Consider the following 52,817-nt stretch of genomic DNA (forward strand, 5'->3'; position numbering starts at 1 on the left):
AAGTAATTTTTCTAAGAGATCTTTATTTTTATGAAATTTCATTTTTGGATTATAACTTGATTTACTTAAAGTTTAAATTATAGTTTTTTCGGGCTGATTTATTCAAAGGAATTTAAGTATTGCTTTGATAAAATCCCACTTTTTATATTAACTTTAAGGATAGAAATGAAAAGGACTTATCAACCTCATAAAACCCCTAAAAAACGCACTCATGGCTTTCGTTTAAGAATGAAAACTAAAAATGGCCGCAAGGTTATCAATGCTAGACGTGCTAAAGGTAGAAAAAGATTGGCTGCTTAGCTGGTTTTGAGTCACTAAGTGACTCGAGAGAATTTTCTCAGGTTTATAAAGAGGCCAGCAAATGGCACTGCGACGCTTGCGTAGTTTTTTATAAACCTACAATTGAAAAAAAATTAGCAGTTGTTGCTAGCAAAAAAGTGGGAAAAGCAGTAGTTAGAAATAGAGCAAAGAGACTTTTAAGAGCTGCTTTTTTTTCTATTTCTAATGAGCTAAAAGATGGCACTTACATTATGGTCGCAAAAAATGGAATTACAGAAATTTCATTTGACAAAATTTGTAAAAATTTGAGCTGGTCTACAAAAAAAATGGGATGTCTAAAATGAAAAAATTTGCGATTAAATTTATCGCTTTTTATCAAAAATATATTTCCATACTTCTGCCAAAAAGCTGTCGCTACTATCCGACTTGCTCACAATACGCCATTTGGGAATTTCAAACAAATAGCTTTTTCTCTGCTTTTTTTGCAACATTTATGCGAATTTTAAGATGCAATCAACTTTTCAAAGGCGGTATCAACTACCCAATCATCCGCAAAAAATTTAACTCATGTTTTATATTTCAAAAAAGCGATACCAAAAATGTAAATTTCTGGTTTATCCCTTGCCAAAATAGTAAATTTTATGTCGTAAAAGTATTAGATAAATTAAAGGAAAAAAATTAAATGGAACAGATGTCTATGCAAAAAAGACTGCTTCTTGCAGCACTTTTGTCTATCGTATTTTTTATAGTATATGACTTTTTTATGCCAAAAAGAGCTCCACTAGAGCAAAACCAGACAACGATCTCTCAAACAATGGATCAAAGCAAAGCCCCAGCCTCTGCTAACGATACTCCAAAATCAAATGAAAATTTAGCTTCAAACGAGATAATCGCTACTATCAAAGGTCAAAGCTACGAAGCAAAGATAGATAAGCTGGGCAGGATTGCGAAGTTTTATCTCACCGAAGATAAGTACAAAACAGAAGATGGCAACAAAATCGAGCTTGTTTCACAAAATCCATTACCACTTGAGCTTAGATTTAACGATAGTACTTTAAATGCTGATGCTTTTAAGGTTGCATATAGCAGTGACGCTAGCGAGGTAGATGCTAGCAGCGAGCCTAAAACCATAAAACTCATTCAAAATTTAGATGGCGTTACAGTCACAAAAAATATCAAATTTTATCCAAATGGTCGCTATGAAGTTGAAGTAAATTTAAGTAAAAGTGTTGATTATTTCATCACTCCTGGCTTTAGGCCAAACATCGCGATAGATAGCTACACAGTTCATGGTGTCATGCTTAGAAATACAGACGATAGCCTAAATATCATAGAAGATGGCGATGCAAAAGAGGTTAAAAACTATGCAAACACAACTATAGCAGCTGCATCTGATAGATACTACACAGCGCTATTTTACTCATTTGATAAACCATTTGAAGCTATTGTAGATAAAGATGCAAATAACAATCCTATCGTCTTTGTAAAGGCAAATGATAGCTTAAAACTAGGCGCTTACATCGGACCAAAAGAGCATAAAATTTTAAGCTCGATGGACGAGAGACTAAATGACGTTATCGAGTATGGTTGGTTTACATTTATAGCAAAGCCGATGTTTGCATTCTTAAATTTCTTACATAACTACATCGGTAACTGGGGCTGGGCGATAGTCGTGCTAACGCTTGTTATAAGGATAGTTTTATTCCCACTTACATATAAGGGTATGCTATCGATGAATAAGCTAAAAGAGCTTGCTCCAAAGGTAAAAGAGATCCAAACAAAATATAAAGACGATAAGCAAAAGATGCAAGTTCATATGATGGAGCTATACAAAAAACATGGCGCAAACCCGATGGGTGGCTGCTTGCCGATCTTGCTTCAAATTCCGGTATTTTTTGCGATCTACCGTGTTTTACTAAATGCGATCGAGCTAAAAGGCGCTCCTTGGATACTTTGGATACACGATCTTTCAGTGATGGATCCATACTTTGTGCTACCTATCTTAATGGGTTTAACGATGTTTTTACAACAAAAACTTACACCAACGACATTTACTGATCCTATGCAAGAAAAGGTTATGAAATTCTTGCCTTTGATCTTCACATTTTTCTTTGTGACATTCCCAGCAGGTCTTACGCTTTACTGGTTTGTAAATAACGTTTGTTCGGTCGTTCAACAAGTCTTTGTAAATAAACTTTTTGAAAAACATAAAAAAGCTGCGGAGGTAAAGGCTTAATGAAAATAGAAGCAAATACTCTCCAAGAGGCATTTCAAAAGGCAGCCGAGCAGCTTAACTGTTCGGTCACTGAGCTTGATATAAAGGTCTTGCAACACCCAAGTGGCGGAATTTTTGGATTTTTTAAAAAGACAGCGATCATTGAGGCAAATTTAGAAAATCAGCCAAAACCACAGCACAAACCAAAAAATGATAGAAATTTTGCTAAAAAAAGCGATGAAAACGAGCCTGCAAAAGAAGAGAAAAAGCAGAGCAAAAAACACGATCATAATGATAAAAAGCGAAATCCTAAAAAGCATAAAGATGAGAAAAATGAGGCTAAGCCTGAGCAAAAAGAGCATAAAAATGAAAAGCCAAATTTAAGTGAGAAAAACTCAGCTCTTGCAAAAGATGCCTTTGCTGAAAAGGGCGAAAAAGAGGCTGAAGAGCCAGGATATGTTATAAAAAGGCTTGATGAGCCAAAAGAGCAAAAAGAGACTAAAGTGGCAAAAGAGCCACAAGCTAGCAAAAGTACTCCTAAAAATATCCTAGATACTTCAATCATCGAAAATTTCAACCATACAGATGAAGAGAGTGCACCTCAAGCTTTGCCAAAAGAGAAAAAAGAGAAGGTTGTGATCGAATTTGATAAAATTTTGCCTGAGATAAAAGAGGGCATGACACGTCTCTTTAAAGCAAGCTGCTTTGAGATAGATAAGGTAGAGGTTAGTAAATTTAACGATGAGACCGTGCTTATCGAGCTAGACGGAGCTGATGCGGCGCTACTTATCGGCAAAGAGGGTTATAGATATAAAGCGATATCTTATATGCTTTACAACTGGCTAAATTCAAAATACAACCTTGCTATCCGCCTAGAGATCGCGCAGTTTTTACAAAATCAAGAAGCTATGATGGATCAATATCTAAATGGTGTGATCGAGCGCGTGCAAAATAGCGGTAGAGCCCAAACAAAGCCACTTGATGGGGTTTTAGTTAAGATCGCGCTTGAGAAACTTCGCGAGAAATTTCCAGATAAATATGTCGGCATAAAAAGCGGCAATGACGGCAAATTTGTCGTCGTAAATGACTTTTTCAAAAAATGAGTGAAACTATCGTAGCCCTTGCCACAGCTTATGGCATCGGCTCAGTTTCTATCGTAAGGCTTAGCGGCAAGGACGCCCTGGCCACCTCTTTAAAACTCCTTAAACTTTCAAATTTAGAGCCAAGATACGCAAAACTAGCCAAAATTTACTCCATTGATGATGAAATTTTAGACGAGGGCATAGTTATATATTTTAAAGCCCCAGCAAGCTTTACTGGAGAGGATATCGTCGAGTTTCAAACTCATGGCGGCGTTATGGTGAGCGAGAGAATTTTAAATGAGCTAATAAGAGCTGGTGCAAGGCCGGCAATGCCTGGCGAGTTTAGTAAGCGGGCATTTTTAAATGGCAAGATGGATCTAGCAAAAGCCGAGGCGATGCAAGGGCTCATCACTTCAAAAAGCGAGATCGCTGCTAAAATTTTAACCCGCCAAATGCAAGGTGATCTTAGTAAATTTGTAGGCGAGATCAGGGGTGAAGTGGTCAAAACTCTTGCCTTTGTTGAGACTATGATCGACTACGCTGATGATGATCTGCCTGCAAATTTGCTAGAGCAGACTAAGCAGATGCTTTTAAAAAATAGCGAGAAGCTAGAGCGCATAGCCACTCTTAGCGAGCAAAGAAGAGGGCTCATAGATGGCTTTAAGATCGCCATCGTCGGCAAGCCAAATGTTGGTAAAAGCTCCATTTTAAACTCATTTTTGGCATATGAAAGAGCGATCGTTAGTGACGAAGCGGGCACGACTAGGGATAGGATAGAAGAAAATTTCAAGATCGGCTCGCATCTAGTTCGCATAATAGACACCGCAGGCATCAGAAAAGATGCCGGAAAGATCGAGCAAATCGGCATAAACTACTCGATCTTAGCCATAAACGAGGCTGATATCATCCTAGCTGTCTTTGACGGCTCATCTTTAAGCGACGAGCAAGATAAAGAGATAATAAAGCTCGTTTCTAACTCAAACAAAAAAGCCTTTTTTATCCTAAACAAAAGCGATCTTGCGTTTAAATTTGACTTAAATTTGGACGGTGCTATCAAAATTTCAGCAAAAACCGATACGAGCGTAGTTTTAAAAGAGCTTGAAAGCTATCTCAAGACGCAAGATACTGACGAGATCATGCTAAGCTCAAACCGCCAAATTTTAAGTTGTAAAGAGGCGAGCGAGGCTTTAAAAAGAGCATTTTTAAGGCTAAGTGAAGAGGAGCTAGAAATTTTTGCTTATGAGCTAAATACCGCGATAAAGGCACTTGCAAGTATCACAAAGCCATTTGAGAGAAGTGAAATTTTAGACGAGATGTTTAGTCATTTTTGTTTAGGAAAATGATACTTTTTTTGGTTAAAATTTGCGCTTTTTAAAGGAGAGAATATGAAAATTTTACTTATAAATGGTGGCAAAAAATTTGGCCATTCAGATGGCAGGCTCAATCAAACACTTCACGATCTCGCGTGTGAAAAACTAGCGAAAATGGGTCACGAGGTAAAGCAAACCGTGATAGATCAAGGCTATGATATCGAGGCTGAAGTTGAGAAATTTCTCTGGATGGATGCGGTAGTTTGGCAGATGCCAGCTTGGTGGATGGGCGAGCCTTGGATAGTGAAAAAATATATCGACGAGGTTTTTACCGCAGGTCATGGCAAGCTTTATACTAGTGATGGCAGGCACAGGGTAGATCCTGCGAAAAACTACGGCAAAGGCGGCTTGCTAAATGGCAAGAATTTTATGCTAAGCCTTACTTGGAATGCCCCAGCCGAGGCATTTAGTGATCCAAATGAGTTTTTTGAGGCGCGCGGTGTTGATGGAGTTTATTTTCATTTTAGAAAGGCAAATGAATTTATGGGCTTAAAGTCGCTTCCGCACTTTATCTGCTGCGATGTTATCAAGATGCCAGACGTGCCAAGATACCTAAAAGAGTATGAGGCGCATCTTGAAAAAGTTTTCAAAGCGTAAAAACAAATTTCTGCCGCTCTCTAGTCATTTGCGCTAGAGGGCATTTAAATTTATATCTATCTTGTGTGGGGAAAATGAGGACAAAATTTCTATTTTTAGCTGCTGTTATATTATTTGCAGGGTGCGCTGGCAAGCAAATTTTAGCGCCAAGCGAAAAGTCAAATTTACTCTACCTTGAAAATAACGAAACCTTACATGAGATGAGATTTTATAAGCTTCAAAACGGCCTAGATGACTTTAATAAATTTGCAAACATTGTCGGCAAGGCTGAGATCAAAGCAGCCAGCGTAAATGCAGAATTTAGCGCACTTGGCGAGCTAATGTAAAGTGGCGACGCAAATAAAACGATGATCGTTAAAAACCTAGACACCAGCAAGGACGCTGTACTATCAAATTCTAACGATATAGATGAGCTAATAAATGCAAAAAATATCAAATTTTATGAAATTTCAAATGGCGCTATAAAGAGCGTGGTTTATAGCACAAAGAGCATGCCAGTTTGCGAGGCATTTGTAAGCGGCAAAGAGGCGATAAAAGTAAAAAGCGTGACAAATCACCCTTTGAAAAATGGCTTTTTTGCAGTGATCTTAAGCTCAGATATATCTAATGATCAAGGCTTTTTTCTAAGAGAGACGAGGTATTATTTCAACCTTTCAAGCGAAGATGAAGAGAAGATAAAAGCTGAGACGCTAACGCAAAATTTTTACAAAACATTTATCGAAAGTGACCTCGTGAGACAAGGTGAAATTCTCTCAAATGTGCTTTGTTTTAGTAAATTTCAAAAGGCTTTTTAGTAACTTTTTATAAGCAAGGTTGTAAAATAGCTTAAAATTCTTAAAAGGTTACATCAATGGATAAAGCTACCATACAAGCACATAAAATCAGCGATGAAGAGTATGAAGAGATCTTAAAAATCCTAGGCCGTGAGCCAAATTTACTAGAGCTTGGCATATTTTCAGCGATGTGGAGCGAACACTGCAGCTACAAATCAAGCAAAAAATACCTAAACGGCTTTCCGACAAAGGCACCTTGGGTCATTCAAGGACCTGGCGAAAATGCTGGCGTCATCGACGTTGGCGATGGGGTTGCCGCTGTGTTTAAGATGGAGAGCCACAACCACCCAAGCTTTATCGAGCCGTTTCAGGGCGCTGCAACTGGCGTTGGTGGAATTTTAAGAGACGTCTTTACGATGGGCGCAAGAGTTGTTGCGAACATGAACTCACTTCGTTTTGGCGAGATAAGAGGCGAGGACGAGCTAGCCAAAAAGCATAGATATTTACTAAAAGGAAGCGTCGCTGGCATAGGTCACTATGGTAACTGCATGGGTATCCCAACGATCGGCGGCGAGACTACCTTTGATCCTAGCTTTAATGGCAACATCCTAATCAACGCTTTCGCGCTTGGACTTTGCAAAAGTGATGAAATTTTCTACGGCAAGGCTGAAGGTGTTGGCAACCCAGTCATCTACGTGGGCTCAAAGACCGGTAGGGACGGACTTGGCGGCGCTGTGATGGCGAGTGATAGCTTTAACGACGAAAATAAATCACTTCGCCCAACGGTGCAAGTGGGCGACCCATTTGCCGAGAAGCTGCTCATGGAAGCTTGCTTGGAGCTTTTCAAAAAAGACTATATCATCGGTATCCAAGACATGGGTGCAGCAGGGCTAACGAGCTCTAGCTTTGAGATGGCTGGCAGAAGCGGCAGCGGCATGAAGATGTATCTGGACCGCGTGCCGATGCGCGAAGTTGGCATGACGCCTTATGAGCTAATGCTAAGCGAGTCTCAAGAGCGCATGCTAATATGCGCCAAAAAAGGCTTTGAGCAAAAGGTGCTTGAAATTTTTAGAAAGTGGGACCTTGACGCTGAGATCATCGGCGAGGTCACAAGTAGCGGCGTGATGCAGCTTTACTGGCACGACGAGCTTGCAGGCGAAATCCCTATCGGCCCACTTAGCGAGGCAGCTCCGGTGCTTGACCGTCCTGTTGCACGTCCAAAATACCTTGATGAGATAGTAAATTTAGAAATTTCAAATAACGTTGATAATAAAACGGCATTTTTCAAGCTTTTAAAAGAGCCAGAAGTGCTAAATAAAAGCTTTATCTACGACCAATACGACGCAAATATCCAGACAAACACGATAAAACAGCCTGGGCACTTAGGCGCTGCAAGTATCAGAGTAAAAGGTACTAAAAAGGCCGTCTCTATGGCTGCGCAGTGCGACCCAAGAGCAAATTTTGTTGATCCAAAAATCGGCGCTGCAAGAGCTGTTGCTGCAGCTGGTAGAAAGGTGGCTATGAGCGGCGCTGTGCCACTTGCGATCACCGACTGTCTAAACTACGGCAACCCGCAAAATCCAGAGGTTATGTGGCAGTTCAAAGAGGGATGTGAAGGGATAAAAGAGGCTTGCCGTGAGCTAAATACGCCAGTCGTTAGCGGTAACGTGAGCCTTTATAACGACACTGACGGCGTTAGCGTCTATCCAACGCCAGCCATCGTAACAGTTGGGGTAAATGAAGATGCAAATTTAAACCTAAAAAGCACATTTTTAAGCGAGGGTAAAGCGATATATCTACTTGGCGAGACAAGTGGAGAATTTGCTGCTTCACTTTACGCAAAGTCGCTATTTAACGTGGTTGGTGGCAAGCTAAAAGAGGTTGATTATAAAGCTGAAAGGGCCCTTTGGGAGCTAGTGATAGAGGCAAATAAAGAGCAAAATTTAGAGTTTGCAAATAGCGTAGGTGTGGGCGGTCTTGCTATCACGCTAGCAAAAATGGCTAGCCTCTCAAACATCGGCGCAAACTGCGAGGTTAAATTTAAAGAGCCAAATTTCATCTTTGATGAGAGCTTTTCAAGAGCGGTTGTGGGCGTGAAAGACGAGGCTAAATTTGAAGCGCTTGCGACTAAATTTGGTGTGAAATTTGAAAAGATCGGCGTTAGTGGCGGCAAGAGATTTAAGCTAAATGATATCGATGAGAGCTTAGAGGACGTAAGAGAAATTTATCTAAAAGAGTTTGCGAAAATCGTAAAAAAGGAGGACTAAGAGATGTTTTCTAAAAAGTCTCAAAAAGCAAGCGGGGAAAAGGAAGTAGAGCAAAACGAGAAAAAGGGCGTGGCAAAACCGCCAGTGCTCTTTAGCCAGACGCAAGATCTAATAAGCGCGATAGAAAAGAGACTAAACGCCCCTTTGATAACCTACTACAACTCAAACGCTGGTAATGTCTGCGGCAACGATGCTAGTGCGATGTATGAAATTTTAAAGGGCAAAAAGATAGACACTGCCTATCTTTTCATAAAAAGTGACGGCGGAAGCGGTATAGCCGCACTTAGGATCATTAGCACCCTTAGAAACTACTGCAAAAATTTAATAGCGCTGATCCCATCAAACTGCGCCTCAGCTGCTACGATGATGGCGCTTGGCGCAAACGAGATCGTAATGGGCCCACTTGCCTATCTAACGCCAGTTGATACCTCTTTAAAACACGAGCTAAGCCCTACAAACAAGGGCAACGAGCTTGTTAGCGTCTCTATGGACGAGCTTAGCCGTGTGGTGAAGCTTTGGAAAGAGCAGGATAAAGATAGACCAAACGACACAAACCCATATAACTCGCTATATGAGTATATCCATCCGCTAGTTTTTGGTGCGGTTGATCGTGCTAGCTCGCTCTCACTTAAAATTTGCTCTGAGCTGCTTAGATATCACATAGATGATGACAAAAAGATCGTTGAAATTTCAGAGCGACTAAACGCAGACTACCCAGCGCACGAGTATCCGATACTCTTTCGTGAGGCGCAGGAGATCGGCCTGCATGTCAAAAAAATGGACGATGATCTAAATGAGATGCTTCAGGAGCTAACACTACTTTACTCAGAGATGGGACAGCGAGCCTTTACCGACTACGATGAGAACAGCTATCACGATAACAACATCGCAAACATCATCGAGACAAACGGCAAGCAAATTTACTATCAGATCGATAAAGACTGGTTTTATCGCCCTGAGGAGCGCCGCTGGAACGTGATGAACGACGAGAGCTCATGGCGTAAAAATGAGCTAGTAAATGGCAAGATAAAAAATACTATCTATCACTTGTGGTAATATGTCTGGAGTTTTGTTTTTACTGATATTAGGCGGTGCGATATTTTTATTTATGAATGTTCAAATAGGTAGTAACCGCAAGAAACAAGCAAATGTAAATGAGGCTAAATTTCTAGTCTCACTGCTTGCAAAAGTGGCTAAAAGTGACGGCAGGGTTAGCGAGCTAGAGGCTAGACTGATCACTCAAGTGCTTGATGATCTAAGTCAGAAAGTTAGCGGCGTTAGCGGCGTGCGCGAGTATCTAAAAGAGGTCTATAACAGCCAAAAAGAAAATGTAGATAATGCCTATGAAACCGCCAGAAACTACAAGCGCGCGTTTAATCTAAACTACGATACCTGCGTAGCTAGGCTCACTTTTTTTCTAAATTTAGCCTATATAGACGGAGAATTTAACAAAAGCGAGCAAGATGTTATAAGAAACATCGCTTATGGATTTGGCATAGATAAAGAGACGCTTGATGAGATAATCTATAAATTTGATAGCTTCTATGGCTCAAGATTTGGGACAGATCATGATGAGGTGAGCCGAGAAAACGATGCGTTTGAGGTTTTAGGACTTAGTAAAAATGCAAGCCTTGATGAGGTAAAGGCTCGCTACAAAGAGCTTGTGAGGCAGTATCATCCTGACATTTTGATGGGCAGGGGTGAGAGCAAAGAGGTGATAGAGCGCTCGACTAAGAAGCTTCAGGAGATAAATGAGGCTTATGGGCGATTAAAAGAGAAATTTGGAGTTTAGATGAAGAAATTTATTATTTTGTTGCTAGCGGTGGCTGGCTTTTGTAATGATTTTAAAGTGGTAAATGTTGATGGAAAAGAGATAAACTTTAAGCTTACGCAAAGCGAGCTTTATCGAGATCAAAGGCTAGTCATCAGCAACTACGATGTTAAAGATAGCAATGTGAGCATAATATTTGTCGATAAAGATGGCAACAAGAGTGACATTATGTCAGTTCAAGCAAAAAAATTAAATGAAATTAGTGAGTATATCTTTTCGTATGATCGCGGTATAAAGGTGATGAAATTTAGCTCGAAAAAGCCGATATGCGAGGCGCTTGAGAAAGAGGAACCTGTAAATTTAAGCGTATTAGATGCGAGTTACTTTGATGGCAATCAAATTTCAAGCTATGCCTTTAGCGTTGATATTGTTGGTCAAAAGCGTGAAAACTTTGTAGATAAAAAAGACTATTATATAGATGCAGCTGCAAATGTTATGATTACACTAGAAGCTTTATCGATAAAGAATATCGCAAAGGATATAAAAATGGGGCAGCTTCTGCTTGTAAAAGGTATGTGTTTAACAAAAAAATAAAAAATTTAATAAAGGAGAAAAAATGAGGGCATTGCTTAGCGTTAGCGATAAAGAGGGCATTGTAGAGTTTGCAAAGGGGCTAGAAGAGCTTGGCTGGCAGATACTTTCAACTGGTGGCACCTACAAACTTTTAAAGACTGAAGGCGTCAAAGCCACTGAGGTTAGCGAATTTACGGCATCACCTGAGATGTTTGAGGGCAGGGTAAAGACTCTTCATCCAAAGATACATGGTGGCATCTTGCACAAACGCGATGACGCTACGCACGTGGCTCAGGCAAAGGAGTATGGCATCGAGGGCATCGACCTAGTTTGCGTAAATTTATATCCATTCAAAGAGACTACCATCAGGACTGATGACTTTGCCGAGATCATCGAAAATATCGACATCGGCGGCCCAGCTATGGTAAGAAGTGCTGCTAAAAACTTTAAAGACGTGCTTATAGTCACAAATGTGCTTGACTACGACGAAATTTTAAAGCGCCTAAGAGAAAAAAGCGATGATTTTGAGTTTAGAAGATCGCTTATGATAAAGGCATACGAGCACACAGCAGCCTACGACAGCACGATAGCAAACTATATGAACGATAGGTTTAATGGCGGTTTTGGCGATGCTAGATTTATCGTGGGAAGCAAGGTTTTTGACACTAGATACGGCGAAAATCCACACCAAAAAGGGGCACTTTATGAGTTTGATTATTTCTTTTCAAACAACTTTAGAGCTCTAAAAGGCGAGGCAAGTTTCAATAATATGACCGATATAAATGGCGCGCTAATGCTTGCAACTAGCTTTGATGATGCTCCTGCCGTGGCTATCATCAAACACGCTAACCCTTGCGGCTTTGCGGTAAAAGATACGCTGCTTGAGAGCTACGTGGCAGCGCTTAAGTGCGACCCGATCTCAGCATACGGCGGCGTGGTGGCGATAAATGGCACGCTTGATGAGGAGCTTGCTAAAAAGATAAATGAAATTTACGTTGAAGTAATCATCGCTGCAAATGTCGATGATGCCGCGCTTAAGGTGTTTGAGAGCAAAAAACGCATCAAAATTTTCACTCAGGATAATAAATTTTTAGTCCGTGCGGATGATAAATTTGACTTTAAACATGTTGATGGTGGATTTGTATTTCAAGAAAGAGACTTCGTAAAAGACGAAGAGCTTGAAAATATGAAGCAAATGAGCAAGAAATTTGCAACTGGCAGCGAGCTAAAAGACGCTCAGATCGCTTGGAAAGTGGCTGCACTAACGAAGAGCAACTGCGTAGTTTATGTAAAAGATGGCGCTATGGTGGCTATTGGCATGGGTATGACTAGCCGTGTGGATGCTGCTCGTGCGGCCGTAGCGAAGGCAAAAGAGCTAAAGATCGATCTAAGTGGCTGCGTGCTTGCAAGCGAGGCGTTTTTTCCGTTTAGAGACAGCATCGACATCGCTAGCAAAGTGGGCGTAAAATGCGTCATCGAGCCAGGCGGCAGCATCAGAGATGATGAGGTGATAGAGGCTGCTGACGAGCACGGCATGTCGTTATATTTCACTGGCGTTAGACACTTCTTACACTAAAATTTAGGGGCGCTTTGCCCCTTACTTCACACTTTATAACTTTAAATTTTATATAATCCTTTAAAAAAAGGAGCTCACATGAAAAAGATATTAAATTTTCTCTTGGTTTTGGCGGTATTTTTGGGTGTAAATTTAATGGCAAAAGATGAGTTTTTAAAGGAGCAGACGATGGCAGGGCAAAATTTAAAAGAAATTTATTTAGCAGGTGGCTGTTTTTGGGGCATGCAGGGATATTTTAAAAAGATATTTGGCGTGGTAGATACAAAAGTGGGCTACGCAAATGGCAAGAGCGAGAGCACGAGCTACCGCGAGCTTCATGAGAGCGATCACGCCGAGACACTTTATGTCAAATTTGATGAAAATAGGGTCGCTTTGGCTGAAATTTTGGCTCATTTTTTTAGAGTGATCGACCCGACCTCGCTAAATAAACAGGGCAATGACGTCGGCAGGCAGTATAGAAGCGGGATTTACTATGTTAGCAAGGACGATTTGCCAACGATCGAGAGCTTTATAAAGATAGAGCAAAAGAAATTTAAAGATAAGATCGTAGTTGAGGTCGCACCTCTTAAAAATTTCATCGTAGGCGAGGAGTATCATCAAGACTATCTTGATAAAAACCCTTTTGGATACTGCCATATAGATCTAAATTTAGCCGACAAACCGCTCTATGACGAGGCTAAATTTAAGCCACTTAGCAAAGAGGAGCTAAAGAAAACTTTAAGTAGCGAGCAGTATGCCGTGACGCAGGAAGCGGCGACTGAGAGGCCATTTAGCAGTGAGTATGATAAATTTGACAAAAAGGGCATCTATGTTGATATCACAAGTGGCAAGCCGCTCTTTTCAAGCGCTGATAAATTTGACGCAGGGTGTGGCTGGCCAAGCTTTACAAAGCCTATCACGACAACGGCGCTTACGTATAAAGAAGACAACTCTTTTATGATGAAAAGGGTCGAGGTGAAGTCGCAAAACAGCGATGCGCACCTTGGGCATGTCTTTGACGATGGACCAAGCGATAAGGGCGGGCTAAGATACTGCATAAACGGAGCTAGTCTGAAATTTATACCGCTTGAAGATATGGCTAGGCTTGGATACGAGGAGTTTATCCCCTACGTAAAATAGCTTTTGTTGAAGCAAATCAATGGTTTGAAAAGTTTAATCAGAGTATAATTCTCCAAAATCAAAAGGAGAAAGAATGAGTGAATTTTTTAAAAATGCAGAGCAGTTTAACGTAGAGGGTGCGACGGTGCCATTTTATAAATTTAGTGAAAATGGAGTAAATTTTGTTGGTTTTGACTCACGTCCTTGCGTGCCGCCAGAGCCTATGATGAACGCGCTTTTGGCGATAAAATTTGCTGATAAAGATACAAATATCGTGATGGTAAATCACAAATTTCCAGCTGGGCTCATCCCAAAGATAGAAAAGAGCTTTGACGTGGAGCGCGAGGACCTTGATGGCGGGGCTGTGAAGATGACTTTTAGCCTAAAAGAGGGTGCAAGTATAGAAAACATAGACACGAGCCTTTGCCACTAAGATGCTTTTAAACACCTATGCGCCGCCATTTAAGCTAGTTGGCGGCTACTTTATCACTGGAATTTTCTTTTTAGCGCTTAGCGTTCCGGCCTTTTTCTACGCTGATTTTGAGGCGATTAGCTCGCTAAATACGGCTGGCTTTTTGCATATATTTTTCGTGGGCTTTGTGATGAGTATCATCATCGGAGCGCTCTATCAGCTAACCTCGGTCATACTAGAAAAGCCATTTTTTACGGTCAAAGGGGCTATTATAAATTTAGCCATTTTTTGCTTTTCACTGCTTGCCATGAGCTATGCGATGATATTTGGCGAGGCTAAAATTTTACAAATCAGCGCAGTTTTGCTATTTTTCTCGCTCGTGTTTTTTGGCTCGACCTATGCGCTAAGCTTTTTAAATAATCAAAAAAGAAGCTTTGCAGCCTTTGCACTCTTTGCCTCGGCGATATTTTTGCTAGTTGGCATAACGCTTGGATTTTGCCTAGTGATGATACTTGGCGGCACACTTATGCTTGATTTTATGATGACATTAAAATTTCACGTATATTTTGTGCTTGGCTTTGTATTTTTCGTGATACTTGGGGCCGCAAGCGTGCTTTTACCGATGTTTGCTTTGGCGCATGATCTTAAATTTACACTTAGCAAAGCCTCTCTTTCCTGCTATATTTTAGCTGGAGTTTTGCTGGCAATCGATGAAAATTTAGCTATTTTCGCAGTGGTTGTGGCGGCTTTGTTTTTTATAGCTCAGGCGTTTTACATCCTAAAAAAGCGTGTAAGAAAGGCGTATGATTACTGGAACGTAAATATTGCTCTTTCGCTGCTTGCCTTGTTTGTGGCTACTATATTTATGTTTTTTGAAAAGCTAAATTTGGCTGCGTTTTTTATGATATATGGCTTTTTGTTTGCCTTTATCGTGGCTCATCTTTATAAGATCGCGCCGTTTCTCATCTGGTATCACTATGTGGCGCCATTTGTTGGCAAGGCAAAAGTGCCGCTGCTTGATGCGATGATATTAAAAAAGGCTGCATATTTTGCCATAGCTTTTAATGTCATTTCGCTTATGTGCTATTCTTTGGCGGTTAGCTTTGAGATGAGAAATTTGGTCTATGCAAGCATGATCTTTATGGCTTTAAGCATCGTTTTGCTTGCTGTAAATATGATAAATGTTTTTAAATTTACTGGTTTTAAAGGATAAAAAATGAAAGAAAAAATTTATGATGCTTTGTCAAATATCGTCGATCCAGAGGTTGGCTTTGACATCGTTTCGCTTGGGCTCATATATGATGCAAGCTGTGATGAAAATGGCAAAGCAAAGGTGACGATGACGCTTTCAACTAAGTCTTGTCCGCTTCATGAGATGATACTTGGCTGGGTAGAGACTGCCGTGCTTGGTGTGGAGGGTGTAAAAGAGTGCGAGATAGACCTTGTTTGGAAGCCTGAGTGGAATATCCAAATGGCAAGTGACTTTGTAAAAGCACAACTTGGAGTGAATTAAAATTTATTGGCTAGAAATTTACTTGGCTAATAAATTTCTAGCTTTTCTACTTAAATTTCTACTTTAAATTTTAAAAATATCATAAAAGCGTAGTTAAATTTGCTTGGGCTGCTTAAACTCTTTAATAAATTTATGCAAGTAAAAACTAAAAAATGCGAGCTATAGAAGATAATTTTAGGCGTTTGCTAGATAATGGTTAAAATTTGAATATATAAAAAGGTAAATTGCAAGATAAACTTGCAATTTAACAGGAGAATTTTTAGTTAGGACTTAGTCCATTTGGTGGCGAAGGTATGATGGGATATCTAGCTGAGAGATATACTCGTCGCTGTTATATCCGCCACTTACTCTTCTTTTTAAAACGATATTTTTATTTAAAAGATCGTTTTCAGGCTCTTGGGCTATTTTTTTTTCTTCGCTTTCTTTTTCAGTACCTTTAAAACCTGTTGCGATGATAGTAACTTCGACTTTATTATCCTCTATGTTTTCATCAGTTGTTGTACCAAAGATCACATCAGCATCATCATCAGATGCCTCTTCGATCATTGACATCGCGCTATGAAGGTCATCAAGTGAGCAGTTTGGATGCATTTTAAAATGAACTAAAACGCCAAGCGCTCCGTTTATGTTCATGTTATCAAGTAATGGTGATTGGATAGCATTTTTAATAGCTTCTTGAGCTGCACCCTCGCCATAAGCCTCGCCAACACCCATCAAAGCATGACCTCTGTGGCTCATAACTGTTTTTACGTCAGCAAAGTCGAGGTTGATATCGCTAACACCAGAGTCAAGCACGATAGAACACATACCATTTACCGCTCTTGCAAGCACTTCATCAACCATTTTAAAGCTCTCTTTGATGCCTGATTTTTTGTCTATCAAAGTTAAAAGTCTGTCGTTTGGTATGATAACGATAGAGTCGCTCTCTTTTCTAAGCTCGCTTAGACCGATATCAGCTAGTTTGCTTCGCTTTTTACCCTCAAATGAAAAAGGCATAGTAACAACTGCAACTGTTAGCGCACCTATCTCTTTTGCAGCTTGTGCAACAACTGGAGCAGCACCTGTACCTGTACCACCACCAAGACCTGAAGCGATAAACACAACATCAGAAGTTTCAAGAGCGCTTTTTATCTCTTCGTAGCTCTCTTGTGCAGCTTCTTTGCCAATCTCTGGTCTCATACCAGCGCCAAGACCTTTTGTCTTTTTCTCACCAAGCTGTATCTTTGTGTGTGCAGGAGAATTGTCAAGTGCCTTAGCATCTGTGTTTGCTATCATTAGATCAATGTCTAAATTTGGATTCTCTCTGATGATGTGGTTTATCATATTACCACCACCACCACCTACGCCTACTACCTTTATCTTTGCGCTATATAGGCTCTTGTTCTCTTCGATTGTGAAACTGTTGCTCATTGTAAAAATTCTCCTCAAAATAGTTGTGTCATGCTGTGCCAAAATTTCTTTAAAGCACTTGGTTTTTTTTCTTGCTTACTTATATCAGCGATATTTGCAAGCTCGTTATTGTTGTTTGTTTGCTCTAAATTTATATCCATATTTACAAGTTCAATACCCTCTTCAAAATCATCTTTTTCCTGTTTTTTTGCTTCAAATTTCTCTTTTTTCTCTTCTTCAAAAATATTGAAATTTGTTTTTGGCTTTGATCTTAATTCACCTTTATATCTCATCTTTTTTTCTGAGTCTATCTCATAAGGCGTAAATTCTCCAGCGCCATACATACAAAGTCCTATGGCACAAGAATTTGCCGGATCTCTTAAAATTTCATATAAACCATCCATCTCTTTTGGTCTAGCGATCCTAACTGGCATGTTGTCAAATATCGCAGAAGCTAAGTCTTTTAGTCCATCAAGTTTTGTCATACCACCAGTTAGTACTATGCCAGCACCAACAAGATCTTTGTATCCACTATCTTCAAGCATATTTGCAAGTACCATCACAGTCTCTTCTGCTCTAGCTGAGATGACATTTGATATAACATCAAGTGAAACTTCGTGAGTTTTTTGCTCATCGCCAAGTCTTGGAAGCTCGATAAGATCTACTGATTTATTTACTAGCTTGCCATATTCTAGTTTTATCTCTTCAGCTTTTGGTAAAGGAGTATGAAGTGCCATTGAAAGATCTATGGTTATATTTGCCGAGCCAACATGTAGATATGAGTTATATCTTAATGAATTTCCAGCATGCACTACCATATTACATGTCTCGCCGCCCATATCTATAAGCGCAACACCAAGTTCTTTTTCGTCTTTTGTTAGTGTTGCTATGGCTGAAGCATAACCAGAAAGAACTACATTATCAACCTGCACGCCTGCTAAATTTACAGCTTTTCTTAGGTTGCTTAGTTGTGATTTTTGAATACTTATGATATGTGTTTGCACTTCAAGTCTAGTGCCGTTCATGCCGATAGGATCTTCTATAAATTCCTGTCCATCTACTTTAAAGTTGTAAGGTAAGACATGAAGTTTTTCATATTCTGGTGATGTCTCGGCATTGTGATCTGCCATCTGCATAGCACGCTCTATCTCTTTTATGCCTATTTCATGATTTGGTATATTTACTACGCCACTGCTATTTACGCTTTTAGTATATTTTCCAGATATCGAAACCACTACTCTTTCATAGTGTGTGCCTGCAACTTTTTGTGCTTCTATGAGTGCATTTTTTATAGACTTTGCAGCTAGTTCAATGTTGTTTATAGCGCCCTTTTTTATACCTTGTGCTTTTTCTGTGCCTATTCCTATTATTTTTATGCCATCATTATTTTGTTCTGCTATAACAGCACAAATTTGAAATGATCCGACATCTATGCCTAAAATTCTAGTACTCAAAATTTTTACCTTTTGACATATTCTTTAACTTCATAATATTTTAGAAGTTTATTTGTTAAATCTTTTATCAACTCGTTGTTTTTAAGCATTGCAACATTTTGTTGTGTTATTTGCTTATAGTTGTTATTTATATTGTTAGTAAGCAATCTTTGTTCCAAAATATCGTACACTACGGCTTTGTCATCTAATATAACATAACCTTTTGTGTTGTTAGTGTCAAAAAGTTGAGATACAAAAGCTCTTGTATCGCTCTCGTTTAAGCCCGCAATAGAGCCATTTACCTCTCTGCTAACAAAGCCAACATCTGTGCCTTTGAAGTTTTGTAGAGTATCTTTTGCTTTTGCTGTTAAAATTTCTTTTTCTTTTTTACTTTTATAAATTTCAAGCACATTAGCTCTTGCTTGTTCAAAGCTCATAGGTTGTGGAGGAGTTATACTTTTTACTCTAGCTATTAAATAGCCATCTTTGTAGATAAATGGTTTTAGAACTTCGCCAACTTTTGCACCCTTGATCTCATCAAGCGAAAAAGTAGCATTGTCTTCATTTACGCTTATAAAACCATTGGTTGCAAGTTCAGCTTTTTTTACAGCGACATACTTTTCTAAAGCGTTAGTTTTGCTTTGTTCTATGTTATAGTCTTTATTAACCTCAGCTTTTACCTCGTTAAAAGGTTTTATCTTGTCATCAGATCCCTTGTATTTATCTTGGTTTTCATTATAGTAAGACTTTAAAACGCTCTCGTTTGCATCACTTTTTTCTGACTCGACAAAGTATGTATCTATGCCATAAAGTGTCTTTGTCATATAGTTATTTTTATTTATCTCCCAAAGATCTTTTAGCTCTTTCTCATCTACTTTGATATCGCTTTGATCAGCATTTACTATTTGCACAGCTAATTTATCTTGCATGAAAAAGCTAGCTTCCATCATCGCAATATCTTCTTTGCTTGCAGGTAAATTTAAAATAGTTCTAAGTTTGTCTAGTAAGATAGTTAGCTTTAGATTATCTTCAAAATCAGTTGGGTTTATCCTGGCTCTTCTTAGCACATCATAGTATAAATTTTTGTCAAAAACGCCGTCTTTTTGAAATGTTGGATCGACGATTATATATTTTAAAACGTCATCTTTATTAACACTAAGACCGATATCGTCTGCAAAATTTAATAATAAATTTTCTTGGATAGCAGCCTGAAGTGCAGCATTTTCTAAGCCTAACTCTTCAGCTTTTTCTTGAGTTAGTTTGCCTTCAAATACGTTATTGTAGTACTGATAAAGTCTATCGTATTTTTGTTGCAACTCTTGAACGCTTATGTTTCTATGTCCTACTTTAGCTACTGAAGTAGCTCTGTTGCTGTTTAGATCGTATGCGCCCCAGCCGACAAAACCAGCACCGACAAAAGCTATCGTGCTTACCCAAATTGTCACGACTAGGTATTTTTTATGTTTTTGCATCCAAGATAACATTAAGTTCTTCCTTTAAAATACTAACAAAGCTTGTGCGATATTTTATAGAAATTTGGCTTAAATAAGCTTAAAATGGGGCTTTATAAAAACGTTTCTTGCTAAATTTTTACTAACATTTTTTATCTTTGTTAGCAAAAATTTAAATGCTAAAATCGCTGTAACCACCAGTAAAATGAAGCAGTTTACAGCTATTTTCTAACAAAGCTATATCTTTTGCAAGTAGCTGAGGACTCCTACTATACGCGTAAACGCCGTATCCTTTGATCACGACAACGTTAGTATTTTTCTCTATCATAGCTCTATAAATTTCTGTCTCAGCACGCTCATACCAGTCGTCAAACTGCTTTGGATCATAGACTAAAATTTCATTAAATCTCATGCACCCAAAATAGTCTTTTGGCGCTATTTTTTCATGTTTCATTGCATAAGCTGTCGCATATGGAGGCATGGCATAGCAGACAAATTTTGCTTCATTTATGTTTTTGTAGATATTTAAGTGTATATCAGCATCCAAACTCGCATCATTCCAGCGGTAGTCTTTTTTTGATGAAAGAAGCGTTAGATCGTTATCTTGCAAGTCGTCAAAAATGGCATTTTGCTTGTTGATGATAAATTGATTTTTTTCTACTCTTGCTGAGATAGAACCATGAAAAACACCAAAAAAATTCTTTCTAAACATCGAAAGAGATATCTTTTTTATCTCATTTGTTGAGTGCATTAAGTCCATTTTTTCTCCTATGTTTGGGTGATTATATTTAAGCTATCTTGAAATTTATGTAAAATTTTATGTAATGATAGCTTTTTAAGTAAAATTTCGATAAATTTTCACACTAATTTCATTAAAGAGGCAGTGTTGCAAAGTCCGCATATTAGCGTTTTACTTGACGAAGTTTTATCTTTTTTTAAAGATCTGCGTGGAAATTTTATAGATTGCACGCTTGGATATGCTGGACACTCTAGTGCTATTTTGTCTCAAAATGAAAATTTAAATTTGATCGCTTGCGACAAAGACATCGAAGCTATAAATTTCTCGCTCAAAAAACTTGAGCCATTTGGTAATAGAGTGAAAATTTATAAGAGCAATTTCTCTGAGCTTATTAGCAAACTTAGCGGCGATGAAATTTTAAATATTAGAGGAATTTTGGCTGACATCGGCGTTAGTTCGCTGCAGATAGATAAAGATGATAGGGGTTTTAGCATCGGTTCAAACACTCTTGATATGCGTATGGATAAAGAGCGAGAATTTAGCGCCTATGACGTGGTAAATGACTACTCGTTTGATGAGTTAGTTAGGATTTTTAGGGATTATGGTGAGCTAAAAAATGCCGCTGGGGTTGCAAATAAGATAATAAATGCTAGAAATTTAGGCAAGATAACAAGCGCAAAAGAGCTTGCAAATATAATAGGCACAGCCCAGATAAAAGGGCGTGGTGTTAGCCCTGCGATCCTTGCTTTTCAGGCGATCAGGATAGAGGTAAATGGCGAGCTAGATGAGCTAACAAATTTGCTCGATAGCATAGAAAAGGGCGGTTTTAAAGATTGCTTGGTGGCGATCATAACATTTCACTCGCTTGAAGATAGGATCGTAAAAGAGCGCTTCAAAAAGTGGGCAAACAGCTGTATCTGCCCGCCTGGCATCTACCGATGTGAGTGCGGAAACAACCACGAGCTGGGCGAAATTTTAACCAAAAAACCACTAACAGCAAGCCAAAGTGAGCTAGCGCAAAACTCACGAAGCAAGAGCGCAAAACTGCGTGTTTTTAAGATAAAAGGATAAAGATGCAAGAAAAAGAAGAGCTGCTAACACTTCACGACGAGGAGCAAAAACGTGAGGTAAATTTAAGCTTTAAGACGCTAGTGATGGTCTATCTGGCGGTTTTTATAGCTCTAGCTCTATTTTTGCCAAAAATTTATATAGCAAATCAAATTTATTATATAAGTAGAGATATCGCCGACATCAGCGGCAAACGAGATATGCTCCTTGAAGAAAACAGAGCTCTTAGCATAAAGCTTGAAAATTTGCGTTATAAAAATCAAATTTTAAACAATATGCAAGAGCGTCAATGGAAATAATTAAAAAATTTAAAAGCTTTATCCACTACTACGACCCTGCAAATTTCCAGCTCATCTACTCGCTAAAAGCTGCTACAACCATCGCCTTTAACTGCTTTTTGTGCTTTCACTTCTTTCATCTAAGTGGCGCCATCATGGCTGTAAATATCACGATGGGTATATTCTTTCTTGGCGAGCTTGAGTGCAAAGATAGGAGTAAATTCGCATTTTTACTACTTTACATCGCGCTTTCTTGCGCTTTTATGCCCTTTGTTGATCCATTTATCAGCCTTGGCGTTTGGCTATCGCTTATCGTATTTGTCTGGATATTTGTGGTAGGCATTAGCCAAATTTATAGCTCAAATTTAAACAAAATTTTACTCGCCGTAAATGCAACAGGGCTAGTTGCTTTTGTGACAAAGGCCGCAGTTGGACTAAATGTGATTGAAAGCATCGGCGGTCTGGTGCTTGCTGGCGTGCTAAGCATCATCATAAAATTTGAAAACTTTGGCAAATACGGCAAATTTACTAAAAAGAGCATCAGCTTTTTACTGGATAACGCCATTTTGTCGAGCAAGGCGCTTGGCACGAGCCATTTTTACGCAAGTATCGCAGATTTGATGAGTTTGATTGACAAATCAAAAGAAATTTTTGCAAACAAAAGCCTAAAGATAAAAGATGTTAAGCTAGTTAGAAATCAAGCCAAGGCGCTATTTTATTTTTATAAAGTTGAAGAGATCGCTCTTTTGCTTCGAACATTAGGGGCTTCGTTTGAAAGGATCGATGACAAAGCGCTTTTAAATGAGGTAAAAAATGAGATCGCTTACAACCTTTTTGAGCTTAAAAAAATTTTCAAAAATCAAACTCCAAAACTAAAATTTGAAGCGCTAAATTTAGCCAAAAACTCAAATTTTAAAATTTTTGCAAGCTCGCTTGGCGTGCTATATGATAAATTTTTACTTATAAAAGAGGGCGGCGAGGATAAGCTCTCGTTTAATAACACAAAAAAGATCACGCTAAAAGAGGCGTTTAAAAAGATAAATTTAAAAAATGAAGTATTAAAAGAGTCTTTAAGGCTTGCCATTTGCATGTCGCTAGCCATTTTTATAGCGCAAGCTTTGCATATAAATCATGGAATTTGGATCGCCATAGCGGTGATGAGCCTAAACAAAAGCGACGAAGATGCTTTAAAAAATGCAGGCAGAGATAGCCTTCTTGGCGGAGTTATCGGCTTTTTTATCGCGCTTGCTTTTGTGAAATTTATGGGTGAATCATACGCATTTTACGTGGTTGTCTTTATCGGTATGTTTTTGGTTTATTACCTTAAAGCCTATAAACAAATCGTCTTTGCAACGGCTTTTATGTTTGAATTTACAGCTATTTTTTCGCTTATAAAAAAAGACTTTTTAGCTCTTATGGTCGATAGACTGCTTGACGTGGCAGCTGGCTTTTTGATAGTTTTTACTACATATCTGCTAACTAGGAAAAATGACTATACAGCGATAAAAAGTAGCTTAAGCGGTACCTTGATAGGTTTTAGAAATTTAGTGCAAATTTCTCTAAATGAGTCAAACAAAGATGCTTTTAGCGCTGATGAAAAAGCGATTTTAAGCTCGCTAAATGAGCTAAACTATGCTATAAAAGTTAGTAAAAATTTAGACAATGATAATATGAAAAATGCAAAATTTATAGCTAGCAAGCTTGATGATATAAATAGCGATCTAGTTAAGCTTAGAAATTATCTGAATTTAGATGAGTTAAAAGAGAAAAACGCCTTGCAAAATGATATAAAAATCATCTCAGATAGGTTTTTGATGCTAGATAAAAAGATCAAAAAACTTCCATATTATTTCATAAGTGAGATAGAAACGAAACTGCTTTGCAAAGACGAAAATGTTAAAAAGCTAATTTTACGAGTTGCTTTAAAACAAAATGAAATTTACTCAGCGCTCTCTTTTTGAGAGATTAGCTTTTCATATATATATTGTTCTAAATCTTTTTTTGAAACGTCATTTTTTAGAGCGGTGTTGTAAATTTCTTCAACCTTGCTTGAATATTTTTCATATCCAAAATATGGAAAATGCACGCTCCAAGCCTTTTTTATGAGCTCCAAACTTATCTCTCTTCTTGCCCAAACCTTAAACATATCAAATCCGATAAAAACAGCCGAAGTGACGATGGTAGTTGCGATTATTGAGATGTGAGCGTCGGCCTTTGCTAAAAAGTGGTGCGTGATGATGAGAAGCGGAAACAAGACTACAAAGCAGATAAGTGCGTAAATTTGATAGAGCTTCACGTGGTTAAATCTAAAATTTAGCTTTGCGCCATCAACTAGCATACCTTCGTTAAAAAGGGCATTTGCTTCAAGTAAATCTCTAAATAAAACTGGCTGTTTTGAGACGAAAAAAATATTTTTAATGATAGTATTTCTTAGATTTTCTTTCATTTTTTATAGACTTTTTACCTTAAAAATTTCAGCTCATTGTATCTAAAAATCTATAAATTCAAACAAAATTAGATACAATTTGCCTAAAATTTAAGGAGCTAAAAATGGCAGATAAAGCTTTAGAAACGGTCTTTTTAAATGGCGAGTTTTTGCCAAAAGATGAGGCAAAAGTTAGCGCATTTGATAGAGGATTTATATTTGGCGATGGAATTTATGAAGTAGTGCCTGTGATAAATTCAAAAATGGTTGATAAAGAGGGCTTTTGGGCGAGATTTGAGAGAAGCTTAAACGAGATAGATATAAGCCTGCCTTACGAAAAAGAGAAATTTGAAGCGATCTTAAATGAGATGATCGCAAAAAACGCCCTAAAAGAGGGCGGAATTTACATGCAAGTAACAAGAGGTGTGGCGTTTAGAAATTTCTATTTTATGGAAAATTTAATCCCAAGCGTCTTTATCTTTTGCTACGAGAGTGAAATTTTAAACAACCAAGCTGCAAAAACTGGCATAAAAGTGGTAAGTGTCGAGGACATCAGGTGGAAGAGGCGCGATATCAAATCGATCTCGCTTCTAGCTCAGTGCTACGCCAAAAACGAGGCTCACAAAAAGGGCGCGGACGAGGGCTTTATGGTAGAAAACGGCTTTGTTACAGAGGGCTGTAGCTCGAGCGCTTTTATCATCAAAGATAAAACTCTTATCACAAAGCCACTTTCAAATGAAATTTTACCAGGGATACGCCGTATGAGGCTTTTAAGGATTGCTAAAGATATCGGCCTAAAGATAGAGGAGCGTAAATTTAGCATGGACGAGGTTTATAGCGCCGATGAAGTCTTTATCTCGGCTGCTACGCTCATCCTTTTGCCAGTGATTTATGCTGACGGCAAGGCGATAAACGGCGCAAAAGTTGGCGAAATCTCAAGCAAACTTCGTGAAATTTATGCTAGCGAGCTTTTAAAAGAAGCTGGACTTTGAGAGAAAAGGTCTTAATAAGCGCCTGCCTTGCTGGCATAAACTGCAAATTTAATGGCGAAAACAACCTTTTAGATAGTGGCGTTTTAGATGAAATTTCAAAGAGATATCATCTACTTTTCGTCTGTCCAGAGGTTTTTGGCGGACTTAGCACACCAAGAGAGCCAGCTGAGATGAAAAATGGGCTTGTTCTCACAAAAACCGCCAAAGATGTGAGCGAAAATTTCATCAATGGAGCTAAAATTTGCCTGAAGATAGCTAAGCTAAATGGCTGTAAAAAGGCTATTTTAAAGGCTAGAAGCCCAAGCTGTGGGAGCGGGCAAATTTATGATGGAAGCTTCACTAAAAAGCTCATTTTAGGTGACGGCGTAGCAGCAAAACTGCTAAAAGAAAATGAAATTTTAGTTTTTAGCGAAGATGAGATAGGGCGGCTTGATGTTTGAGAGGCTAAAAGATAACGTCTGGCTAGAGGTCGTCTTTAAATACATCATATTGCTGCTACTTTTTGTCTGCGTGGTGGGGCTTTTTGCAAGCGGCGTGCTCTTTTTAAAGGGAGAGATGAGCGAAAATTCGCTAAATTTGCACATTTTCTTTGGCTTTAGCTTGGTTGTTTTAACTATCATTCACAGCTACGTCAAGAAGAAAAAGCTAAAAAAGCTAAACCTTGAGTTTAAAAATATCTTAAAGCACAAGCCAGTGCAGATGGATTGCAATGTGGCAAGGTTTTTAAACGCGCTAAACGATGTCAAAGTTGGGGAAATTTCAAAGAAATTTGGCTCAGACATTGCAGAAATTTTAAGATCAAACGATATAAAGGTCAGGGATCAAAACGAGACGATGAAGCAAATTTGCAAAAACAACGATGAAAAGATGTTTTATATCTTTGTTTTGATCGTAGAAGCTATATTTAAGGATAAGGAAGAAATTTGAAAAAAGGTATATTTTTAGCACTTAGTGTTGCTTTGTTTTTGGGTTGTTCGCAGACAACAAAACCAGAGCCAAACAAGCAGCAAAATGCCCTGCCAGACGAAAATGTCTATAAGCCAAATGAGCGCATCAGCTTGCTTGAATTTGAAGTAAAACAAGACGCCTCGTCGCTACCTCAAAATATGCAAAGTGCGAGCTTTGCTCAGGATGAAATTTTAAAAAGAAGGTTTAAAGTTTTTACTCTAAGAGGCGTGAAATTTAACCCAAATGACGCTTTTTGGGCGTTTAATGTATATAAGCCAAGCGAAAAAAGAAAGTATTTTGGCTCAAATTTTAGGCAGATACCTCAAAGCTGGTTTGACGCGCAAAAAGATAACGCAAATTTCGCTAGCTTTTTGCAAATTTCAGCTTACGCTCTAACTTCTGCAAACACAGCTGTAAGAAATTTCCCAACCGACGAGCCGATATTTTTAAACCCGCAAACCCCAGGTGAGGGCTATCCGTTTGATTATTTGCAAGAATCAACCCTAAGCATCGCTCATCCGCTCTTTGTATCGCACCTCTCAAAGGATAGGGCGTGGGCGTTTGTGAGTGATGATGCGGTTTGGGGCTGGGTGAAGGTTGAAGATATCAAATTTATAAGCGATGAAGAGGCGCTTGCCTATCAAAAATCAAGCTTTGTAACGATAAAAACCGATAAGATGCCAGTTTATGACAAGGGCGGAAACTTTTTATTTTACTCACGTGTCGGCGCGATACTGCCAGTTTTAGCGCAAGATGATAAAAACTACTACGGCAAAATTTATGTAAGAAATATGCTTAGGGAGTTTGTCCTCCCAAAGTCTTTTAGCGCCCTTTTTCCACTTAAATTTAACGACTCAAATTTAAAAACACTTCTTAGCTCGCTTCTTACTCAGCCTTATGGCTGGGGCGGGGTGGATAAGCTAAGAGACTGCTCGCTTTTTACAAAAGACTTGCTAGCAAGCTTTGGCGTGTGGTTACCTAGGAACTCAAGGGCGCAGGCAAATATGGGCGAAAAGATCAATCTAAAAGGTCTTAGTAACGCTGCAAAGAGCAAAGAGATAAAAGAAAAGGGCGTGCCATATCTCACGCTCGTGCATCTGCCAGGCCATATCATGCTCTATGCTGGATACAAGGGCGATGATATCTACGTCGTGCATGATGCTTGGGGGCTAAAGACTACAAATAATGGCAGAGCGCTAATCGGAGCGACCGCGATAACTACGCTAAATATCGGACAAAACAGAAGCGACATACAAAGTGCAAATTTGCTAATTTCTAAGGTTGATTCTATAAATGTGATGAGACCTGAGCAAGGGATGCTAGATAAGGCTAGAAAGATCTCAGCTTTGCAGCGAGCTTACGGCGTGAAGATCGAAGAAAATTTGGTTAAATTTAGTGATGGCACGAGTTTGGTCTATGATGATTTTAAACAAAAAGATGAAGAGTGCAGCACTGGGGCTGACATAGAGGATATGAACGCGCTTGATTACGCTGCGTTTTCGCCACTTAGCGCGGCCCTAAGTGATGCTGGTAGATGCAGAAACTACGAGCTTTTAGACAAAATTTATGGCTCAAGTGAGAGCGCGGTAAAAGCAAATTTGGTTGATGTCATCTGGCTAAAGGATTTTTTAAATTTGCCTTTAAAATTTAACTCTAAAAATGGCGCCGCAGCTGCCTTGCAGGATGTGAGCAACGAGCTAAACGAGATGGTAAAGAGCGATCCAAATTTACTTCTGTACCTAAAAGATCCAGGCGGGACATTTAAGTGGCGCATCATCGCTGGCACAAACCGCCTAAGCGCGCACAGCTACGGCATCGCGATCGATATAAATGTAAAAAAGAGCCACTACTGGCAGTGGAGCAAGGGCTATGAGAATTTGATCCCTGAAAAGATCGTGCGAGTTTTCGAGAAGCACAAATTTATCTGGGGCGGACGCTGGAAGCACTTTGATACGATGCATTTTGAGTATCGCCCAGAGATGTTTGAGTAGATGAAAGATCAAATTTTAGAAATTTTATCTCGCTCAAATGTCTTTTTGACTGGTGGTGGCGGTGTTGGCAAGAGCTATCTGACCGCCTCCATCATCAGACACTACAAAGAAAATTTCAAAAACGTCGTCATCCTTGGCTCAACTGGCATAAGCGCTGTTAGCCTTGGAGGAGTGAGCTTGCATAGCTTTTTTAAATTTGGCTACTGCAAGGACTACGAGGAGCTAAGACGGCTTGACTACCGCCAAAAAGATAAGCTAAGCAAGCTACGAAATATGCTAGATGCCTGCGATCTGCTTGTAATAGACGAAATTTCGATGGTTAGCTCAAACGTGATGGAGATGATAAGATACCGCTTGCTTACCTCTAAATTTAAGGGCAGAGTGCTTATAGTGGGCGACTTTTATCAGCTGCCACCCGTGCAAAAAGAGCAAAATGAGAGCAAACTTTTTAACTTTTTATACGCCTTTAACTCCAGTGCGTGGGAGGATATGAAATTTACAAATGTCGAGCTTTTGCTCTCAAAACGCACAAATGATCTTAAATTTTATGAAATTCTCTCTCGCCTTAGAGTTGGCGAGCTAGATGATGAGATGATAGCTTATATCGAGAGCTTGCGAGTGGATGCTATTGAACCTGATAGCGAGACTAGCGTGCTTTTTGGCAGAAACGCAGAGGCTGAGATGCTAAATCAAAAGAGACTTCTCGCGCTTAATGCACCACTTGAAATTTCAAACTCGGACGTGCTTGTTATGGATGAAAATTTAGATAAAAAAGAGTTTGAAAAGTGGGCAAATACGCTAAATATCTCAAGAAATTTGGAGATGAAGATAGGCGCAAAAATCATCTTTACTTCAAATAAATGGGGCGAGTACTACAACGGCGAGCAGGGCAAGATCATGCAAATTTTAAAAGAAAATGGCGCCATTTCAAGCGTGATCGTGCAAAAAGATAGCGGCGAGATCTGCGAGATAGAAAAGTGCGCTTATAACTTTTGCGCGCTAAATTTAAACGAAGACGAGATCGAGGAGAACGTGCAGGCCTCGCTTTATCAGTTTCCATTTAAGCTAGCTTATGCGCTAACTATCCACAAGTCTCAAGGTATGAGCATAAATTCGCTCATTTGCAACATCAACTATATCTTTGCCAAAGGACAGCTCTACGTCGCACTTTCTCGCGCGGTAAATCCTAAAAATTTAAAACTTTTTTATGATAAGAAAAGTGATTTTAGGCAGCATTTAAGAAAAGTGGTTAAAATTGACGACGAAGTTAAGAAATTTTACCAAGAAAACGTATTTTTGCATATTAAGGAGAGTTTATGAAAAAGCTATTTTTAAGCCTTGTTTTTGGCGTTTTTGCATTTGCAGATGTGCTAAAAGTGAGTGACTTTCAAACAGATATCTACTCAAAAGCTGGACAAAATTTAACAAAAAAGATAAGCATGAACCTTGAAGTTGTCGGACGTGATGTGGAGGAGAACGAAGCCTACGTGCTTGATGCGCTAAACGTCGTTGTTGGTAGCTTTTATGTGGAGGACATCCTCACCTCAATGGGAAAAGAGAAATTTAAAGAGCTCTTTATGAAATACGCAGCCAAAAAACACTCGCTTGATATCGATGACGTGCTTATTTTAAACATCAAAGTGATAAATAATCTAGAGCTAAGCGAGATCATAAAAGCGATAAAAAGCCAAAATTTATGCTCTGATCCAAGCGTAAATGAAGATGTGATGACAAAGCCAGAAAAGAAGAAAAAAGGCAATGAGATCATCGTCGCACCTGATCCAAATGACGTGGTGCAAAAGCCGATCGATCTAAATAATGTGCAAGAATTTGGAAAAGACTTCGGAGAGAAGTGAGTAAATTTGGCTAAAAGTTAGCCAAATTTATTGATTTACGATGTCGTAACCTTGTGGGATGACTGGAGTTAGCGTCTCTTTTGGTATGAGCGCGTCTTTTACAGGGTTGCTTAGAGTTATTTTTATCTTATTTGAGAGTTTGTCTTTATAATCAATCGTCGTTGGAAGCGTGTTTTTGATCGTTATAAAGTACTCAACCCCGTCATATATCGCCTTATAAAGTGTCGGCTGAATTTGCTCTGCGTGAGCCAAAACCTGCGTCAAATTTGGCGTGTCATCTAGCCTTGAGATGATGGCTTGCTCGAGCTCATCTTCGATCACGACCACCTTGTCTTTGTCAAAGTAAATTCTCTTTGGTGTTGGACTTTCATATATCCAAAGCGCGGTGTTGTCGCTTTTAGCGTAAAATCTACCCTTGTAATTTACACTTTTTCCCTCGCTAAAGACAGTTTGAGTAAAGTCACTTTGCAGGCTTTTAAAATTTAAGCCAGCGCCAAATGAGCAAACTGCAACAAGAGAAGCAACTAAAAATTTTCTCATTTTTTATCCTTTTTTGGCGTATTCTAGCCCAGTTTAATTAAATAAATAGTTAAACTATGCTAAGATCCAAAGTTTAAAAATTTAGGAAGGTAAAGTAATGATTTCATCGGTATTTAGAAAGATTTTTGGCACGAAAAACGATAGAGAAGTCAAAAAATATATAAAACGTGTGGCGCAGATAAACGCGCTAGAGCCTACTTATGAGAAGATGAGCGACGATGAGCTTAAGATCAAATTTAACGAGCTAAAAGCCCAAGTCGTCGAAGAGAAAGTCACTTTAGATCAAATTTTAAATGATGTCTTTGCGTTAGTTAGAGAGGCTAGCAAAAGGGTGCTTAAGATGCGCCATTTTGACGTGCAGCTAATCGGCGGCATGGTGCTAAATGAAGGCAGGATCGCTGAGATGAAGACAGGCGAGGGTAAGACCTTGGTGGCGACTTTACCAGTTATATTAAACGCGATGAGTGGCAAGGGTGTGCATGTAGTAACAGTAAATGACTACCTTGCAAAGCGTGACGCGACGCAAATGGGCGAGCTTTATAACTTTTTAGGTTTAAGCGTAGATGTGATACTAAGTGGCGGATACGACGATGAAGTAAGACAAGCTGCCTATAACGCTGACATAACATACGGCACAAACTCAGAATTTGGCTTTGACTATCTGCGTGATAATATGAAATTTGAAGCTAGCCAAAAGGTGCAAAGAGGCCATAACTTCGTTATCGTGGATGAGGTTGATAGTATTTTGATAGATGAGGCTAGAACACCACTTATCATCTCTGGTCCAACAAACCGCACGCTTGATGGCTATATAAGAGCTGATCAAGTCGCAAAACAGCTTACCAGAGGCACTCCAGCTGATCCAAACGTGCCAGGCTCAAAGCCAACTGGGGATTTTATAGTAGATGAAAAAAATAGAACGATAATGATCACAGAAGCTGGCATAAGCAAGGCTGAAAAGCTCTTTGGAGTTGAAAATCTATACAACCTTGAAAACGCCGTGCTAAGCCACCACTTAGATCAAGCTCTAAAAGCTCACAATCTCTTTGAAAAAGACGTTCATTATGTCGTAAAAGATGGCGAGGTCGTCATCGTTGATGAATTTACAGGACGTCTAAGTGAGGGTAGGCGCTTTAGCGAGGGGCTTCACCAAGCACTTGAGGCAAAAGAGGGCGTAAAAATCCAAGAAGAGAGCCAAACTCTTGCCGATACAACATACCAAAACTACTTTAGGATGTATAAAAAGCTTGCAGGTATGACTGGTACGGCTCAGACAGAGGCTACTGAGTTTTCTCAAATTTACAACCTTGAAGTTATCTCGATCCCGACAAACGTGCCAGTTAAGAGGATCGATCAAAACGATCTTATCTATAAAACTCAAAACGAGAAATTTAAAGCAGTTATCGATGAAGTCAAAAAAGCTCACGAGAAAGGTCAGCCAGTGCTTGTGGGAACTGCAAGTATCGAGCGTAGTGAGGTGCTTCATGAGATGCTTAAAAAAGCTGGCATCCCACACTCTGTGCTAAATGCTAAAAACCATGAAAAAGAGGCTGAGATCATCGCACAAGCTGGCGTAAAAGGTGCTGTGACTATCGCTACAAACATGGCTGGACGTGGTGTTGATATCAGGATAAACGACGAGGTGAGAGATCTCGGCGGTCTATATATCATCGGCACCGAAAGGCACGAGAGTAGAAGGATAGATAATCAGCTCCGTGGCCGTGCTGGACGTCAGGGCGATCCTGGCATGAGTAGATTTTACCTAAGCTTGGAGGATAATCTTTTAAGAATTTTTGGTAGTGACCGTATAAAAGCTATCATGGATAGACTTGGTATCGACGAGGGCGAAAGCATCGAGAGCCGCATGGTGACAAGGGCTGTTGAAAATGCTCAAAAGAAAGTCGAGAGCTTGCACTTTGAGGCTAGAAAGCACTTGCTTGAGTATGACGACGTGGCAAATGAGCAAAGAAAGACTATCTATAAATACCGCGATGAGCTACTTGATAAAAACTACGATATGAGCGAAAAGATAGCTCAAAACAGAGTTGAATACGCTACAAATTTACTTGATACGGCTGAAATTTTCCATGGCGGCTTGAAAGATGACTATGACATTAAAAATTTATGCTCTATCATCCTTGCGGACTGCGGCGAAGAGATCGACGAGAGCGAGCTAAAAGGACTAGAGTATAATGAACTAGTAGAGAAAATAGCGCAAATTTTAGAGGTTAGATATAACGAAAAGATGAGCGTGCTAAACGAAGAGCAAAGAAAAGATATAGAGAAAATTTTATACCTTCAAGTACTTGATAATGCGTGGAGAGAGCACCTCTATCAGATGGATATCCTAAAAACTGGTATAGGTCTAAGAGGGTATAATCAAAAAGATCCGCTAGTTGAATATAAAAAAGAGAGCTACAACCTCTTTATGGAGCTAGTTGGCAGACTAAAAACTGAGAGCGTTAAAACGCTTCAAATCGTTAGATTTAAGAGCCGTGAGGAGCAAGAAGAGCAAGCTAGGATGATGCTAGAAGCTAGTCAAAATGCTGAAAATGAGCCTCTAAACTACAACAACCAAGGTGAAGATGAAAATTTCACGCCAGAAAAAAAGATACCAAGAAACGCTCCATGCCCTTGCGGAAGCGGTAAAAAATATAAAGATTGCCACGGCAAAAGTGGCCCTAAAAAAGGCATATTTGCTTAAAATTTCTACTTTTAAGGCGCCAAAGCGCCTTAATCTTTTAAAGGCTATTTGATGACAAGCTTACCAAAGTACCTACTTTTTAAATATTTAAGATTTGATAAAACTCAGCCATTTATCGCTCTAAGTGCGTTGCTTGCCTTTCTTGGTGTTAGCATCGGTCTTATGGTTTTAATAGTTGCTATGGCTATTATGAACGGATTTGACAAAGAATTTGAGCGCAAACTTTTTACGATGAACTATCCTATAACCGTTCAAAGCGCCTTTAAAGGATCGATCGATGATGGCTTTGTAGATGAGCTAAAGGCTAAATTTAGCGACCTTAAATTTAGTCCATATATCAGCACGCAGGTCATTTACCGCTCGGCAAATGCGCTTGAAGGCGGGCTAATTTATGGCGTAAATTTTAAAGATGAAAAGCAGATAAACTCAGTCGTAAATGAAGCTTTAAAAGACAAAGAGCTAGAGGGTTTTGAGATACTTGTGGGAAGCGGCATAACGAGTGAGTTTAGACTAAGAGATGATGAAAAACTAACGCTTATCTTTACAAAGGCTGATCCTGCTGGCTTTTCGCTAACGCCAAAGATGAAACGCTTTGACATCGGTGGCTCATTTACATCTGGGCTAATCGCCTACGATAAGGCATTTTCATATACTTCGGTTGATGCATTAAGGAAAATTTTGGACTATCCAAAGGGCGTTTATGATGGAATTCACATCTTTTCAAGTAAGCCATTTGATGATATAAAAAGGGTGCGCGAGGGGCTTCCAGCAGGCACGGTTGCCATTGGCTGGTGGGAGCAAAATGGCAACTTTTTCTCAGCACTCGCACTTGAAAAAAGAGCACTTTTTATAGTTTTGATGCTTATTATACTTGTGGCGTCGCTAAATATCATAAGCTCACTACTAATGACGGTGATGAACCGCAGGCAGGAGATCGCCTTGCTTCTAGCACTTGGAGCTAGCAAAGGCGAGATAAAAAGAAGCTTTTTTTATCAAGGGCTAGTTATCGGCGGAGGTGGCATCATATTTGGCTTAGTGCTTGGCTTTTTGGGGCTATTTTTACTTGGAAATTTCAACATCATAGACCTGCCAGCTGACGTCTATGGCTCAAGCAAACTGCCACTTGAACTCTCAACGATAGATCTTGTGCTTATCGTAGTTGGAGCTGTGTTTATCGTGGCTATCTCGTCTTATTATCCAGCTAAAAAAGCCACAGAGGTAAATGTCCTTCAAACTTTAAGAAATGAGTAAAGCCTGGCAAAGCTAGGCTTTAAATTTGATACTTCGCTTTTAAATTTATAAATCTAAAGCACTAAAATTTACTGTTATAAAGATGAAATTTGAACTATTTATCATCTTTATAACAAATTTTTGTCTTGAAAAATTCTAACTACATAGCATTGATTAGAATTTTTGCAAGATAAAGAACGTCTAGTTAATTTACTGGTATATATGCTCCGTGATCTTTTTTGCTAGTTACCCTTTTAAATTTAGCATAGCTTTGAGTAGGGTGTGGGAGCACAAACGCTTTTCCAGTTTCTTTATCAACGTGAATTACATAGGTTATATAAGCTCCATTTGTATCAGCCATACATCCTATCATTGTTTTTGGCGTAAAGCCTCTTTGTTCAATATTTTCTATCTTCCAAGGGCGAAATCCGTGTAGAACTTGCATACGAGCTGAAATAGAAGCCCCTTCTGTAGATGGATCGGCTTTTAAAGCAGCTACAATAACATCTTTATCGGTACACTTATACTCTCTAGCATTAGCACTAATTGTTAATAAAGATAATGTAGCCAAGCTAAATAAAAACATTTTTCTCATAATTTATCCTTTTGAAATTTTATAAAACGATGTGATTATAATAAAGTTATATTTTAAAAAGACTTATGAAAAGATGTTGAGAGCAAAAAATTTAATTATAATGCCCTTTGCAGGCTATTATGTAGATCGTAGTCTCATCTACTGCGTAAGCCAAGCGGTGTTCGCTGTTTATCCTTTTTAAGGTATTTTTATCCTGTTTTTACCTACGCTCTTACGTCGTGGTCGATCTTGCATTGAAGGGCTTCATGAACAAGGGTTTTTGCCATGACGCGCTCCTCGCTTATAAGGTGGAAATTCTCGCCTAGCTCGCCAAAGATATCTTTGTTGCCCTCGCCATTTGCTTTGATGATCGTTTGGATATTTGCTCCGTAGTCTTTGATCTTTTGTGCGATCAGCTCAACTCTTTGCTCGTTGCTAACTGTTATGATAACGGCTGCTGCGTCGTTTAAGCAGGCATTTTCAAGAGTGTTGCTTTGAAGCACGTTTCCTAAAAATACATTTTCCCCGCGGCTCCTACCAAGCTCGACTAGACTGATATCATTATCAAGCACGATGTATAAAAGCTTTGTCTCTTTTAACCTTAAAACGACCTCTTGGCCAAGCCTATCGTAGCCAAAGACCACGATGTGATTTTTTAGTTTTTGTGGCTTTAAGGTCTCGTTTGACTCAACTACCACCTCACGCTCTACAAGATCAGCTAAAACGTCAAGCTTTTTAAGTATAAAAGGTGTTGCAAACATCGATATAACAGAGGCTGCGATGAAAATTTGAGCTGTTTGGACATCAAGTAAATTTCTTGTAGTCATCAGCCCAAAGACAGCCAGTGCAAATTCTCCGATCTGGCAGACGCTAAGTGCGGTCTTAGCAGCTACCCTGCGTTTTAAGTAGATATTTAAAACGGCAAAAACGACGATGGCTTTTACGACCATTATGCTAAAGACTAGCCCTAGAACTAGCCAGATGTTTGAGAGCACGACTACAAAATTTATCTGCATGCCAACGGTTATAAAAAATAGTCCAAGAAGCAGATCTCTAAAAGGTATGAGATCGACCTCGATCTGGTGCTTATACTGCGTCTCTGCCATCATCATACCAGCTAAAAATGCACCAAGAGAGTATGAAAAGCCAAAGAAGTGAGCTAGCGTGCTAGCGCCAACGACTAAAAAGAGGATCGTTGCGATAAAGACCTCTTGAGAGTTTGTCTGAACGACTTTGTAAAATATCCAGTTGATGACGTATTTGCCGAGCAAAAATAGCACAACGATAAGGATAACCGCACTCGTAAATGTTTTTAGCAAAAGCTCATTTATCGAGGCATCTTGCGAGCTAAACATATCTATCATAAGCAAGATCGGGATGACGGCGATATCTTGAAATAGCAAAATTCCAAGTGCCTTTCTACCATAAATTTTACTCACATCGCCATTGTCATTTAACGTTTTTAGCACGATCGCAGTTGATGATAGAGCAAAGGCAAGACCAGCTATAAGCGCTGTCTCGTCCTTTAGATGAAGCGCGTAGTAGAGCATCACGCCCATCACAAAGCCGCTTAAGCAAACTTGCAGACCGCCATTTAGAAAGACCTCTTTTTTCATGCTCATCAGGTGCTTAAAGCTAAACTCAAGTCCGATCGTAAACATCAAAAATGCGATACCAAATTCCGCTATATGAGAAATTTCATCGTTGCTTTTTAGGTTGAAAAATTCTGATATAAGCGTGCCAGTTACGATGTAGCCGATGATGGTTGGTATCTGAAATTTCTTAAAAATGACATTTAACGCGACTGAGATCGCAGCGACAAGCAAGAAGCCTTCTAAAATTTGTTCCATATATTATTTTTTGCCTTCGTAAAATACAAGATCAAAGCTACTTTTTCTCTTTACTAGCGATCTTTTAGTGCTAGTTTGACTGGTAGCTTCGTGTAATTTTTTATTTAACTCATCAATAGTTGCTTCTAAATCGTCAATTTTCTCTTTTAACTGAAGTATCACATCAACACCTGCTAAATTTACGCCAAGTTCGCGGGTCAAATTTAGTATCGTTTTGACGCGATCAACGTCTTTTTGTGAGTAGAGCCTCATCTTGCCATCTGTTCTTGATGGCTCAACAAGTCCCTCTCTTTCGTATTGTCTTAAAGTTTGTGGATGTATGCTTAAAACCTTTGCTACAACGCTTATTAAAAAAAGTGGTTCTTCATAATTTTGCATTTTTTTACTCCGGTAATTTTTCTTTTAACTCTTTTACTAAGCCCTCGTCAAGCTCGCTGATATTTGGAAGTTTTACTCTAGCTTTTAAGTAAAGATCGCCATAAATTCCGCTCTTTCTGTTTTGCACGCCGTATCCTTTCAAGCGGATCTTTGTGCCTGTTTTTGAGTTCTCAGCGATTTTGATGGTTACATCTTTTTTATATGTATGTACATTTATCTTGCCGCCAAAAAGCATAGTTTTTAGTGGAATTTCTACATCTTTATATAGATCATCTCCGACTCTTTCGTACTCGTCACTTGGCTCAACGCTAATAGCAAGTATAAGATCGCCAGTTTGACCGCCAGCACTCTTGCCTTTGCCTTTTATGCGAAGTTTTTCGCCGCCTTCTATGCCGCTTGGGATCTTTATCTTGATGCTTTCGCCATTAAAATTTATCTTATGTTCGCCGCCAGTTACAGCTACGTCAAATGGTATAGAAATTTTGGCATTTACGTCTAGATCAGCTCCGCCAAAGCCAAATCCACCTCCGCCAAAGCCTTCAAATCCCTCAAAACCTCCGCCAAAGCCACCGCTAAATTTAGCGCCGCCTCCGCCAAATCCGCCTGAGAAGATATTTTTCAAGATATCGTTTAGATCGCCCATATCGGCTGAACCTCTGGCAAAGTCGTGGAAATTTTGACCGCCAAACATATTATCGCCGTATTGATCATACTGGGCACGTTTTTTCTCATCACTTAAAATTTCATAAGCAGCGTTTATCTCTTTAAATTTATCCTCTGCTCCAGGGTCTTTGTTGATGTCTGGGTGGTACTTTCTAGCAAGTTTTCTATAAGCTTTTTTTATCTCGTCGCTTGATGCGCCTTTTGAAACTCCTAAAGTTTCATATAAGCTTTCGCTCATATATTCTCCTTATGTTTTTTGACACGGATTATATCACAAAACTTTAGTCTATGCAAGTCAAGTTTATTTTTATTTACAAAGGAGAAAAAAGCGTTAAGATTTTATTTTTAAGCTCTATTTATAATTTCAAGACATTTTCAATTTAAAGGAAAAAAATGAAAAAATTTATGCTAATTTCATTAGCAGCGGCTTCTTTGCTAATGGGAGCTGATATTAAATTTAACGAAGCAAACCAAGATGTAACTAGAGTTTCGCCCTTAAGCGATAAAAATAGTATCCTCTCATACTACGACTCTATCGCTCAGGCAAAACTTTCAGTTGTAAATATCTCAACTACAAAAACAGTAAGCAACGCAGGCATCGAGCAGATGTTTAACGACCCGTTTTTTAATGAATTTTTTGGATTTAACTTTGCAAAGCCAAAAGAGAAAGAAAAGACAACTTCTCTTGGCTCTGGCGTCATCATCTCAAATGACGGCTACATCGTTACAAACAACCACGTCATCGAAGATAGCGACCAGATCGTTGTGACCTTGGCAAAGGGTGGCAAGGAGTATAAAGCCAAGCTAATAGGCAGCGATCCAAAAACCGATCTAGCCGTTATAAAGATAGAGGCAAATGGGCTAAATGCGATAACATTTGCCGACTCATCAAAGCTGCTTGACGCAGATGTCGTCTTTGCTATAGGCAATCCATTTGGCGTAGGTGAGAGCATCACTCAAGGCATCGTCTCAGGGCTAAACAAAGATGATATCGGACTTAATCAATATGAAAATTTCATCCAAACAGACGCCTCTATAAACCCTGGTAACTCAGGTGGCGCTTTGGTTGATAGCAGGGGCTATTTAGTCGGTATAAACTCAGCCATACTTTCAAAAAGTGGTGGCAACAACGGCATAGGCTTTGCGATCCCATCAAATATGGTAAAAGATATCGCTAAAAAGCTAATAACAGACGGCAAGATCGAGCGTGGTTTTATCGGTGTTACGATCGCAAATTTAACTGATGAGCAAAAAGAGCTTTATACAAATAAAGAAGGCGCTTTAATAAGCGGCGTAGAGCAGGGCATGCCAGCAGATGAAGCAGGGTTAAAAAGAGGCGACTTGGTCATATCTGCAAACGGCAAAGCTATCAAAAACGCAAATGATCTTAAAAATTTCATCGGCTCACTAACTCCAAATAGCAGCGTTGATATAACTTACGAGCGATCAAATAAAGTGATGAATACAAAAATTAAGCTTGTAAATATGGATCACAACGCAAAAGATGCGACAAAAAGCGTCATCATCGAAGGTCTTAGCGTTAGTAATCTAAGCGATGAGATAAGATTTAAGTATAAAATCAGCCCAGATACTCAAGGCGTGCTTGTAACTGATGTAAAAAGTGGTTCAAAAGCTGAAGACTTTGGCTTTGAAAGAGGCGACGTGATCGTTCAAGTTGGCGAAGAGAGCATAAAAGATATTCAAACATTTGCAAGCACTGTTAAAAATGCAAAAGGCAAAAAGACGCTAGTGTGGATAAACCGCGGTGGCATCATGCAAGGCCTTGTTATAAAATAACTACTTAAGAGCTGAAATTTCAGCTCTTAACTCTTTTAAATTTTTAAAACCTTTATCTGCTATAATCCTTAAAAATAAATTTACATCAGGAAAGATCATGACTAGAATTTTAATGATAGAAGATGATATGGAGCTTGCTGAAATTTTAACTGAATACCTAGAAAACTACGACATAAAAGTAACGACGGCTGAGGAGCCATATATCGGACTATCTACTTTAAATACAAGTGAATTTGACCTAGTTATCCTTGATCTTACACTCCCTGGCATGGACGGACTAGAGGTGTGCAAAGAGATAAGAAAAAAGCACAATATCCCTATAATCATCTCAAGCGCAAGGCACGATATAACAGACAAAGTAAATGCCCTAGATAACGGCGCGGATGACTATCTACCAAAGCCTTATGACCCACAAGAGCTTCTTGCTCGCATAAAAAGCCATCTAAGAAGGCAGAGCATAGCTCCAGCTAATGAGGCAAGAAATTTAAACAAAGACTTGGTTTTAAAAGAATTTGAGCGGGAAATTTTATTTAAAGGAAGCGTGCTAAATTTAACCGCAGCGGAGTATGATATCTTAAAATATCTGCTTCAAAAAGAGGGTGGGGCGGTCACTAGAGAGGAGCTCATCTACAACTGCGAGAGCATAAATGAAGATAGCTCAAACAAAAGTATCGACGTCATCATCGGCAGAATTCGCCAAAAACTAAATGAAAATCCAAAAGAGCCAAAATACATCCACGCGATCCGCGGCATCGGCTATAAGTTGGTTCTTTGATGCCAAGATCTTCTATATTTATCACGATAACGTTTATCTTTGGGCTCGCGCTTGTTTCGATATTTCTGGCCTTTTTGTGGCTCATGGGCTTTGACAAGCAAAACTACACAAGAGAGCTAAATAACAAATACTCAAACGTCGCTAGGACAAATTTACTATATATGGGCGGCATCATAAACAAAGCTCAGTACGACCGCCAGCTCTCAAACATCGATATGCCAGAGATCACAGCTAAAAATGAAAAAGAAGAAATTTTAAAAAATGCAGCCGTTTTAGAAGAAATTTCAAGTGATCTAGGATCAAGTGCGATCTTGCTTTATGATAAGCATCACTACCTAAAGATCGAGCATTTAGACGAGCTAAAGCTTTTGATGGATAAAGAATTTCAGCCCTACAGATACGAGGTGATAAAGGCTGTGTTTGCCGTAGTTGCAGTCATCTTGCTAGCTGCTTATATCTTTGTCATCTATAAGATAAAACCGCTTAGAAAGCTAAAGCGTCAGATCGTAAAATTTGCAAATGGCGAGCTTGACGGCGTGCAAAATGTCGGCAACGGTAAGGATGAAATTTCTGAAGTTTCAGAGGCATTTTATGAGGCTGTTTGTCAGATCAAAGCACTAAATGACTCAAGGCATCTTTTCTTAAGAAATATCATGCACGAGCTAAAAACGCCTATCACAAAGGGGCTGATCGCTGCACAAATGATAGAAAAAAGTAAAAATCAAGAGAGGCTCATCTCTGTCTTTCACAAGCTTGAAAATTTGATAAACGAGCTTGCAGCGATCGAGCAGATCACTTCAAAGATAGGACTTACCAATAAAACGCCTTGCCTTATGAGAGATCTCATCGATGAAGCTATCGATATAGCGATGGTTGAAAAGGAGCATGTTGGCATCAGCGAGCTTGATGAGGTTAGGGTGATGGTTGATTTTAAGCTATTTTCAGTCGCTATAAAAAACATGATAGATAATGGCATAAAGTATTCAACCGATAAGCACGTAAATATCATGGTTAGCAAGGATCATATGAAATTTATAACCCAAGGCGAGAAGCTAAAAAATGACCTTGACTTTTATATCCAGCCATTTATCAAAGGTGAGGATGCGCAAAAGAGCTTTGGTCTAGGTTTATATATAGTTAGCAACATCCTTGAGGCTCATGGACTAAAATTTGGCTATGAATACAAAAATGGAATGAATGTCTTTATTTTTGAAAATTTACAAGATATAATAGCGGCGTAAAATCAAAACCGCAAAAAAAGGAGTGTAAAAATGGCGGCAAAAATCTTCTCAGCAGTTGATATTTTATCAATAATCGATCTTGAGATAGCTTTTATAAAGCGATACAAAAACGTAAAGGACTATGCGAAAAATTTATCTCTGATATATTTTTCTTTGCCAAATAGTAAAGAATATGGCGAAATTTTTGAAAAAATCCTAAGACAAACAGACGTTGTCATAAGAGAAAATGAACACTACGTAGTCGTGCTTCACGGCACAAACGAAAGAGGCGCTAGCGAGCTACTAACTGGCATACAAGAGTTTTTAAACGCTGAGCCGATCGATCTAGTAGTTACCTATCCAAAAGATGGAAAAGACGCAAAAGAGCTTGCTATAAAACTTCAAGATGAGATAAAAGATAACTACGGTGTCTTGCTTGAGATGCTTGTAAATCAAGATAAATTTGAAGTTTTTGAAGATATCGTTTGAGATAAATTTAATAAAATAATTTATAAGAAAATCTAATAAAAAGCAGATAGTGTGTTGGCACTATCTGCACCTCTAATCTTATATGAGCTAAGAGTATTTTTAATTTAAACCTATTCTCTCTTAACAAAGAAGCAAACATTTAAATTTGTTTATTGCTTTGCAAATTTTTAAAATTCCATTCACTCTCAAGATTTGACTACCGATTTTAGGTTTCGCAAAGCTTGCCACTAAAATCAGAGCCGAAATTACTCGTTCATGAAATTTTAAAATTTGCCAGAGCTGTATTAAATTTTTATAAGACGCATGCAGTGTGAAACACTATTGCATGCCACATCTAACGTTGTCGGGCTTAGGGGATTGTTAAGGGGGAAGGGAGCTCTTTTACTTCGCAAGCTCGCAACTGCAAGCAGACCGTAATTCAAGCCTCTTCCCCCTTAACGAAGAAACAAAACTTTAAATTTCTAAAAAATATTTTTACAAATTTTAAAATTTCATTCACTCTCAAGAGTTGGTTATTAAAATTTGACTTCGCTTACCGCTTAGCTCAAATTTTAGAGCCGAAAACAAATCCGTTCAGTCTCATTTTATTTTGCTTTTTATAAAATCACCAAAACACTAGCAAAATGGGAGGCAAAATGCTTGATATTATCATCCTTGCAGTCTTAGTATATTTTGCAATATTCTTATTTATGTTTTTTATACTCGCCTTTTTTGCATTTTGGTATATAAGCGTGCCGCTACTTGTCATCTATATTGTTATAAAATTTATAAGGCAAGCAAAAGAGTGCGAGAGGACATGCGGCAAGCTTGAGTAAATTTTAAATTTCTAGCCCAAAATGAGCTAGAAATTTCTTTATTATAAGGCTTGAGCCAGATCAGCTATCAGATCCTCGGCGTTTTCAAGGCCTATGCTAACTCTTATCAGCTCTTTTGTGATGCCAGCTTTTACAAGCTCTTCGCTACTTAGCTGCTGGTGAGTTGTCGATGCTGGGTGCGTGATGAGCGACTTTGTATCGCCGATATTTACCACGATCTTAAAGAGTTTGACGCGCTCTAGCATCTTTTTTGCGCGCTCGAAGGTATCAGTTTCAAAGCAAAATAGCCCATTTGCCATGCCGTCTTTAAAGTATTTTTGCGCCTTTGCGTGATCTACATTATCAGCAAGCCCTGGATAAGCCACGCTTTTTATATGCTTGTGAGAGTTTAGAAATTTAGCCACTTTTAGCGCGTTTTGCGAGTGTCTCTCAACTCTAACAGCGAGCGTTTCAAGCCCTTGTATAAGCTGCCAAGAGTTAAACGGAGATATCACAGCACCGATGTCGCGCACGATAGCAAGCCTCATTCTTAGCGTGTAGATGTCGAAGTTGTCCGTCATATCGGCATAGACGATGTCGTGATAGCTCGCATCTGGCACGTTAAAGTGCTCATATCGTTTGTTGCCTTTTAGCTTTTCGTTTAGGTGGTTGGCACTTACGACGACACCTGCTAGGCTAAGACCCTGACCGCTCATATATTTGCTCGCACTATGCACGCATACATCGACGCCGTGGCGAAGTGGCTGAAAGATGATAGGTGTTGGCACTGTGTTATCTGTGATGCTGATAATGCCATATTTATTTGCGATCTCTACGATTTTTTCGATATTTGGGATAGAAATTTGCGGGTTTGAGAGCGTTTCAAAAAATATAGCCCTAGTTTTTTCGTCTATCAAACTCTCCAGATCATCAGCAGTGTCGCTGTCAAAGACTCTGGCCTCTATGCCAAATCTTTTTAGTGTGTGCGTAAAAAGCACCGTTGTGCCGCCATAAATTTTCTTAGCGATGATGATATTATCGCCTGCTTGGGCTAAATTTATTATGCTGTAAAACAAAGCTGACTGACCGCTTGCAGTCGCTATCGCAGCGGCTCCGCCCTCAAGTGCGGCGACCCTTTTTTCAAAGATATCTGTCGTTGGATTGCCAAGTCTTGTGTAGATGTGGCCGTTATCTTTTAGATCAAACCTAGCAGCCGCAACCTCGGCACTTCCAAAGTCATAAGCCGTGCTTTGAAAAATAGGCACAGCCATCGTGCCAAAGCCCCCTTGAGTGTCGTAGCCTACGTGGATCGCAGCGGTTTCTTGCTTCATTTTTGCTCCTTGTTTGGTAATTTTGGCGTAAATTATACATTAGCAAAGCCAAAATTTAGGGGATAAAATCAAATTTTGATATAATTTGCCAAAAAAAGGAAAAATTTGAACCAAGTCACGGACAAATTTAAGCGTGTAAAATATCTTCGTGCGCTAGAAAAATTTGCAAAATCAGCGATAAATGGGCTAAAAAGAGATGACTTTGACGAGACTGAATTTCGCCAAAGAGTTGAGAAAAACGCGAAAGTCATCGAAAAAGTCGAGGCTGTTTATCTTGATCAACCATACTCAAAGGCGCTAGAAAATTTTATAAATTTGCTTATCAAAAATGCCCCAAAAGATGAGCTTTTAAAGGTGGCAAACCTCCTTGATAAGCTAAAAAATCAAAAGACATATAAAAAAGAAAAGCATAAAAATAAATTTAAGGATGAGGATTGAAAGTAGTTATTTTTGATATGGACGGCACGGTGATCGATAGCGGCGAGGCGATATATAAAACGGTAAATGAAGTGAGAGATGAGCTAAATTTTCCGCCACTTGATAAGGAATTTATCATAAAGGCGATCAATGAGCCAGGTAGAAATTTGGCACTTGAGTTTTACGGCATCGACACGCCAAGCAGGAGCTTAAAAGAGGGCTTTGAAGAGAAATTTAAGAAATTTTATGATGAGTGTGCGACTACCTATGATGGTGTAAAAGAGCTTTTGCAAAAGTGCAAAGAGGCTAAATTTAAGGTCGTTTTGGCAAGCAACGCACCGCATGATACGCTAGAGAAAATTTTAAAGAAAAATGAAATTTATGAGCTATTTGACGAGGTCATCGGCGCTAGCAAGGAGATACCGCAAAAGCCTGATCCTGCGATGCTTCACCTAGCTGTTAGTAAAACTGGAGCCGATAAAGCGATCTTTGTGGGAGATAGTCTAAAAGACGAACTGGCGGCCAAAAATGCAAATATGCCTTATGTGCAAGTTTGCTGGGGATTTGGCGAGGAGAGCAAAACAGCGACTTATAATGCTAAAAATATCAGCGAAGTGTGGGAGATAATATTAAATTTTTAACTTAGTTTTAATTGGCTATAATCTTAAGAAATTTTCAAAGAAACAGCGATGATAGATATATTTGAGGGCAGTGCGAGAGATAAATTTTATGACATTTTGTTTAACGCAAATGCCGTTTTAGTTAAAAACGAGATAGATAAAATTTTTGAGAAATTTGTGGCTATGAGCGAGCTTTGCGAAAAGCATGGCGTTAGCGAAGATGAGATCAGAAATTTTATGCTCTCAGAGCAAGACAAAGTTTATAACGGAGTAAATGACCTGTATATCGAGCTTAGCGGAGAAATTTTAAGCCAAAATGAGTAGAATTTTTGCGCTCATAGCCTTGCTGGCCGCCCTTCTTTTTGCAAAAGAGCCAAATTTTGACCCAAATTCGGTCCATACGTTTGAGCTTAAAAAAGATGAGTGGGCGAGGGTCTTTATAACCGAGAAAACAACTCAAAAAGTTGAAACTTTTGACTTTCGTTGGACGCTGTTTGATAGCACAAATATCACTGTGCAAAGCTTTTTTAGGCGTTATCCAAGGCAGATGGTCTTTTCGCTAAGACATGGGCAAGATACCTATATGCAGCGAATTTTGCCTGACTTTACTATGCCGCCAAACGAGAGCGTGAGCCTTTACATATCATTTATTGATTTTAGGGACAAAAAGGCGCATTTTAGGGTGGCACTGCTAGATGAGAGCAAGCGTGTGGATGTGGGTTTTAGAGATCCGCACGAGGATAAATAGAAGGATAAAAATGGATAAAATCGATGAAATAATGAGCAAATTTATAAACGAGCTTGGCTACAAAGAGGCGTTTGAGATGTTTTTAAAGATAAGCTCAGGCAAGAAGCTGCGCTCAAAACTTCTATTAAAAATCGCAGGCGAGAGTGAAATTTCACTTAAACTTTGCGCTATCATCGAGCTCATCCACCTTGCAAGCTTATTGCACGACGACGTCATAGACGAGGCAAATATAAGACGCGGCAAGCCAAGCATAAACGCACTTTTTGGCAGTAAAAACTCAGTCATGCTAGGTGACATCCTCTACTCAAAGGCTTATTTTGAGCTTACAAAATTTGATCCAAGCATCGCAGCTGTCGTTTCAGACGCGGTCAGCAAACTAAGCATCGGCGAGATGATGGATGTGAAAATGGCTGAAAATTTTAACGAAAACGAGCAAGAATATCTAAAGATGATTTATTATAAAACAGCTGTTTTGATAGAAGCTACGGCTATTTGTGGGGCAAAGCTAGCTGGCAAAGATAGTGAGAAATTTGGACTTTATGGCAAAAATTTAGGTCTTGCATTTCAGATCGTTGATGATATCTTAGACATAACTCAAGATGAAAAAACGCTTGGCAAACCAGCACTAAACGACTTTGTCGAGGGCAAAACGACGCTTCCTTACATATATCTTTATAAGAGCTTAGATGGGGCTAATCAAGCAAAGCTTAGATCGCTTTGGGCAAAGAAGTTAAACGCGGACGAAATTTCATGGCTAAAAGAGAAATTTGATAAAACTAGCTCACTTAGCAAGGCTATAAATGAAGCTAAAAGGCTTGGAGCTGAAGCAATAGAAGCGATAAGAGAGTATAAAAACGCTGAGCTTGAAGGGATCATAAAAAGCATGATAGATAGGGAATTTTGATGCACTATTTAGACATAAGTTTTACATATAAAAATACTGATATTTCGGTCAGAGAAAAGCTTGCATTTGATAGTGACGAGAAAAAAGAGCAAATTTTAAAGCTGATAAACTCAAACAAAAACATAAAAGAGAGCATGGTGCTAAACACCTGCAACCGCGTCGAGATCATAGCTAGCGTGGAGGATGTAAAGGCTGCCACTGCTCATATCATCAGGTGTATGTCGATATTTTCAGGCGTTTTTGAAGATGAGCTTTATGAGAGGGCTGATATCTACGAGGATAGCGGAGCTGTGCACCACCTATTTGCCGTGGCTAGCTCGCTTGATAGCCTAGTCGTTGGCGAAACGCAGATAGTTGGCCAGCTAAAAAATGCCTTTAAATTTGCTTATGACAACAACTCATGTGGCGAAGATATCAGTAAGATCATCCACTACGCATGTAAGTGCGCTGCCAAGGTTAGAAACGAAACTCAAATTTCTAAAAACCCAATCTCAGTTTCAAGCGTCGCCGTAGCAAAAGCAAAAGAAATTTTTGGCACGCTTGAGGGCAAAACAGCTATCGTCGTGGGCGCTGGCGAGATGGGCGAGCTAGCAGCAAAGCACCTCATATCAAGCGGCGCAGAGGTGATCATTATAAATAGAAGCTCCGAGCGCGTCGAGCAACTAGTTGATAGTCTAGGAGATAACGCGAGCTGGGATAGTATTTTGAAATTAAAAGAGTATGTAAATAACTACGATCTCATATTTTCAAGCACCGCAGCCCCACACGCCATCATCACAGGCGAGATCATCGAGCCAAGAGAATTTCACAGATACTTTTTTGATATCGCCGTGCCAAGAGACATCGATCTTTTAAACACAGAGCTTATCAGCGTCTATACGGTCGATAGCCTAGAGGAGATCGTGCGTAAAAATTTAGCCCTAAGAGAGGAGCAGGCGCAAAAGGCTTACTCGATCGTCGGTCAAGACACGAGCGAGTTTTTAAAGACTTTAAAAGAAGATATGAGCGTGCCTCTTATAAAATCAATCCGCAAGCAGGCTGAAATTTGCGCTAAAAACGAGCTAGAAAAGGCGATAAAAAAGGGCTATTTAAAACATAGCGATTACGATGAGGCACAAAAGCTCATCCATCAGGTCTTTAAAGCATTTTTACACCAACCAACGATGAAGCTAAAAGGGCTTGCAGACGAGGAGAGAGCGAGCGAGCTTTCAAACGGAGTTAAATTTTTATTTGACATAAAAGATGAACAAAATTTTCAAGCAGGAGATATAGATGAAATTTAGTAAATTTTACGCCCCAACGACCAAAGAAGCGCCAAAAGATGCATCTTTACCAAGCCATCAGTTTTTGATAAGAGGCGGCTTTGTAGAGCAGATCGGCTCTGGGCTTTATAACTATCTGCCGCTTGGAAAGATCATGCACGATAAAATTTCACGCGTGGTAAAAGAGGAGATGAACGAGGCTGGCGCGCTAGAGGTGAGCTTTAGCGTGGTCACTTCAGGCGAGCTTTGGAAGCAAAGTGGTCGCTACAATGTCTTTGGCAAGGAGCTTTTGCGCTTTAAAGATAGAAAGGATAATGACTTTGTTATAAGCCCGACAAACGAAGAGGCAGCCGTTGCTTTGGTGCGTGGCAAGGTGACTAGCTACAAGCAGCTACCGCTAAATTTATACCAGATAAACACTAAATTTCGTGACGAGGCAAGACCACGCTTTGGCTTGCTAAGAGGACGCGAATTTACGATGAAAGATGGCTATAGCTTTCACTCGAGCAAAGAGGATCTTAAACGTGAGTTTGACCTTATGGAGGCAACTTATAGTAAGATTTTTACCCGTTTGGGGCTAAATTTTAGAGCCGTAGAGGCTGATAGCGGAGCCATAGGAGGAAGTGGCAGTAAAGAATTTATGGTGCTTGCAAGTAACGGCGAGGATGACATACTTTGCTGTGAGGCTTGCAGATACGCTGCAAACGTCGAGGCTGCAAGGCGCAAGCCAAGAGTTAGCGAGGCTGAAGCGCCAGAGGCAGACGCGGCTAAATTTCTAACGCCAAATGCAAAAACTATAAAAGATGTGGCGGAGTTTTTCAAAGTTAGCGAGTTTTACTGCATAAAAGCTGTTATGAAAAAGGCGATCTATGAGGATAAAGAAGAGGTCGTGGTCTTTTTTGTAAGAGGCGATGACGAGCTTCAAGAGACAAAGGCGCAAAACGCTTGCAAGGCGCTTGAGCTTGTCGATGCTAGCGAGGCTGACGTGGCAAAGGCTGGATTATCTGCTGGATTTTGCGGGCCAGTTGGGCTAAAGGATGTTAAATTTTTCATAGATAACGAGCTAAAAGGCGCAAACAACATGATATGTGGCGCTAACGAGAAGGATTACCACTTTGTTGGCGTTAGTGTTAGCGGATTTAACGAAGAGAGATTTAAAGACCTTGTAAAGGTAAAAGAGGGCGATAAATGCCCAGTTTGCGGCGGAAATTTAAAGCTTAGCAAGGGCATAGAAGTCGGTCATATCTTTCAGCTAGGCGATAAATATTCAGCTGCGATGAACGCAACATATCTTGATGAAAACGGCAAGGCAAAGCCATTTTTGATGGGCTGCTACGGCATTGGCATAAGCAGGCTGATCGCTGTGATGATAGAGGCTAGCCACGATGAGAAGGGCTGCATCTGGAAAAAAGAGTGCGCGCCGTTTGATGTGGAGATCATCATCTCAAATTTAAAAGATGAAGCGGGCGTGAAATTTGCATTTGAGCTTTATGAGAGCCTCAAAAAAGCTGGCGTTAGTGTCATCATCGATGATAGAAACGAGAGATTTGGCGTTAAGATGAATGACTTTGAACTTATCGGCTTCCCTTATGCGCTGCTTGTGGGTAAAGAATTTGCAAATGGCAAGGTCGAGTTTATCACGAGAGATGGGCTAAGCAAAGAGGCGATAGAGGCAGACGAGGCCTTTAGAAAGATAAAAGAAAGCTTATGAGATTTTTTGCATTTTTGTTTTTTTTGATAGAAGCGGTATTTATCTATCTTTTTGTTGATAAATTTGGCTTTTTAAACTACTTTCTTGAGGTGTTGGTCTCTGGATTTGTTGGCATCGCACTTCTTTTTAATGCTGGATTTTCTAGTTTAAATTCGCCTCAAGTGGCGTTTAAGAGCTTTATTGGTGGAAATTTATTTAGTCAGTTAGGACTTAGCTTTGGCGGAGCGCTGCTCTTTTTACCAGGGATTTTGACAGACATTTTTGGTATCGCCGTGGTCGTTTTTTCTTTAGTCTTTAAGAAAAATGCAGCGAAAAATGAGAGCTATCAGGAGTTTAAATTTCAAAACTTTAGCGAGCAGGGCAGTAGAAAAGATGATGGCGAGATCATCGACGTTGAGGTCATCGAAGAGCCAAAAAGAGTAAATTAGGAGTGATGATGAAAGAGATAAAAATAGCAACTAGAAAGAGCATCTTAGCGCTTTGGCAAAGCGAGCATATCAAGGCTAGGATCGAGGCGCAGCACAAGGGCGTGAAGGTCGTGCTTGAGGGCATGAAGACAAAGGGCGACGTGATCCTTGACACACCTCTTGCAAAGATCGGTGGCAAGGGGCTTTTTACAAAAGAGCTTGAAGATAGCATGCTAAAAGGCGAGACTGACATCGCCGTGCATAGCCTAAAAGACGTCCCTGTAGTCTTTCCAAAAGGGCTTAAGCTAGCTGCCATTTGCTCACGTGAGGATACAAGAGATGCGATGATAAGTGAGAAATTTGCTAAATTTAGCGACTTGCCACATGGAGCGAAAGTTGGCACAACGAGCCTGCGCCGCAAGATGCAGCTACTTATCATGAGACCTGATCTTGAGATCATCTCGCTTCGTGGAAACGTGCAAACTAGGCTTAGAAAGCTAAAAGAGGGCGAATTTGACGCGATCATTTTGGCGATGGCTGGCATAAACCGCCTAAATATCAAGGCTGAAGTGGCGCACATCTACACATTTGGCTTTGACGAGATGATACCTGCGATGGGTCAGGGCGCTCTTGGTGTCGAGGCTAGAGATGAGAAGCAAATTTTAGATGAGATCTCTTTTTTAAATGACGAAAATGCAGTCATAGAAACGACCATAGAGCGTGACTTTGTAAGCGTTTTAGAGGGTGGCTGCCAAGTGCCAATAGGCATAAGCGCAAGGCTAAAAGGAGATGAAATTTCTATCGATGCGATCGTTGGTCTGCCTGATGGAAGCGAGTATATAAAAGATAGCTTAAAGACTAGCAAAGATAAATTTCAAAGCATCGGCAAAGAGCTAGCGCATAAATTTATAGAAAAAGGGGCGAAAGAGCTTTTAAAACGCGCTGAAGAGATGGCGTAAGCGTGTTTGAGCTAAAATTTAAAGCAAAAGCCCTAAGCGCCACCAAAAATAGCAAAGACAACTACTATATGATCGGTCTTGCAGACGACAAATATAACTACAAAAGCTACATAATCTTTCAAAGACCGATCAAGCTAAAAAAGGGCGACGACGAAAATGCCGAGATAAACGGCCTATATGCCGAGTGCAATGGCGACGTTTGCTACAACGCTTGCAAACGAGTAAAGATCACTGATAAGAGCATCATTTTTGAGGTGCAAGATAGTCTCATTTGCGTAGATACCGAGGGTGTAAAGCTTAATGAGCGCTTTATGAAATACTGCAAAGAGATATTTGGCGAGCTGCTAGAGTGTAGCGTACCAAAATAATTTGTTTAAATTCAGAGATAAAAAGACGAAATTTTCTAAAATTTGCCGCCGTTTCAGGAGACGTGACGCTACCTAGCGTGCTAAATGCTGCAAGCCAAAACGCGGATAAGATATCGAGAAATAAAGCCGCGATTTAAAAGCGCCTTTTAAATTTGACCAAGCGTCAAAACCGTAGTCGGACTAAATTTTTATATTAAAATCCTTTGCGATCTTTGTTTTTAAGTCCGCGCCGATCTTTTTAAACATAGCGTTCATTTTGGCATTTTTGTCCATAAATTTCTCTATTTGCAAATTTGCCTTGTCGCTGTTTTCTTTTATCATCTCGCGAGCTTTTTTCTCCGCGCTATCTTTCGTAAATTGTGCAAGCGCGGTAAATGATTTTACGAGAGTTTCTTTGATCTCATCCTTGGTCTGTGCACCAAAAAGTTCACTTATGATCTGCCCTAAAAATGGCTCTATCTCGCTAAATAGCGCCGAGTTTTGCTTTGCGTTTTGCACTTGTTGGCTCACATGCTCGCCAAAGACGCATTCGTTGCAAAAGTGCTCGCAGTTGTTGATGAGTAGGTTGTATTTTTGCTCGCCTACACGCGACTTGGCGCAAAGGGCTATATCTTGGCCGCTAAATGGCGCATTTGTGTGCTCTTTGATCTGCCAAGTATCGCCGCTTGCAAACTCCTCGAGGCTAGTCATCTCCACTTTTGCTACGTTGCGTTTATCTAGCGGTACGACGTTGCTTAAAATCTCCTCAAAGCAGCTCTTTTCAAAAACTATCCCGCGTGCCAAGCCGTTATAGTGCACGACCATATCATCTCCGACGTAGATGCCGTGATGTTCGTAAAGTTTTATGCCAAGTACGCTTCTGTCTACGAAGATGTGATCGCCTATTTTTGGTAAATTTTGCATATCTCTCTCTATAAAATTTATTAAAAATCGCAATAAAACGACAAATTTAGCCCAAATTTGCTAAATTTAACTTTATT

General features: G+C 39.5%; 56 protein-coding genes and 2 pseudogenes. 45 read left to right on the forward strand and 13 right to left on the reverse strand.

The window, feature by feature from the left end:
- Positions 1-165: 165 nt before the first annotated feature.
- The 18 genes from rpmH (at position 166) to F3G86_RS05275 (ending at position 15,526) form a co-directional block, all read left to right on the forward strand.
- Positions 166-300: a 50S ribosomal protein L34 gene (rpmH, locus tag F3G86_RS05195; protein ID WP_002940373.1), complete on the forward strand. Its 135-nt coding sequence runs from the start codon at positions 166-168 to the stop codon at positions 298-300.
- Entirely contained in the window at positions 288-623 is a 336-nt protein-coding gene (rnpA, locus tag F3G86_RS05200) for a ribonuclease P protein component (RefSeq protein WP_035142427.1), read from the forward strand. Before rpmH ends, rnpA begins: the two co-directional genes overlap by 13 nt.
- A complete protein-coding gene (yidD, locus tag F3G86_RS05205; protein WP_002940252.1) occupies positions 620-961 on the forward strand; it encodes a membrane protein insertion efficiency factor YidD in 342 nt (113 codons plus the stop codon). The genes rnpA and yidD overlap by 4 nt, the downstream gene beginning before the upstream one ends.
- Complete coding sequence (yidC, locus tag F3G86_RS05210) at positions 962-2,515, forward strand: membrane protein insertase YidC (protein WP_149723212.1); 1,554 nt, start codon at positions 962-964, stop codon at positions 2,513-2,515. It abuts the gene before it with no gap.
- Positions 2,515-3,597 (forward strand): Jag N-terminal domain-containing protein, encoded by a 1,083-nt coding sequence (locus tag F3G86_RS05215; RefSeq protein WP_149723213.1) that lies wholly within the window; start codon positions 2,515-2,517, stop codon positions 3,595-3,597. The genes yidC and F3G86_RS05215 overlap by 1 nt, the downstream gene beginning before the upstream one ends.
- Positions 3,594-4,919 (forward strand): tRNA uridine-5-carboxymethylaminomethyl(34) synthesis GTPase MnmE, encoded by a 1,326-nt coding sequence (gene mnmE / locus F3G86_RS05220; RefSeq protein WP_149723214.1) that lies wholly within the window; start codon positions 3,594-3,596, stop codon positions 4,917-4,919. The genes F3G86_RS05215 and mnmE overlap by 4 nt, the downstream gene beginning before the upstream one ends.
- A 42-nt stretch (positions 4,920-4,961) precedes the next feature.
- Positions 4,962-5,543: an NAD(P)H-dependent oxidoreductase gene (locus F3G86_RS05225; protein ID WP_107714638.1), complete on the forward strand. Its 582-nt coding sequence runs from the start codon at positions 4,962-4,964 to the stop codon at positions 5,541-5,543.
- A gap of 74 nt (positions 5,544-5,617) precedes the next feature.
- Positions 5,618-5,869, forward strand: a complete 252-nt coding sequence (locus tag F3G86_RS10460; RefSeq protein ID WP_188116428.1) for a hypothetical protein — start codon at positions 5,618-5,620, stop codon at positions 5,867-5,869.
- A 21-nt stretch (positions 5,870-5,890) separates the two neighbouring features.
- Positions 5,891-6,337: a DUF8095 domain-containing protein gene (locus F3G86_RS10465; RefSeq protein ID WP_188116429.1), complete on the forward strand. Its 447-nt coding sequence runs from the start codon at positions 5,891-5,893 to the stop codon at positions 6,335-6,337.
- Between the two features lie 56 nt (positions 6,338-6,393).
- Complete coding sequence (purL, locus tag F3G86_RS05235) at positions 6,394-8,583, forward strand: phosphoribosylformylglycinamidine synthase subunit PurL (RefSeq protein ID WP_149723215.1); 2,190 nt, start codon at positions 6,394-6,396, stop codon at positions 8,581-8,583.
- Positions 8,584-8,586: 3 nt separating this feature from the next.
- Positions 8,587-9,639, forward strand: coding sequence for an SDH family Clp fold serine proteinase (locus tag F3G86_RS05240; protein WP_148824267.1), 1,053 nt, complete (start codon positions 8,587-8,589; stop codon positions 9,637-9,639).
- A gap of 1 nt (position 9,640) precedes the next feature.
- On the forward strand, positions 9,641-10,375 hold the full coding sequence (locus F3G86_RS05245) for a TerB family tellurite resistance protein (RefSeq protein ID WP_149723216.1): 735 nt from the start codon (positions 9,641-9,643) through the stop codon (positions 10,373-10,375).
- Positions 10,376-10,948, forward strand: a complete 573-nt coding sequence (locus F3G86_RS05250; protein ID WP_149723217.1) for a hypothetical protein — start codon at positions 10,376-10,378, stop codon at positions 10,946-10,948.
- A 22-nt stretch (positions 10,949-10,970) separates the two neighbouring features.
- A complete protein-coding gene (gene purH, locus F3G86_RS05255; RefSeq protein ID WP_149723218.1) occupies positions 10,971-12,503 on the forward strand; it encodes a bifunctional phosphoribosylaminoimidazolecarboxamide formyltransferase/IMP cyclohydrolase in 1,533 nt (510 codons plus the stop codon).
- A gap of 78 nt (positions 12,504-12,581) precedes the next feature.
- Entirely contained in the window at positions 12,582-13,622 is a 1,041-nt protein-coding gene (gene msrB / locus F3G86_RS05260) for a peptide-methionine (R)-S-oxide reductase MsrB (RefSeq protein ID WP_149723219.1), read from the forward strand.
- Positions 13,623-13,695: 73 nt separating this feature from the next.
- On the forward strand, positions 13,696-14,034 hold the full coding sequence (locus F3G86_RS05265) for a hypothetical protein (protein ID WP_149723220.1): 339 nt from the start codon (positions 13,696-13,698) through the stop codon (positions 14,032-14,034).
- Between the two features lies 1 nt (position 14,035).
- On the forward strand, positions 14,036-15,226 hold the full coding sequence (locus tag F3G86_RS05270; protein WP_149723221.1) for a peptidase M50: 1,191 nt from the start codon (positions 14,036-14,038) through the stop codon (positions 15,224-15,226).
- Between the two features lie 3 nt (positions 15,227-15,229).
- Positions 15,230-15,526, forward strand: a complete 297-nt coding sequence (locus tag F3G86_RS05275; RefSeq protein WP_149723222.1) for a metal-sulfur cluster assembly factor — start codon at positions 15,230-15,232, stop codon at positions 15,524-15,526.
- 270 nt (positions 15,527-15,796) lie between these two features.
- Here the strand turns inward: F3G86_RS05275 and ftsZ are convergent, their stop codons facing one another.
- From ftsZ to F3G86_RS05295, 4 genes are all read right to left on the reverse strand, one after another.
- Complete coding sequence (ftsZ, locus tag F3G86_RS05280) at positions 15,797-16,936, reverse strand: cell division protein FtsZ (RefSeq protein ID WP_148785420.1); 1,140 nt, start codon at positions 16,934-16,936, stop codon at positions 15,797-15,799.
- Positions 16,937-16,950: 14 nt separating this feature from the next.
- On the reverse strand, positions 16,951-18,369 hold the full coding sequence (gene ftsA, locus F3G86_RS05285) for a cell division protein FtsA (RefSeq protein WP_149723223.1): 1,419 nt from the start codon (positions 18,367-18,369) through the stop codon (positions 16,951-16,953).
- 5 nt (positions 18,370-18,374) lie between these two features.
- Positions 18,375-19,832 carry a peptidylprolyl isomerase gene (locus F3G86_RS05290; RefSeq protein WP_149723224.1) on the reverse strand — a complete coding sequence of 486 codons (1,458 nt, stop codon included), beginning with the start codon at positions 19,830-19,832 and terminating at the stop codon, positions 18,375-18,377.
- Between the two features lie 139 nt (positions 19,833-19,971).
- The gene (locus F3G86_RS05295) at positions 19,972-20,559 is read right to left on the reverse strand and encodes a class II aldolase and adducin N-terminal domain-containing protein (RefSeq protein ID WP_149723225.1); all 588 of its coding nucleotides are present in this window, start codon (positions 20,557-20,559) and stop codon (positions 19,972-19,974) included.
- Between the two features lie 126 nt (positions 20,560-20,685).
- Here F3G86_RS05295 and rsmH point away from each other — a divergent pair, with 126 nt between their 5' ends.
- Genes rsmH through F3G86_RS05310 form a run of 3 tightly spaced genes read left to right on the forward strand, consistent with a single transcriptional unit; the run spans position 20,686 to position 23,845 of the window.
- The gene (gene rsmH, locus F3G86_RS05300; protein ID WP_149723226.1) at positions 20,686-21,609 is read left to right on the forward strand and encodes a 16S rRNA (cytosine(1402)-N(4))-methyltransferase RsmH; all 924 of its coding nucleotides are present in this window, start codon (positions 20,686-20,688) and stop codon (positions 21,607-21,609) included.
- Between the two features lie 2 nt (positions 21,610-21,611).
- Positions 21,612-21,905, forward strand: a complete 294-nt coding sequence (locus F3G86_RS05305) for a hypothetical protein (RefSeq protein WP_002940285.1) — start codon at positions 21,612-21,614, stop codon at positions 21,903-21,905.
- Positions 21,896-23,845, forward strand: a complete 1,950-nt coding sequence (locus F3G86_RS05310) for an FUSC family protein (RefSeq protein WP_149723227.1) — start codon at positions 21,896-21,898, stop codon at positions 23,843-23,845. The genes F3G86_RS05305 and F3G86_RS05310 overlap by 10 nt, the downstream gene beginning before the upstream one ends.
- Here the strand turns inward: F3G86_RS05310 and F3G86_RS05315 are convergent.
- Positions 23,824-24,330, reverse strand: a complete 507-nt coding sequence (locus F3G86_RS05315) for a hypothetical protein (RefSeq protein ID WP_087581839.1) — start codon at positions 24,328-24,330, stop codon at positions 23,824-23,826. The two genes, F3G86_RS05310 and F3G86_RS05315, sit on opposite strands and share 22 nt — an antisense overlap.
- A 104-nt stretch (positions 24,331-24,434) precedes the next feature.
- Here F3G86_RS05315 and F3G86_RS05320 point away from each other — a divergent pair, with 104 nt between their 5' ends.
- Genes F3G86_RS05320 through F3G86_RS05345 form a run of 6 tightly spaced genes read left to right on the forward strand, consistent with a single transcriptional unit; the run spans position 24,435 to position 30,096 of the window.
- Positions 24,435-25,301: a D-amino acid aminotransferase gene (locus F3G86_RS05320; RefSeq protein ID WP_149723228.1), complete on the forward strand. Its 867-nt coding sequence runs from the start codon at positions 24,435-24,437 to the stop codon at positions 25,299-25,301.
- Positions 25,298-25,741, forward strand: a complete 444-nt coding sequence (locus F3G86_RS05325; protein WP_149723229.1) for a 2-thiouracil desulfurase family protein — start codon at positions 25,298-25,300, stop codon at positions 25,739-25,741. Before F3G86_RS05320 ends, F3G86_RS05325 begins: the two co-directional genes overlap by 4 nt.
- Entirely contained in the window at positions 25,734-26,228 is a 495-nt protein-coding gene (locus F3G86_RS05330) for a chemotaxis protein (protein WP_149723230.1), read from the forward strand. The genes F3G86_RS05325 and F3G86_RS05330 overlap by 8 nt, the downstream gene beginning before the upstream one ends.
- A complete protein-coding gene (locus F3G86_RS05335; protein WP_148815395.1) occupies positions 26,225-28,240 on the forward strand; it encodes a bifunctional C40 family peptidase/M15 family metallopeptidase in 2,016 nt (671 codons plus the stop codon). The genes F3G86_RS05330 and F3G86_RS05335 overlap by 4 nt, the downstream gene beginning before the upstream one ends.
- On the forward strand, positions 28,241-29,560 hold the full coding sequence (locus tag F3G86_RS05340; protein ID WP_148815393.1) for an ATP-dependent DNA helicase: 1,320 nt from the start codon (positions 28,241-28,243) through the stop codon (positions 29,558-29,560).
- Positions 29,557-30,096, forward strand: coding sequence for a hypothetical protein (locus F3G86_RS05345; RefSeq protein ID WP_009293697.1), 540 nt, complete (start codon positions 29,557-29,559; stop codon positions 30,094-30,096). Before F3G86_RS05340 ends, F3G86_RS05345 begins: the two co-directional genes overlap by 4 nt.
- Positions 30,097-30,123: 27 nt before the next feature.
- On the opposite strand, the gene lolA is transcribed toward F3G86_RS05345, so the two are convergent.
- Entirely contained in the window at positions 30,124-30,636 is a 513-nt protein-coding gene (gene lolA / locus F3G86_RS05350) for a LolA-like outer membrane lipoprotein chaperone (protein WP_012001621.1), read from the reverse strand.
- Positions 30,637-30,733: 97 nt separating this feature from the next.
- Here lolA and secA point away from each other — a divergent pair.
- The 3 genes and pseudogenes from secA to F3G86_RS05360 all read left to right on the forward strand — a co-directional run.
- Positions 30,734-33,130, forward strand: a pseudogene (secA, locus tag F3G86_RS05355) (preprotein translocase subunit SecA); the annotation flags it as partial.
- Between the two features lie 108 nt (positions 33,131-33,238).
- Positions 33,239-33,340, forward strand: a pseudogene (locus F3G86_RS11195) (SEC-C metal-binding domain-containing protein); the annotation flags it as partial.
- 51 nt (positions 33,341-33,391) lie between these two features.
- Entirely contained in the window at positions 33,392-34,591 is a 1,200-nt protein-coding gene (locus tag F3G86_RS05360; RefSeq protein WP_149723232.1) for an ABC transporter permease, read from the forward strand.
- Positions 34,592-34,775: 184 nt separating this feature from the next.
- Here the strand turns inward: F3G86_RS05360 and F3G86_RS05365 are convergent, their stop codons facing one another.
- From F3G86_RS05365 to F3G86_RS05385, 5 genes are all read right to left on the reverse strand, one after another.
- On the reverse strand, positions 34,776-35,165 hold the full coding sequence (locus tag F3G86_RS05365) for a hypothetical protein (RefSeq protein ID WP_149723233.1): 390 nt from the start codon (positions 35,163-35,165) through the stop codon (positions 34,776-34,778).
- A 91-nt stretch (positions 35,166-35,256) separates the two neighbouring features.
- Positions 35,257-35,337, reverse strand: a complete 81-nt coding sequence (locus tag F3G86_RS05370; protein WP_107797208.1) for a type II toxin-antitoxin system RelE/ParE family toxin — start codon at positions 35,335-35,337, stop codon at positions 35,257-35,259.
- A gap of 31 nt (positions 35,338-35,368) precedes the next feature.
- Positions 35,369-36,994, reverse strand: a complete 1,626-nt coding sequence (locus tag F3G86_RS05375; protein WP_149723234.1) for a cation:proton antiporter — start codon at positions 36,992-36,994, stop codon at positions 35,369-35,371.
- Positions 36,995-36,997: 3 nt separating this feature from the next.
- Entirely contained in the window at positions 36,998-37,372 is a 375-nt protein-coding gene (locus tag F3G86_RS05380) for a heat shock protein transcriptional repressor HspR (protein ID WP_009293705.1), read from the reverse strand.
- Between the two features lie 4 nt (positions 37,373-37,376).
- Complete coding sequence (locus F3G86_RS05385) at positions 37,377-38,273, reverse strand: DnaJ family protein (protein ID WP_009293707.1); 897 nt, start codon at positions 38,271-38,273, stop codon at positions 37,377-37,379.
- A 155-nt stretch (positions 38,274-38,428) separates the two neighbouring features.
- On the opposite strand from F3G86_RS05385, the gene F3G86_RS05390 reads away from it, so the two are divergent.
- From F3G86_RS05390 to F3G86_RS05410, 5 genes are all read left to right on the forward strand, one after another.
- Positions 38,429-39,832 carry a Do family serine endopeptidase gene (locus tag F3G86_RS05390; protein ID WP_149723235.1) on the forward strand — a complete coding sequence of 468 codons (1,404 nt, stop codon included), beginning with the start codon at positions 38,429-38,431 and terminating at the stop codon, positions 39,830-39,832.
- 97 nt (positions 39,833-39,929) lie between these two features.
- Positions 39,930-40,607 carry a response regulator transcription factor gene (locus F3G86_RS05395; protein ID WP_002940190.1) on the forward strand — a complete coding sequence of 226 codons (678 nt, stop codon included), beginning with the start codon at positions 39,930-39,932 and terminating at the stop codon, positions 40,605-40,607.
- Positions 40,607-41,848, forward strand: a complete 1,242-nt coding sequence (locus F3G86_RS05400; RefSeq protein ID WP_087583134.1) for an ArsS family sensor histidine kinase — start codon at positions 40,607-40,609, stop codon at positions 41,846-41,848. Before F3G86_RS05395 ends, F3G86_RS05400 begins: the two co-directional genes overlap by 1 nt.
- 30 nt (positions 41,849-41,878) lie before the next feature.
- A complete protein-coding gene (locus F3G86_RS05405; RefSeq protein WP_021085477.1) occupies positions 41,879-42,316 on the forward strand; it encodes a nucleotidyl cyclase domain-containing protein in 438 nt (145 codons plus the stop codon).
- Between the two features lie 635 nt (positions 42,317-42,951).
- Complete coding sequence (locus F3G86_RS05410; protein WP_149723236.1) at positions 42,952-43,131, forward strand: transformation system protein; 180 nt, start codon at positions 42,952-42,954, stop codon at positions 43,129-43,131.
- Between the two features lie 41 nt (positions 43,132-43,172).
- Here the strand turns inward: F3G86_RS05410 and F3G86_RS05415 are convergent, their stop codons facing one another.
- On the reverse strand, positions 43,173-44,441 hold the full coding sequence (locus tag F3G86_RS05415) for an O-acetylhomoserine aminocarboxypropyltransferase/cysteine synthase family protein (RefSeq protein WP_149723237.1): 1,269 nt from the start codon (positions 44,439-44,441) through the stop codon (positions 43,173-43,175).
- A 105-nt stretch (positions 44,442-44,546) separates the two neighbouring features.
- On the opposite strand from F3G86_RS05415, the gene F3G86_RS05420 reads away from it, so the two are divergent.
- The 10 genes from F3G86_RS05420 to F3G86_RS05465 are packed head-to-tail and all read left to right on the forward strand — an operon-like array spanning position 44,547 to position 51,837.
- Positions 44,547-44,879, forward strand: coding sequence for a hypothetical protein (locus tag F3G86_RS05420; RefSeq protein WP_149723238.1), 333 nt, complete (start codon positions 44,547-44,549; stop codon positions 44,877-44,879).
- On the forward strand, positions 44,876-45,499 hold the full coding sequence (locus tag F3G86_RS05425) for an HAD family hydrolase (protein ID WP_149723239.1): 624 nt from the start codon (positions 44,876-44,878) through the stop codon (positions 45,497-45,499). Before F3G86_RS05420 ends, F3G86_RS05425 begins: the two co-directional genes overlap by 4 nt.
- Positions 45,500-45,547: 48 nt before the next feature.
- Positions 45,548-45,802, forward strand: coding sequence for a DUF2018 family protein (locus F3G86_RS05430; RefSeq protein WP_149723240.1), 255 nt, complete (start codon positions 45,548-45,550; stop codon positions 45,800-45,802).
- Positions 45,795-46,226, forward strand: a complete 432-nt coding sequence (locus F3G86_RS05435; protein WP_149723241.1) for a hypothetical protein — start codon at positions 45,795-45,797, stop codon at positions 46,224-46,226. The genes F3G86_RS05430 and F3G86_RS05435 overlap by 8 nt, the downstream gene beginning before the upstream one ends.
- Positions 46,227-46,236: 10 nt before the next feature.
- Positions 46,237-47,130 carry a polyprenyl synthetase family protein gene (locus F3G86_RS05440; protein WP_149723242.1) on the forward strand — a complete coding sequence of 298 codons (894 nt, stop codon included), beginning with the start codon at positions 46,237-46,239 and terminating at the stop codon, positions 47,128-47,130.
- Entirely contained in the window at positions 47,130-48,413 is a 1,284-nt protein-coding gene (gene hemA, locus F3G86_RS05445; protein ID WP_149723243.1) for a glutamyl-tRNA reductase, read from the forward strand. Before F3G86_RS05440 ends, hemA begins: the two co-directional genes overlap by 1 nt.
- On the forward strand, positions 48,403-50,103 hold the full coding sequence (locus tag F3G86_RS05450) for a proline--tRNA ligase (protein WP_149723244.1): 1,701 nt from the start codon (positions 48,403-48,405) through the stop codon (positions 50,101-50,103). Before hemA ends, F3G86_RS05450 begins: the two co-directional genes overlap by 11 nt.
- Entirely contained in the window at positions 50,100-50,531 is a 432-nt protein-coding gene (locus F3G86_RS05455; protein ID WP_002940399.1) for an FxsA family protein, read from the forward strand. Before F3G86_RS05450 ends, F3G86_RS05455 begins: the two co-directional genes overlap by 4 nt.
- A gap of 8 nt (positions 50,532-50,539) precedes the next feature.
- Entirely contained in the window at positions 50,540-51,469 is a 930-nt protein-coding gene (hemC, locus tag F3G86_RS05460) for a hydroxymethylbilane synthase (protein ID WP_103616895.1), read from the forward strand.
- A 2-nt stretch (positions 51,470-51,471) separates the two neighbouring features.
- Positions 51,472-51,837, forward strand: coding sequence for an Imm10 family immunity protein (locus F3G86_RS05465; RefSeq protein ID WP_149723245.1), 366 nt, complete (start codon positions 51,472-51,474; stop codon positions 51,835-51,837).
- 180 nt (positions 51,838-52,017) lie between these two features.
- Here F3G86_RS05465 and F3G86_RS05470 read toward each other — a convergent pair whose 3' ends face one another.
- Positions 52,018-52,740, reverse strand: coding sequence for a lecithin retinol acyltransferase family protein (locus F3G86_RS05470; RefSeq protein ID WP_087583145.1), 723 nt, complete (start codon positions 52,738-52,740; stop codon positions 52,018-52,020).
- Between the last annotated feature and the right edge of the window lie 77 nt (positions 52,741-52,817).

Origin of the sequence: Campylobacter concisus (assembly GCF_902460595.1) — a bacterium.
In the GTDB taxonomy this organism is placed as follows: domain Bacteria; phylum Campylobacterota; class Campylobacteria; order Campylobacterales; family Campylobacteraceae; genus Campylobacter_A; species Campylobacter_A concisus_BL.

What these genes read in the sequence shown, in the direction of transcription:
- F3G86_RS05430 (WP_149723240.1), top strand. Translation starts at nt 45,548, where the DNA reads ATGATAGATATATTTGAGGGCAGTGCGAGAGATAAATTTTATGACATT.
- F3G86_RS05295 (WP_149723225.1), bottom strand. Translation starts at nt 20,559, where the DNA reads ATGGACTTAATGCACTCAACAAATGAGATAAAAAAGATATCTCTTTCG.
- F3G86_RS05345 (WP_009293697.1), top strand. Translation starts at nt 29,557, where the DNA reads ATGAAAAAGCTATTTTTAAGCCTTGTTTTTGGCGTTTTTGCATTTGCA.
- F3G86_RS05470 (WP_087583145.1), bottom strand. Translation starts at nt 52,740, where the DNA reads ATGCAAAATTTACCAAAAATAGGCGATCACATCTTCGTAGACAGAAGC.
- F3G86_RS05375 (WP_149723234.1), bottom strand. Translation starts at nt 36,994, where the DNA reads ATGGAACAAATTTTAGAAGGCTTCTTGCTTGTCGCTGCGATCTCAGTC.
- F3G86_RS05440 (WP_149723242.1), top strand. Translation starts at nt 46,237, where the DNA reads ATGGATAAAATCGATGAAATAATGAGCAAATTTATAAACGAGCTTGGC.
- F3G86_RS05305 (WP_002940285.1), top strand. Translation starts at nt 21,612, where the DNA reads ATGCAAGAAAAAGAAGAGCTGCTAACACTTCACGACGAGGAGCAAAAA.
- rpmH (WP_002940373.1), top strand. Translation starts at nt 166, where the DNA reads ATGAAAAGGACTTATCAACCTCATAAAACCCCTAAAAAACGCACTCAT.
- F3G86_RS05215 (WP_149723213.1), top strand. Translation starts at nt 2,515, where the DNA reads ATGAAAATAGAAGCAAATACTCTCCAAGAGGCATTTCAAAAGGCAGCC.
- F3G86_RS05360 (WP_149723232.1), top strand. Translation starts at nt 33,392, where the DNA reads ATGACAAGCTTACCAAAGTACCTACTTTTTAAATATTTAAGATTTGAT.
- yidC (WP_149723212.1), top strand. Translation starts at nt 962, where the DNA reads ATGGAACAGATGTCTATGCAAAAAAGACTGCTTCTTGCAGCACTTTTG.
- yidD (WP_002940252.1), top strand. Translation starts at nt 620, where the DNA reads ATGAAAAAATTTGCGATTAAATTTATCGCTTTTTATCAAAAATATATT.
- F3G86_RS05380 (WP_009293705.1), bottom strand. Translation starts at nt 37,372, where the DNA reads ATGCAAAATTATGAAGAACCACTTTTTTTAATAAGCGTTGTAGCAAAG.
- F3G86_RS05265 (WP_149723220.1), top strand. Translation starts at nt 13,696, where the DNA reads ATGAGTGAATTTTTTAAAAATGCAGAGCAGTTTAACGTAGAGGGTGCG.
- F3G86_RS05320 (WP_149723228.1), top strand. Translation starts at nt 24,435, where the DNA reads ATGGCAGATAAAGCTTTAGAAACGGTCTTTTTAAATGGCGAGTTTTTG.
- hemA (WP_149723243.1), top strand. Translation starts at nt 47,130, where the DNA reads ATGCACTATTTAGACATAAGTTTTACATATAAAAATACTGATATTTCG.
- F3G86_RS05365 (WP_149723233.1), bottom strand. Translation starts at nt 35,165, where the DNA reads ATGAGAAAAATGTTTTTATTTAGCTTGGCTACATTATCTTTATTAACA.
- mnmE (WP_149723214.1), top strand. Translation starts at nt 3,594, where the DNA reads ATGAGTGAAACTATCGTAGCCCTTGCCACAGCTTATGGCATCGGCTCA.
- F3G86_RS05400 (WP_087583134.1), top strand. Translation starts at nt 40,607, where the DNA reads ATGCCAAGATCTTCTATATTTATCACGATAACGTTTATCTTTGGGCTC.
- F3G86_RS05410 (WP_149723236.1), top strand. Translation starts at nt 42,952, where the DNA reads ATGCTTGATATTATCATCCTTGCAGTCTTAGTATATTTTGCAATATTC.
- purH (WP_149723218.1), top strand. Translation starts at nt 10,971, where the DNA reads ATGAGGGCATTGCTTAGCGTTAGCGATAAAGAGGGCATTGTAGAGTTT.
- F3G86_RS05415 (WP_149723237.1), bottom strand. Translation starts at nt 44,441, where the DNA reads ATGAAGCAAGAAACCGCTGCGATCCACGTAGGCTACGACACTCAAGGG.
- F3G86_RS05245 (WP_149723216.1), top strand. Translation starts at nt 9,641, where the DNA reads ATGTCTGGAGTTTTGTTTTTACTGATATTAGGCGGTGCGATATTTTTA.
- F3G86_RS05270 (WP_149723221.1), top strand. Translation starts at nt 14,036, where the DNA reads ATGCTTTTAAACACCTATGCGCCGCCATTTAAGCTAGTTGGCGGCTAC.
- msrB (WP_149723219.1), top strand. Translation starts at nt 12,582, where the DNA reads ATGAAAAAGATATTAAATTTTCTCTTGGTTTTGGCGGTATTTTTGGGT.
- F3G86_RS05385 (WP_009293707.1), bottom strand. Translation starts at nt 38,273, where the DNA reads ATGAGCGAAAGCTTATATGAAACTTTAGGAGTTTCAAAAGGCGCATCA.
- F3G86_RS05435 (WP_149723241.1), top strand. Translation starts at nt 45,795, where the DNA reads ATGAGTAGAATTTTTGCGCTCATAGCCTTGCTGGCCGCCCTTCTTTTT.
- F3G86_RS05310 (WP_149723227.1), top strand. Translation starts at nt 21,896, where the DNA reads ATGGAAATAATTAAAAAATTTAAAAGCTTTATCCACTACTACGACCCT.
- F3G86_RS05450 (WP_149723244.1), top strand. Translation starts at nt 48,403, where the DNA reads ATGAAATTTAGTAAATTTTACGCCCCAACGACCAAAGAAGCGCCAAAA.
- F3G86_RS10460 (WP_188116428.1), top strand. Translation starts at nt 5,618, where the DNA reads ATGAGGACAAAATTTCTATTTTTAGCTGCTGTTATATTATTTGCAGGG.
- F3G86_RS05275 (WP_149723222.1), top strand. Translation starts at nt 15,230, where the DNA reads ATGAAAGAAAAAATTTATGATGCTTTGTCAAATATCGTCGATCCAGAG.
- lolA (WP_012001621.1), bottom strand. Translation starts at nt 30,636, where the DNA reads ATGAGAAAATTTTTAGTTGCTTCTCTTGTTGCAGTTTGCTCATTTGGC.
- F3G86_RS05240 (WP_148824267.1), top strand. Translation starts at nt 8,587, where the DNA reads ATGTTTTCTAAAAAGTCTCAAAAAGCAAGCGGGGAAAAGGAAGTAGAG.
- F3G86_RS05395 (WP_002940190.1), top strand. Translation starts at nt 39,930, where the DNA reads ATGACTAGAATTTTAATGATAGAAGATGATATGGAGCTTGCTGAAATT.
- F3G86_RS05405 (WP_021085477.1), top strand. Translation starts at nt 41,879, where the DNA reads ATGGCGGCAAAAATCTTCTCAGCAGTTGATATTTTATCAATAATCGAT.
- F3G86_RS10465 (WP_188116429.1), top strand. Translation starts at nt 5,891, where the DNA reads ATGATCGTTAAAAACCTAGACACCAGCAAGGACGCTGTACTATCAAAT.
- F3G86_RS05390 (WP_149723235.1), top strand. Translation starts at nt 38,429, where the DNA reads ATGAAAAAATTTATGCTAATTTCATTAGCAGCGGCTTCTTTGCTAATG.
- purL (WP_149723215.1), top strand. Translation starts at nt 6,394, where the DNA reads ATGGATAAAGCTACCATACAAGCACATAAAATCAGCGATGAAGAGTAT.
- F3G86_RS05290 (WP_149723224.1), bottom strand. Translation starts at nt 19,832, where the DNA reads ATGTTATCTTGGATGCAAAAACATAAAAAATACCTAGTCGTGACAATT.
- hemC (WP_103616895.1), top strand. Translation starts at nt 50,540, where the DNA reads ATGAAAGAGATAAAAATAGCAACTAGAAAGAGCATCTTAGCGCTTTGG.
- ftsZ (WP_148785420.1), bottom strand. Translation starts at nt 16,936, where the DNA reads ATGAGCAACAGTTTCACAATCGAAGAGAACAAGAGCCTATATAGCGCA.
- F3G86_RS05455 (WP_002940399.1), top strand. Translation starts at nt 50,100, where the DNA reads ATGAGATTTTTTGCATTTTTGTTTTTTTTGATAGAAGCGGTATTTATC.
- F3G86_RS05250 (WP_149723217.1), top strand. Translation starts at nt 10,376, where the DNA reads ATGAAGAAATTTATTATTTTGTTGCTAGCGGTGGCTGGCTTTTGTAAT.
- F3G86_RS05225 (WP_107714638.1), top strand. Translation starts at nt 4,962, where the DNA reads ATGAAAATTTTACTTATAAATGGTGGCAAAAAATTTGGCCATTCAGAT.
- F3G86_RS05340 (WP_148815393.1), top strand. Translation starts at nt 28,241, where the DNA reads ATGAAAGATCAAATTTTAGAAATTTTATCTCGCTCAAATGTCTTTTTG.
- F3G86_RS05330 (WP_149723230.1), top strand. Translation starts at nt 25,734, where the DNA reads ATGTTTGAGAGGCTAAAAGATAACGTCTGGCTAGAGGTCGTCTTTAAA.
- F3G86_RS05315 (WP_087581839.1), bottom strand. Translation starts at nt 24,330, where the DNA reads ATGAAAGAAAATCTAAGAAATACTATCATTAAAAATATTTTTTTCGTC.